Consider the following 56,405-nt stretch of genomic DNA (forward strand, 5'->3'; position numbering starts at 1 on the left):
CATGATCTCGGCATAGAAGTTGTCTTTGCCGAAGATGTCGCGGAACTCGGCCGCCGCCTCGACGGCCTCTTTGTACTGGCCGAGACGCAGGCGGGTCTGCACCTCGCCCGACGGGCACCCCGTCGTCGCGATGATGCCCTTGGCATAGGTGTTGAGCAGCTCGCGGTCCATGCGAGGTTTGAAGTAGTAGCCCTCGATCGACGCCAGCGACGAGAGCCGGAAGAGGTTGTGCATGCCCTCTGTGGTCTCGGCGAACATCGTCATGTGCGTGTAGGCGCCGGAACCCGACACGTCGTCGCCGCCCCCGTCGCCCCAGCGCACGCGCGTCTTGTCGGTGCGGTGGGTGCCCGGCGTCAGGTACGCCTCGACCCCGATGATCGGCTTGATGCCCTTGCTGGTGGCCGTCTTCCAGAAGTCGAAGGCGCCGAACATGTTGCCATGGTCGGTGACCGCCACGGCGGGCATCTGCTGCTCGACCGCGGCGTCGAGCAGCTCACCGACGCGGGCGGCGCCGTCGAGCATGGAGTACTCGCTGTGCACGTGCAGATGGACGAACGAGTCGGATGCCATGTCTTCGATTCTGCAATACGCCACCGACATCGACCGGCCGTCACACGCGTGGTCGAGCGACACGCTTCAAGCGCAGCTTGAGGGTTGCGTGCTACCCGCCCGGGACCAACCCGTAGGCTTCGGTCGTGGCCTCTGCGCTCGAACTCACCGCCCGCGGACACTGGGTGAACGCGTGGTTCATGTACCTGCTGGGAAGGCCCGTCCTTGTCATCGACGGCGAGGAGCACCGCGCCGAGTGGCGGCGGCCGTCGCGTGTCCCGGTCGCCGCGGGAAAGCACAGCATCGCGGTCGGCGTGCGCTACCTCGCGCTGCCGTGGCTGCTCGGGCTGCGCGAGCGCAGCTACGTCGTGCCCGAGGATGCCACCCTGCGGCTCTCGGCCAAGAACGGCCCGCTCAACAACGAGCCGTTCTACGTCGAGATCAGCGGAGTGGAGGCATCCGAACCCGCACCGAGACGTTCCGAAACGGCGGAATAGCCCGGGCGATAAGCCCCTTATGGAACGTCTCGGGGGCAGTCGAGGGCGTGGCGCGACGAGGGCCGCGGCGGCGCAGGTCGCGCTACGCGCTCAGCACGTCGAGCGCGTGCTGCAGATCGGCCGGGTAGTCGGTGTTGAACTGCACCCACTGCCCCGTGCCCGGGTGCTCGAAGCCGAGCTGAACCGCGTGCAGCCACTGGCGGGTGAGACCCAGGCGCGCCGACAGCGTCGGGTCGGCGCCGTACAGCGCGTCGCCGACGCACGGGTGCCGCTGCGCCGCCATGTGCACGCGGATCTGGTGCGTGCGCCCCGTCTCGAGGTGGATCTCGAGCAGGCTCGCCGACGGGAACGCCTCGATCGTCTCGTAGTGCGTCACGGACGGCTTGCCGCCCGACACCACGGCGAATTTCCAGTCCGACTTGGGATGCCTGCCGATCGGCGCATCGATCGTGCCCGCGAGCGGGTCGGGGTGCCCCTGGACGACGGCGTGGTAGATCTTCTCGACGGTGCGGTCGTGGAACGCGCGCTTCAGCATCGTGTAGGCGTATTCGCTCTTCGCGACCACCATGAGCCCCGAGGTGCCGGCGTCGAGACGGTGCACGACGCCCTGCCGCTCGGCCGCGCCCGACGTCGAGATGCGGTAGCCGACTGCGGCGAGTGCCCCGACGACGGTCGGCCCTTCCCAGCCCACGGACGGGTGGGCCGCCACGCCGAACGGCTTGTCGACGACCACGAGGTCGTCGTCGTCGTGAACGATCTTGAGCTCGGGCACGGCGATCGGCACGACCTCGGGGCCGCGGCGTTCCTCCCACGACACCTCGAGCCAGGACCCGGCCGTCAGGCGGTCGCTCTTCCCGACGGGGCGGCCGTCGAGCAGCACTCCCCCGGCTTCCGCGACCTCGGCCGCGAACGACCGCGAGAAGCCGAGCAGGCGCGCCACCCCCGCATCGACTCGACTGCCTTCGAGCCCGTCGGGGATCGAGTAGCTACGCGTCTCCATCGCGGTGCTCTTCCGAGGGGCGCACATCGGGCGCGGCATCCGCCACAGCGGCGCCGTTATCGGCATCGGACGAGGACGGACGCCGCCCGTCGAGCCCGACGCCGAGCAGCGTGAGGATCAGGAACAGCGCCATCGCCGCGACGATCGCGGAGTCTGCGAGGTTGAAGATCGCCGGCAGCAGGGGGATCTTGATGAAGTCGATGACCTCGCCCTGGCCGAACCCCGGCGGGCGGAACAGCCGGTCGTAGAGGTTGCCGAGCAGGCCGCCGAGCAGCAGGCCGAAGACGATCGCCCACCACACCGTGCGGATGCGCCGGGCGTACCAGATGACGAACGCGAACACCCCGATCGCGATGATCGTGAAGATCCAGGTCGAGCCGGTGCCGATCGAGAAGGCCGCGCCCGGATTGCGGGTGAACAGAAAGACGAGCAGGTTCCCCAGAACGGGAACCTGCTCGCCTTCTGTGAGGTGCGCAAGAACGAGCGCCTTGGCCACCTGGTCGACGAGAAGAACGAAGACGGCTACGGCGGCGAGGACGACGATCGCGCGGACGCTGACCTTCGCGGAGGCGCTACGCTCCAAAGCCCTGGTAGCTCGGAGTCGAGCCCGTGTTCTGCGCAGACACCGGAGCGGCGCCGGTGTTCGCAGCGACGCTGCCGCTGCCCGAAGCGTCGAGGTCGCGCAGCTGGCCCTCGATGTAGCTCTTCAGCTTGGCGCGGTAATCGCGCTCGAAGGTGCGCAGCTCGTCGATCTTGTTCTCGAGCGTGACGCGCTGCTTGTCGAGGATCGCGATCTGCTCCTTCTGCTTCGACTCGGCCTCGGCCACGAGGCGCGCCGCGGTCGCGTGGCCCTCGGCGATGAGCTCGTCGCGCTTGGCCTTGCCCTCGGCGACGTGCTCTTCGTGCAGGCGGCGGGCCAGCTGCAGCAGGTTGTTGGTGCTCTGCGTCTCGTCGACGTCCGACGGCGCGGCAACCGGAACAGCCGTGGTCGGGGCGGGAGCGGCCGCGGGAGCAGGGGCGACGGCGGGAGCAGGAGCCGGCGTCTGGGCCGCACCACCGCTGCGCTGCAGCTCGGCGACCCGCGAGTCGGCGGCGACGAGGCGCTGCTTCAGCTCGTCGTTCTCCTGGTTGAGGCGACGCAGCTCGACGACGACCTCGTCGAGGAAGTCATCGACCTCGTCCTGGTCGTAGCCCTCGCGGAACTTCGTCGGCTGGAACCGCTTGTTGACTACGTCTTCCGGAGTAAGCGCCATGGCTTTCCACCCTTAGCTTTCGAATCGGGAACGTCAGGGACGTGTTGGACCAAACTTAGCAAACCAGACTACCCGCCCGGTGATCGCTCAGACGAGTGCGAACAGCCCCACGAGGTACATCGCGATGACGACGCACAGCATCGTGATCGGCCAGCCGAAGTCGAGCGCGACGGGGCCGAAGGACACCGGTGGCAACAGCCGGCGGAAGAGCCGGATGGGCGGGTCTGTGACCGTGTACACCGCTTCTGCGGCGACGAGGCCGGCACCCCGGGGGCGCCAGCCGCGCCGCAGCGCGCGCACCAGATCGAGCACGAATCGCGCCCACATGGTGAGGAAGTAGATCAGCAGCAGGTAGTAGACGACGCTGGCGACGATCGCGAGGGCAAGCACTCTAGAAGTATCGCGGAGGTGCCTGGCTCAGGCCTGACCGTCGGCGCTCAGGCCTGAGCGAAGAACGACGCGTCGCCCTCGCCGGCCGCCTTCTGCTCACCCAGCACTGAGACGTGCTGCGGCGAGAGCAGGAAGACCTTGTTCGTCACGCGCTCGATCTTGCCGAGCAGACCCTGCGAGAGACCGCTCGCGAAGTCGATGAGGCGGCGCGCGTCGCTGTCGTTCATCTGCGACAGATTGATGATCACCGGGATGCCGTCGCGGAATGCTTCGGCGATCGCCTGCGCGTCGCGGTACTGGCGCGGGTGCACCGTGAGGATCTCGTTCATCTCAGGAACCGCCTGTGCTCGAACGGGGGTGTTCTTGCGGATCGGCACGACGGGCGCGCGCTCGGGGCGCGGCTGCGGTGCCGGAGCAACCGGCGATGCCGCCTGCTGCGGGGCGTGGCTGACCGGCGCGCTCTCGCGCGGCTGATCCTCCTCGTACTCGAACTCTTCGTCCGCGAGACCGAGGTAGACCATGGTCTTCTTGAGCGGGTTGGCCATTTCGTCCTCCGTTGCCGTGCTCGATATGCCGCGCCCGAAATGCAGTGGCACTGTCTGCTGACTGGGCCAGATTAACGTGGCGCAGGCCGCGAACCCGTGATTGCCGTCCCGATGCGAAGGTGTGTCGCGCCTTCGAGGATCGCCTCGCGGAAATCTCCGGACATGCCCGCCGAGATGGCGCGGGCCTCGGGCGCGAGCGAGCGCAGGCGATCGGATGCCTCACGCACGCGGGCGAACGCCGCGCGCGGCTCCTCCCCCAGCGGCGCGACGGCCATCACCCCGAGCACGCGCAGGCCGGGCGCGGCGAGGGCGCGTTCGGCGAGAGGCTCGAGCCGGTCGGGTGCGACGCCTCCGCGCTCGGGGTCGTCGGTGAGGTTCAGCTGCAGGAAAACCTCTGTGACCTCGCCCGCGGGGTCACCGTCGCGACGCGCGAGCGCCTCCACGAGGGCCGGGCGATCGACCGAGTGCACGATGTGCGAGTAGCGCCGCACCTGCCGCGCCTTGTTCGACTGCAGCTGGCCGATGAAGTGCCACGTGAGGTCGTCGAGCTCGGCGAGCTCGGACGCCTTGGCCATCGCCTCCTGGTGGCGGTTCTCGCCCACGTTCCGCACGCCGAGGGCGTGCAGTTCGCGCACGAGGCCGGCCGGGTGGAACTTCGTGACGACGATGGTCGTCAGCTCGTTCTCGCTGCGGCCGGCCGCACGTGCGGCATCCGCGATCTCGGCTCGCACCGCGGCGAGCCGCTCTGCGAGATCAGGCAAGGTCTACTTCAGAAAATCAGGGATGTCGATGCCGTCGGCGTCGTCGAAGTCGCGGTCTGCGGGAAGCGTCGGCGCCTCGGCGGCGGGGGTCGGCTCCCAGGCGGCGACGGGCAGGTCCTCGGGCGCGAGCGCGGCGGTGTCCTCGCCGGCGACGGCGGTCTTCGAAGCGGGCTCGGTCGTGACCGGCTCGGCGCGGTGGGCGCCGGGGTCGGACTTCGCATTGGGCTCGCCGCCGTCGAAGCCGGCCGCGATGACCGTGACGCGCACCTCGTCGCCGAGGGTGTCGTCGATCACGGTTCCGAAGATGATGTTGGCCTCGGGGTGCACGACCTCTTGCACCAGGCGGGCCGCGTCGTTGATCTCGAAGATGCCCAGGTTGCTGCCACCCTGGATCGACAGCAGCACGCCGCGCGCACCCTCGATCGAGGCCTCGAGCAGCGGGCTCGCAACGGCGAGCTCGGCCGCCTTGATCGCGCGATCGGCCCCGCGCGCGGAGCCGATGCCCATGAGTGCGGAGCCCGCGCCCTGCATGACCGACTTCACGTCGGCGAAGTCGAGGTTGATGAGACCGGGGGTCGTGATCAGGTCGGTGATGCCCTGCACACCGGCGAGCAGCACCTGGTCGGCCGTGGTGAACGCCTCCATCATCGAGATGCCGCGGTCGCTGATCTCGAGCAGGCGGTCGTTCGGCACGACGATGAGGGTGTCGACCTCCTCCTTGAGCCGCGCGACGCCCGCTGCGGCCGAGTCGGCACGGCGCTTGCCCTCGAAGCTGAACGGCTTCGTGACGACACCGATGGTCAGAGCGCCGATCGACTTCGCGATGCGGGCCACGACGGGCGCACCGCCGGTGCCGGTGCCGCCGCCCTCGCCCGCGGTCACGAAGACCATGTCGGCGCCGGCGAGCGCCTCTTCGATCTCCTCCGCGTGGTCCTCTGCGGCGCGGCGCCCGACCTCAGGGTCCGCGCCCGCGCCGAGGCCGCGCGTGATCTCGCGGCCCACGTCGAGCTTCACGTCGGCGTCGCTCATCAGCAGCGCCTGCGCGTCGGTGTTGATGGCGATGAACTCGACCCCGCGCAGGCCGAGCTCGATCATGCGGTTGACGGCGTTGACGCCGCCGCCGCCGATGCCGACCACCTTGATGACGGCGAGGTAGTTCTGGTTAGTGCTCACGCTCTGGCCTCCGCGTTGAACCTGCGCTCAACCTTCAACCTCAAGTAGAGGGTAAAAGTTATGCTCGGTATGCATTTCCTTCACCTGAGGGTAGGGCGCGGCATCCGAACGCCCGCCGTGTATCTGCGCGTGTCGCCGTTATTCGCTCGAAAACGAGGCGGCCCGAGTCGCGTCAGCGCGTGATCGGCGCGCGCGGGCTCGACACGTCGTAGACGGATGCCCCCGCCGCACCCTTCAGCAGAGCTTGAAGGTCGGCGGTCTTGAGGTCCATGTCGCCCGTGCCGCCCCAGATGACCCGCTTGCCCCCCTTCAGCGTGAAGGTCACGTCGTTGGCGCCGGTCGCGCTCGCGCCGGTCACGCTGGTGCGCACCGTCGAAGGCAGCGCCGCGATCACGGCCGCCGTTGCCGCGAAGCCCGTCGACTTCTCGGGCTGCTCGCCCTTCGGCACGGTGATGATCGGCAGACCGGCGGCCGGCGTCGCCCCGGCCGACAGCACGACACCCGCCTGATCTACGACCTCGTAGCTCGAGCCCTGCTTGACCACGCCGAGCGGCGTGCGCTCGGTGATGCGCACGACGAGCGTCGACGGCGGCTCGAGCTGCGTGCTGTACGACTCGATGAGGCGGAAGTCGTCGAGGGCGTGCGCCACGTCGGCCGACCTCACGAGCGGCAGCGGGGTGCCGAGCTCGCCCGCAAGCGCCTTCTGGACCTCGGCGGCTTTCACGTTGTGGGTGCCGACGACCTCGATGTGCCGCAGCGACATCACCGGCGAATACGCGGTCACGACCGCGCCGCCGAGCACCAGCACGACGAACCCGGCGATGCCGAGCTGGATCTGCCTGCGTCGGCGGGTGCGTGCCGTGAAGCGCCGCGCCTCCTCGCGCTCGATCCTTCGCCGGGCCGCGACCGCGCGGCGCAGTTCGCGCCAGCTCGCGAACCTCGAGGCGGGGGCCGCCGGGGAATCCGCCTCCGGGCGCTCCGATGGCCGCGTGTCCTGCGGCCGCGCGGGCCCGTCGAGGCGCTCGCTCGTGCTCAGGCCGACCGGGCGCGCGATCGGCTCGCGCGGCTCGGACTCGCGCGGCTGAGAGTCGCGCGTTCCGGCCCCACGTGCGGTGACGGATGCCTGCTGCTGCGGCTCGCGTCGAGTGGGCGCGCTCGGCGGCGGTGGTGTCCGCTGCGCGGGTCCGCTGGGCCGACGCATCCGCTCAGGCTCCTGCCTGCTGCGGGTGCGCCGCCTCGAGCGCGTCGAGCAGCTGCGGCACGATGAGGTTCACGTTGCCGCAGCCGAGCGTGATGACGAAGTCGCCGCGCTGCGCGAACTGCGCCGTGAAGTCGGCCGCCTGCTGCCAGTCGGCGATGAACGCGACCTTCGATGGGTCGCGGAAGCGCTCGGAGACCAGCGCGCCCGTCACCCCGGGAACCGGGTCTTCGCGGGCGCCGAACACGTCGAGCACGACGGTCTCGTCGGCGTACCGCTCGAGGGTGTCGGCGAACTCCTGCGCGAGGCGCTGGGTGCGGCTGTAGGTGTGCGGCTGGTGCACGGCGATGAGCCGCCCGTCGCCGACAACCGAGCGCGCCGCCTCGAGCACCGCCTTCACCTCGGCGGGGTGATGGGCATAGTCGTCGTAGACGCTCACTCCCCCGACGGTGCCGTGCAGCTCGAAGCGGCGGTGCGTGCCGCCGAATGCCTCGAGCGACGCGATCGCCGTCTCGGGGGCGACGCCGAGGGCGGTCAGCACGGCGAAGGCACCCGCCGCGTTGAGCGCGTTGTGCCGGCCGGGCACCCGCAGCCGCCCGCGGTAGCTCTCGCCGCGCCACTCGAGCGTGAAGGCGACCGGCCCCTCGGCCGTGATCGAGGTGACGCGCACGTCGGCGCCCTCGCTCTCGCCGAAGGTCACGACGTTCCGGTGCGAGATACGCGGTGCGACGGCGCGTGCGCCCGCATCGTCGGCCGAGATCACGACCAGCTCGCGCGCCCGGTCGGCGAAGGTCACGAAGGCGTCTTCGACGGCGGCATATGAGCCGTAGTGGTCGAGGTGGTCATCGTCGATGTTGAGGATCAGGGCGACGGAGGTGTCGTAGAGCAGGAACGAGCCGTCGGACTCGTCGGCCTCGATGACGAAGAGGCCGGACTCGCCGTGCCGCGCGCTCGTCTCGAGGCCCTCGATCACGGCGCCGTTGACGAAGCTCGGGTCGGCGCCCGCCGCCAGCAGCGCCGTCGAGATCATTCCGGTGGTCGTCGACTTGCCGTGCGCGCCGGCGACCGCCACCAGTCGGCTGCCGCGAGCGAGCCAGGCGAGCGCCTGCGAGCGGTGCAGCACGGGAATGCCGTGCGCGAGCGCGTATTGATACTCGGGGTTGTCCTGCCAGAGGGCGCCCGTGACGACGAGCGTATCGGCGTCGCCGACGTTGGCGGCGTCATGGCCGATGCGGATGCCCGCCCCGAGCTCGGACAGCGCGCGGGTGTACTCGCTCTCGGCCCGGTCGGAGCCCGTCACGGGAATCCCTGCGGCGAGGAACAGGCGCGCGACGCCGTTCATGCCCGACCCTCCGATGCCGACGAAGTGCGCCTTCCCGATGGACTCGGGCAGCGGCATCGACAGGTCGGGCTTGATCACGGGTTCCAGTATCTCCTTGCTGTGCTCGCGGGCAGGTCAGGCGGGCCCGGTCAGGCCTCGGCCGCCTTGATCAGGGCGACGAGGCGCTCGGCGCCGTCGCGGACGCCGACGGATGCCGCGGCCGCGGACATCGCCGCGATCCGCTCCTCGTCCTGGAGCAGCGGCAGCAGGTGCGCCTCGACCCAGTCGGGGGTGAACTCCCGGTCCTCGACGACGATGCCGCCGCCCGAGCTCACGACGTCGGCGACGTTGAAGCGCTGCTCGCCGTTGCCCACCGGGTAGGGCACGTAGACGGCGGGGATGCCGAGCGCGGTCAGCTCGCTGACCGTGGCGGCGCCGGCACGGCTCACGACGAGATCGCACGCGGACAGCGCCTGATCCATGTCGTCGACGTAGTCGACGAGGTGGTACCCCGGCAGACCGGGGTCGCTGAACTCGCGGGCCCCGCCCTGGATGTGCAGCACCTGGTACCCGGCGCCGAGGACGCGCTGCGCCGAGTCGAGCATGGTGCGGTTGACGCGGCGCGCGCCGAGCGACCCACCCGTGACGAGCAGCACGGGGCGGTCGTCGAGGCCGAAGCGCCGGCGGGCGCCGGCGCGCGCGGCCGACCGGTCGAGCGTCTCGATCTCAGGGCGCAGCGGCATGCCGACGAAGCGGGCGTGCGGCAGCGGGGTGCCGCGGAAGGCGACGCCCACGCTCCGGGTGAAGCGGGCGCCGAGCCGGCTCGCGAGGCCGGGCTTCGCGTTCGCCTCGTGCAGCACGAGGGGCGTGCGCGTGCGTCGTGCCGCGAGATAGGCCGGGGCCGCGGCATAGCCGCCGAAGCCCACGACGACGTCGATGCCGCGCTCGGCGATGAGCTTCTCGATCTGCTTCACCGCGGCCCACCAGCGGCCGGGGAAGCGCAGCGCGGCGGCGTTGGGACGGCGCGGGAACGGCAGCTTAGGGATCGTCGCGAGCTCGTAGCCGCGCTGCGGCACGAGGCGCGCTTCGAGGCCCTCTGCCGTGCCGAGCACCACGATCTCGGGGCCGCCTGCCGGGGCATCCGCCGCCGCATTCGCCGCGTGCAGCGCACGCAGCTTGTCTGCGGTCGCGAGCAGCGGATTCACGTGGCCGGCGGTGCCTCCACCGGCGAGAAGGTACGTCGTCACTGCTTAAGGCTAGCCCGGGCCGAGAGGCCGCCCCTGCGCGCGGCACGGCTCTCCTCACGGGCGAACGAGAGCACGATGCCGAGGGCCGCGAGCGTCGAGATGAGGGCCGTTCCGCCCGACGAGATCAGGGGCAGCGGCACCCCGAGCGCGGGGAACAGCCCGACGACGACCGCGATGTTGATGATCGCCTGGCCGATGATCCAGACCGTGACGCCGCCCGTGACGGCACGGCCGAACACCGTGTTCGCCGAGCGGATGATGCGCAGCAGCACGAACGCCAGTGCGACGAACAGCAGCAGCACGAGCACGGCGCCGACGAGGCCGAGCTCCTCGGCGGTGACCGAGAAGATGAAGTCGGTCGACGACGCGGGCAGCCAGTTCCACTTCGACTCGGAGTTGCCGAGCCCGACGCCGAAGATGCCGCCGTTCGCCATGCCCCACTGACCCTGCAGCACCTGATAGCCGGAGCCGTTCGGGTCGGCCGCCTCGGGGTGCAGGAACGCCTGGATGCGGTCGACGCGGTTCTTCGTCGAGAAGCCCAGCACGAGGGCGCCCGCGGCCCCGGCCGCGCCGACGAGCAGCAGCTGCCACAGCGGGATGCCCGCGAAGAACAGCGCTCCGATCAGCACCAGCCCGACGATCATCGTCGTGCCGAGGTCGTTGCCCTTCATGATCAGGAAGAGCGGCACGAGGCTGATCAGGATGACCGGAACGAGCGCCTGCCCGATCTGCGTCATGCGCGCCTGCTTGCGCGTCAGGAACATGCCGAGCCACAGCACGAGCGCGATCTTGATGAGCTCGGAGGGCTGGAACAGGATCGGCCCGAGCCTCAGCCAGTTCGTGTTGTTGTTGATGCCATAGCCGAGCGGCGTGAAGACGACGAGGCACTGCAGCGCGCACGCCCCGAGCAGAGCGAGCCACGCCCATTTCTGCCAGAACCGTGCGGGGATGCGCGAGACCACCAGCATCATCGGAACGCCGATGATCGCGTAGAGGCCCTGGTTCATGAACTTCGCGAAGAAGCTCGAGCCGTCGGCGTGCGAGGCGACGTAGGACGACGACAGCACCATGAGCAGCCCGAACGCGACCATGAAGAGCGTGAGGCCGAGCAGCATGAAGTAGTTGGCGGATTCCGCCTCGAATGCGCGCCCGAGCGAGATGCGCGCCGTGTGCATCGCGCCGCCCGTTCGGGCGCCGGCGGAGAACCGCGGCACCCTGCGCTGGCCGGCTTGCGTAGTCACCTGGCCATCCTCACAACGGATGCCCGACCTCTCGGCTCGGCGCGCCGAGCTCATCCCTTCAAGACCGCTGAGAGCGCCCTTCACCCCGCGAGATGCTTGCGGACCGCCTCGGCGAACTTGTTGCCGCGGTCGGCGTAGTCCGCGAACTGGTCCATCGAGGCAGCGCTCGGGGCGAGCAGCACGGTGTCGCCGTCGTGGGCGACGGATGCCGCGAATCGCACGGCCTCCTCCATGACGCGCTCTCCCCCGGCGGCCCCGGCTTGCGCGACATCCCCCGTCACTTCGAACAGCGGCAGCTCGGGCGCGTGCTTCTGGAACGCGGTGCGCAGCTCGTCGCGGTCGACGCCGATCAGCACGGCGCCCCGCAGCCGCGCGACGTGCGCGGCCACCAGCTCGTCGACGTCGACGCCCTTGAGCAGGCCGCCGACGATCCACACCACCGACGGGAACGCCTTCAGCGAGGCATCCGCCGAGTGCGGGTTCGTCGCCTTCGAGTCGTCGACCCAGGCGATGCCCCCGGCGACCGCGACGGTCTCGATGCGGTGCGCATCGAGACGGAAGGTCTTCAGCGCCTCGTGGATGACGCCGGTCTCGACACCGAACGACCGCGCCAGGGCCGATGCCGCGAGGATGTTCGCCACGACATGCGGGGCGCCGAGCCCGGCGGCGGCGAGCTCGTCGAGCGTCGTCAGCTCGAGCGCCGTGTGGTGCCGCTCATCGAGGAAGGCGCGGTCGACGACGATGCCCTCGATCACGCCGAAGTCGCTCGGCCCCGGCACGCCGAGGCCGAAGCCGATGGCTCGGGCGCCCTCCTCCACGTCGGCGTCCTCGACCATCTTCATGGTCGCCTCGTCGGCCTTGTTGTAGACGCACGCGACCTTGGTGTTGTCGTAGACCTTCGCCTTCGCGGCGCGGTACGCCTCGAAGGAGCCGTGCCACTCGAGGTGGTCCTCTGCGATGTTGAGGCACACGCTCGCGTACGGGTGCAGCTCCCCCGCGGGCCCGTGGCCGTAGCCCTGCCCGTTGATGCGGTGCAGCTGGTGGCTCGACAGCTCGATCACAAGCACGTCGAAGCCCTGCGGGTCGCGGATCGCATCGAGCACGGGAACGCCGATGTTCCCCGCAGGCGCGGCACGCAGCCCCGCCGCTGCGAGGAACGTGGCCGTGAGCTGCGTCGTGGTGGTCTTGCCGTTGGTGCCGGTGATCGTGATCCACTCGGCCGGCGATCCGTCGGGGCGCACGACCTTGTCGCGCAGGCGCCAGGCGAGCTCGATGTCGCCCCACACGGGAAGGCCCGCGTCGCCCTCGGCCCACTGCAGCAGGGGGTGCGACGGCGGGAAGCCGGGGTTCGCGACGACGAGCTGCGGGTCGAAGTCGAGCAGTGGCTGCGGCGGGCCGCCTGCCAGCACATCGAGGCTCTCGTCGACCACGAGCTCTGCCCCGATGACGGCCAGCAGCTGCGAGCGCTCAGCGTCGGCCTGCTGCGTGACAACGAGCACCTCGCAACCCAGCTCGACCATGGTGTCGGCGACGGAGAACCCGGTCTTGCCGAGCCCGAACACGGCGACGCGCAGCCCCTTCCAGGCATCCGTATGCCAGGAACTCAGCGCCTCGAAATCGACGGAGGCCGCGTGCCGCCCTGCGTGCTGCTCGGTCAACTGACGCTCAGCCACTCGAGGTAGAAGGTCCCGACGCCGGCGGCGACGAGCAGACCCGCGATGATCCAGAAGCGCACGACGATCGTCACCTCTGCCCACCCCTTCAGCTCGAAGGTGTGATGGATCGGCGTCATCAGGAAGATGCGCTTGCCGTGCGTGATCTTGAAGTACGCGCGCTGCAGGATGACCGACCCGGCCTCGATGACGAAGAGGCCGCCGATGAGGATGAGCAGCAGCTCGGTGTGGGTGAGCACGGCCAGGGCGCACAGCGCGCCACCGAGGCCGAGTGAGCCCGTGTCGCCGAGGAAGATCTGCGCGGGGTTGGTGTTCCACCACAGGAATCCGACCAGGGCGCCCGTGATCGCCGCGGCCACGATCGCGAGCGACAGCGGGTCGTTCGTCGTGTAGCACTTCGCCAGGTTGTCCTGATCGATCGTCGGGCTGAAGCACGACTGGTTGAACTGCCAGAAGCCGATGAAGATGAACGACCCGATGGCGAGGATCGATGCGCCCGGTGCGAGGCCATCGAGCCCGTCGGCGAGGTTCACGCCGTTGGTCGTCGCCGCCGCGAGGAAGTTCACCCAGATCAGGTACAGGATGATCGCCACCGCGGGCACCGCCGTCGCGATGCGGCCGATGTCGAGCGCGGGCACGTCGCGCACCGCCGAGATGCCGAGGGATGCCGGCGTGTAGCCCTGCGTGTTGGGGAACTGGATCGCGAGGATCGCGAACACGGTCGCGACGACCACCTGGCCGACGATCTTCGCCCAGCCGCCGAGGCCCAGGCTGCGCTGATTGCGCACCTTGAGGAAGTCGTCGACGAAGCCGACGGCGCCCATGCCCACGAGCATCAGGAGCACGAGCAGCGAGCTCGCCGAGATGCCGTCGCCGCCGAACATCAGCGCAGAGGCGAAGAAGCCGAACAGTGTCGCCAGGATGATGATGATGCCGCCCATGGTCGCCGTGCCGCGCTTGGCGTGGTGCGACTGGGGCCCGTCGTCGCGGATGAACTGCCCGAGCTGCAGCCGGTGGAACAGCTTCACGAACAGCGGCGTGAGGAACAGGGAGAAGGCCAGGGAGAGACCGCCGGCGGTCAGAAGAGTCCTCACGAGAACGATTCTCCCAGGCGGTCGCCCAAGAACCGCAACCCGGCCACCTTCGAGCTCTTCACGAGGATCGTGTCGTTGGGCCGCGCGAGCTCGCGCACGAGCTCGAACGCCTCGTCGATCGTCTCGACGTACTGCGACTCGTCGGAGAAGAATGTGCCCTCGCGCATCGCAGAGACATGTACCCGGCGCGCGCCCTCGCCCACCACGACGAGGCGGTCGATGCCGAGCACGACGACGTCGAGGCCGACCTTGTCGTGCTCCTCACCCGAGAACTCGCCGAGCTCGGCCATCTCGCCGACGACCGCGATCGTGCGGCCACCCGGGCGCTTCAGCTTCGCGAGGGTGCGCAGGGCGGCGGCCATCGAGTCGGGGCTCGCATTGTAGGCGTCGTTGATCACCGTGATGCCGTCGCGGCCGCCGAGCACCTCCATACGCCAGCGCTCGGCGCGTGTGAGGGCTTCCAGGCCGGGCACGATGTCGTCGATGCCGACGCCGATCGCGTGGGCCGCCGCGGCGGCGGCCAGCGCGTTCATGACGTGGTGCTCACCGAGCACCTTGAAGGCGACGGATGCCTCAGCCCCGGGCAGCACGAGGGTGAACGACGTCCCCTCGGCGGTCACGACGATGTCGCGCGCGGTCACCTGGGCGCCCTGCCCGAGCCCGAACCACAGCACCTGGCCCGCGGTCGTCTGCTCGGCCATGGCTGCCACCCGGCGGTCGTCGATGTTGAGCACCGCGATGCCGTCACCGGGCAGGTGCTTCACCATCTCGGACTTCTCGGCCGCGACCCCGTCGATTCCGCCGTAGCCGCCGGCGTGCGCGAGGCCGACCTTCAGCACGACACCGATATCGGGCTTGCCGATCTCGACGAGCCGCGCGATGGCGCCTGGCGCGTAGAGCCCCATCTCGGAGACGAGGAAGCGCGTGGATTCCGTGACCCGCAGCATGGTGAGCGGCGCGCCGACCTCGTTGTTGAACGACTCCCTCGGCGCGACGGTCTCGCCGAGCGGGCCGAGGATACTCGCGAGCAGGTTCTTGGTCGTCGTCTTGCCGTTCGAGCCCGTGATGCCGACGACCTGCAGCGCCCCCTTCGCGTGCACGCGAGCGACCACCTCGGTCGCGAGCGCGGCGAGAGCGTCGACGACGTCGGCCACGACGATCTGCGGCACGGTCGCCAGCTCGGGAAGCTCGCGCTCGACGACCAGGACCGCCGCGCCGTTCTCGACGGCCTGAGGCGCGAACAGGTGGCCGTCGGTCGCCTCGCCGCGCTTGGCGAAGAAGATCCCGCCGGGGGCGACCTCACGCGAGTCGGTGGCGGCGAGCCCCGAGACGGTGCGCGAGGCATCCGCCCCGCTCTCGCCGAGGTGAAGGGATCCGGAGACCGCGTCGGCGATCTCGGTGAGGGTCAGTGCGATCATGCGGCCAAACTCATCGGGCTCATCAGTGGGTAACGGGCAGGTCCGATGGAGCGCTGTTCGACGGGCTCACCCGGTACGTCTTCAGCACCTGGCTCATGATGTCGTGAAACAGCGGCGCTGCCGCGTAGGACATTTTACCGTTCGCGGGGAACCCGATATTGACGTCGACGAGGTATCGCGGGTTGTCGACGGGCGCCACCCCCATCACCGAGATGTAGTAGTTCTGGCGGTAGCCGCCGTGCCCGTCGGGCTCCTGCGCGGTGCCCGTCTTGGCCGCGAGCCGGTAGCCGTCGATCTTCAGCGCGGCGTCGTTCGGGTTCTTGTTCGGCACGGACTCGAGCATGTCGAGCATCGTCTTCGACGTCGACGACTTGATGACGCGCGTCGACGTCTTCTTGGGCACGTCGGTCATCGTGCCGTCGGCCTGCTTGCAGCCCTTCACGAGCGACAGCGGAATCATGACGCCGTCGTTGGCGAGCGCCTGGTAGGCCTGCACCATCTGCGCCATCGTGGCCGAGACGCCCTGGCCGAACATGGTCGTGTAGTTCGTCTGCGCGTCCCAGGTGCCCGGCTTGGTCAGGATGCCGCTCGCCTGTGCGGGGAAGTCGACGGAGGTCGGGCTGCCGATCCCGAACTTCTTGTAGTAGTCGTAGCGCGTCTGGCTCGACATGTTCTGGCCGAGCTCGGCGATTCCGACGTTCGACGAGTTCATCAGGATGCCCGTGAGCGTCATGTCCTCGACGGGGTGGTACTCGGCGTCGCTGAACCGCACGCCGTTCGGCCCCGAGAAGGAGTCCGCGGTCATCACGTGCGAGTACGGAGTGGCGTAGCCGGTGTCGATCATCGCCGCCGCCGTGAGCGACTTGAAGGTCGACCCGGGCTCGAACATGCTCGAGAACATCATCGCGGTGCTGCGGTACTCCGCCGGCACCGAGTCGATGTCGTTGGGGTCCACCGACGGGTACTGCGCGGCCGCCTTGATCTCGCCTGTCTTGATGTCGATGACGGAGCCCTGGGCGAACTCCGCGCCGAGCTGCTTCGTCGTGCTCGCGAGCTCCTGGTTCAGGAACCAGTTGAGGTCGGAGTCGAGCGTCGTGACGAGGGTTCCGCCCTGCTTGGCCGCCTTGGTCACCTTGGTGCTGCCGGGCAGGGCCACGCCGTCGCGGCTCGCCTGATAGGTCTCCTCGCCGTTCTCGCCGACGAGGCACTTCTGGTACTGCTGCTCGAGGCCCTCGGCCCCTTGGCCCGACGAGTTGACGTAGCCGACGATGTTGCCGCCCACGGCCCCGAGCGGATAGCTGCGGGCGGGGTGGCTCACCGGTGTGAGCCAGGCGATCTTCAGCGCCTCGACCTTGTTGAACGTCGGCACGTCGGCGTTCTTGATGAGGGGCGCGTACTGCGACTGCGAGTTCGCCTTCAGCGCGCTCGTGAAGTCGGCCATGAAGGTCTTCACCGGCGTGTTGGTGATCTTCGAGAGCTTGGCGAGCACGGGGTCGGCCGCGAGCTTCGCGAGCGCCTGGTCGCGCGGAAGCGCATGCCCCTTCCCGTCCGTGTACGCGCTCAGAGCGTTGACGGGCGAGGCGATGAAGTCGTAGCGCAGCACGCTGCCTGCGAGCACCGTGCCGTCGTCGTCGACGATGTCGCCGCGGGCGCCGTAGAGCGTGATCGCCGTGCCGCGTCGCTCGGCCGCCTGCGCGGTCAGGGCGCTGGCGTGGACGACCTGGATGTCGAAGAGCTTGTACACGAGGCTCGAGACGACGGCCAGCACGATCAGCAGGGCGATCGAGGTGCGCCGCCGCGTCGACTTCTTCGCCTTCACTCGTGCTCCCCCTCGCTCTGCCTTCGTCTCGTCGGCCGGGCCGGCACCGCTAGTGGGTGGCGGGCGCCGGCAGCGGCCCGCTCCACGCTACGGGGCCGTGCTGCTGCGGGTTCACATTCGCCGCCGGCGTGCCGGAGGCCGACTTGCTCCCGGTTTGCTGTGAGCCCGCGCTCGAGACGGAGGTCTCGTCCGTCGCGACCTGCGAGGGTTTCGGCCCCGTCTTCGCGTTGACGAGCGGAACCCCTGTGATGAGCGCGTTCGGCACGAGGGACGAGCCCGCCTTCGCCGGCTGGCCGCTCGCCGCCGTCGGCGAGCCGACCACCTGGCCGTTGGAGAGCCGCAGGTAGACGGGTGAGCCGTTGGCGACCATGCCGAGCGCGTCGGCGTTGGCCGCCAGGTTCTGCGGGCTGGACAGCTTGTCCGCCGCCTCCGACGACGCCTGGTAGTCCCTGCTGAGCTTCTTCTGCTCCTGCTGCAGGGAGTTGAGCCGATAGGCGCCGTTCGAGACGCCGATGCTCAAGGCGAGCTGGGCCACCACGATCAGGATGAGCGCGCCGACCGCGATGCCCGCGTAGAGCAGCTTCGGGCGCTGGGCGGCACCGACCGGCGCGTCGACGGGGGCGAGCAGCCCGCGCCGCCGCTCCTCGCGGTTCGGCAGCGGCAGCTGCGAGACCCAGGGGTGCTCGTCGGCCGGCGGGAAGGCCACGTCGAGATCGGCACCGGAGGCCGCATCGATCAACGGCTCGATCACCGCGGTGTTGCCGTTCATGCTCATGAAGCCCCCCTCAGCACTTCTCTGACTCGCTCGACCGCGCGCAGGCGCACCGGGGCGCTGCGCGGGTTGCGCTCCTTCTCGTCGTCGCCGGCGAGCTCGGCGCCGCGCGTCAGCAGCGCGAGCTCTGGCCGGTGCTCCGGCAGTTCGACGGGCAGCCCGGCCGGCGCGGTCGACCTCGACCTCGCCTGGAAGATCCGCTTCACGATCCGGTCCTCGAGGGACTGGTACGACATGACGACGAGGCGGCCGCCGACGTTGAGCGCGTCGATCGCACGTGGGATGGCGCGCTCGAGCACCGCGAGCTCCTGGTTGACCTCGATGCGCAGCGCCTGGAAGACGCGCTTGGCCGGGTGCCCCTGCTTGCTGATCGCGGCCGGCGTCGCCGCCTGCAGCACGTCGACCAGCTGCATGGTGCGGGTGATCGGATGCTGCGCCCGCGCCCTCACGATGAAGGAGGCGTAACGCGCGGCGAGCTTCTCTTCGCCGTAGTCGCGGAAGATGCGCCGCAGCTCGCCCTCCGAGTAGTCGGCGACGATGCGTTCCGCGGTGAGCTCGGCCGTCGTGTCCATGCGCATGTCGAGCGGCGCGTCCTTCGCGTACGAGAAGCCGCGCTCGGGCAGGTCGAGCTGCATCGAGCTGACGCCGAGGTCGTAGAGGGCGCCATCGATCGCCGTGTAGCCGAGCTCGGCGATCGCGGTGTCGACGCCGTCGTACGTCGTGTGCACAGGCCGGAAGCGGTCGCCGAAGCGGGCGAGGCGCGCCCCTGCGAGGCGCAGTGCCTCTGGGTCGCGGTCGAGGCCGATCAGCGTGAGGCCCGGGAAGCGCTCGAGCATCGCTTCCGAGTGCCCGCCGAGCCCGAGGGTGCCGTCGACGACGACCGCGTTCGGGCGGCCGATCGCCGGCGCGAGCAGCTCCAGGCAGCGCTCGAGCATGACGGGGGTGTGCAGCTGAGAGGCATCCATGGCGAGAAATCGGCCGGCCCGCCTGCCGTGATCCCCATCCATCCTTTTCTGCCTGACTTGGCCGCGGGGAAGTCGGCCAAGGCACGCGGATGGCTGGGAGTCACAGCCTGCGGACTAGAAGAGGCCGGGGATCACCTCCTCCGCGGTGTCGGCGAACGTGCTCTCCTGCTCGGCGAGGTACGCCTCCCAGGCCTGCGCGTCCCAGATCTCGGCGCGGCTTCCCGCGCCGATGACGGCGAGTTCCTTGGTGAGCCCCGCGTAGGCGCGCAGCGCCGGCGGGATCGAGATGCGGTTCTGGGCGTCGGGCTGCTCGTCGCTCGCCCCCGACAGGAAGACGCGCAGATAGTCACGGGCCTGCTTGCTCGTCACGGGCGCCTGGCGGATCTTCTCGTGCATCGAGGCGAACTCATCGGTGCTGAAGACGTAGATGCAGCGCTCCTGCCCGCGGGTGAGAACGACCCCGCCGGCGAGCTCCGCCCGGAACTTGGCCGGAAGGATGACGCGGCCCTTGTCATCGAGCTTCGGAGCGTAGGTGCCGAGAAACATGCGCGGCGCCTCCCTTCCCCGAACGCGAACCGCAGTGCCCACTGGTGATCCAGTGCGCCCCACGTTACTCCACATCCATCCACCTGCAAGGATTTGAGGCCGGTTTTGGGGGTCTTTTCCAGGTCTAGATCCGCGTGATTACAGGCGACGCGCGTGGTGGAGGACGGTGGAGGGCTTTCCCGCCACAGCGCCGCGGAGAAGGCATACAAAAAGGGCCGACCCGAACGGGTCGACCCTGAAGTCAGTCGTGCGCGCGCCGAAGGCGAACGCGCCGGTGGAAGAAGGTGGAGGGCGGGGGCTAGCGGTCGCCGTCCTGGCGCCTGTCCCAGCGCTCGCCGAGACGGTCCATGAAGTCGGACGAGCTCTTCGCGCGACCGCTGCCCGGCTTGGCGGCTCCGCCCTGGGCGTCGAACAGCGAGTCGGCGCCGCGTCGGCGGCCGGGAGTGATGGCCAGCAGAACACCGGCGAACATGACCAGGAAGCCCAGGATGCCGACGACGGGGAGCCGGATCGCGACGCCGAGGATCAGTGCGGCGACGCCCACGACCGCGAGCAGAACGCCGAGAACGATCGCCCGATAGGCGGGCTTGCGACGGGGCGCATGGCTGATATTGGCCACGAAGTCGGCGTCGTTCTGGTAGAGGTTGCGCTCCATCTCGTCGAGAAGGCGCTGCTCGTGCTCCGAAAGCGGCATCCCGATCCCCTCTTCTTCAGCTTCGTCAGCTTCGTTGCGTCGTGCTGTGACGCCCCAGTGTAATCACGGCTCAGCGGGCCTGCTAGCCCGTTGCTCAGCCATCGTGTGCCCCGCCGTTAAGCTGGCACGGTGGCGGAAAGCGTGAGACTCGTCGATCTGGTCCAATCCCGTCTCGACGGCTTCCTCGATGACCGCTCCTCCATTGTCGGAACCATCGGTCCCGATGTGACCGCCCTGCTCGACGACTCGCGGCGATTTCTCAGCGGTGGCAAGCGGTTCAGGGCCCAGTTCTGCCACTGGGGGTGGCGCGCCGTCGCCGGCATCCGCGAGGCCCCCGTGACCCAGCGCGAGCTCGACGCCGTCATCGGCGCCGCGAGCGCGCTCGAGCTGTTCCACGCGGCCGCCCTCGTGCACGACGACGTCATCGACAGCTCAGACACGCGGCGCGGCGAGCCCAGCGCCCACCGCCGCTTCGCGGCCCGCCACGCCGAGAACCGCTGGGCCGGCGACGGCGCCGCCTTCGGCACCTCCGCCGCGATCCTGCTCGGCGACCTGCTGCTCGGCTGGAGCGACGAGCTGCTCGACGACGCGCTCTTCGAGTTGGGCGACGCGCAGCGCGCGCGAGCGGCCAGGCAGCTCTTCAACACCATGCGCACGGACGTCACGGCGGGGCAGTACCTCGACGTGCTCGAGGAGAGCGCATGGGTGGGGCGCGATGAGGCCGAGCAGCTCGAGGCTGCGCGACGCGTCGTCGTGTTCAAGTCGGCCAAGTACAGCATCGAGGCGCCGCTGCTCATCGGCGCCGCCCTCGGCGGCGGCAGCGACGCCCAGCTCGAGACGCTGAGCGCCTTCGGGCTGCCGCTCGGCATCGCCTTCCAGCTGCGCGACGACCTGCTCGGGGTCTTCGGCGACGCCGCCGTCACGGGCAAGCCGAGCGGCGACGACCTGCGAGAGGGCAAGCGCACGCTGCTCGTCGCCCTGACGCGAAGCCGGGTGAGCGGCTCGGTGCGCCGTGTGTTCGACGAGCTGCTCGGCGACCCGAACCTCGACACCGAGCAGGTGCTCATGCTGCAGGGCGCGATGCGCGACTCCGGCGCCGTCGACGAAGTCGAAGAGGTGATCGATCGGGAGGTGCGTCGCGCCAATGCGGCGCTCGATGAGGCATCCCTCGCCCCCGAGGCGATCGCCGCCCTGCGTCAGCTGACGGCGCGGGTCACCGACCGCGACGCGTGAGCCCGCGCTCGCCGATCAGGCGAGGGCCTGCGCGACGCGTCGCACCTCGGTCTTGCGCCCGCTGCGCAGGGCGTCGATCGGAGCCGCCCCGAGCGTCTCGTCCTCGGTGAGCAGCCAGTCGATCGCCTCATCGTCGGTGAAGCCCGCGTCGCCGAGCACGATGAGCGTTCCGCGCAGCTCGCTGAGCGGCTCGTTTCCCGACAGGAAATCGGCCGGGACCGCGAGCGGCCCACCGCGGCGACTGCCGAGCAGGTGCTTGTCATCGATCAGCCTGCGGACGCGGGAGGGTGAGACTCCGAGAATCTCGACCAGCTCGGGCACGGTCAACCAGGTGCGCTCGGGCGACGGAGTAGCCATGTGGAAAATCGTGCCAGAAGTTGCGCCCGCTGTTCACAGATCACGTTCATGGCTTTGTGACGTGTCACTGCGCGCGCGGAATATATCGCTACCTAGACTCGTCGGGTGACCAACGCGAGCCAGACCGACCCCCTGCTCGGCCGTCTCATCGACGGCCGATACCAGGTGCGCTCGCGGATCGCTCGCGGCGGCATGGCGACGGTGTATCTGGCCACCGACCTGCGCCTTGAGCGGCGTGTCGCACTGAAGGTGATGCACAGCCACCTCGCCGACGACACGAACTTCAAGACCCGCTTCGTGCAGGAGGCGCGCTCGACGGCACGCCTTGCGCACCCCAACGTCGTCAACGTCTTCGACCAGGGGCAGGACGACGACATGGCCTACCTGGTCATGGAGTACCTGCCGGGCATCACCCTGCGCGATCTGCTGCGCGACTACGGCAAGCTCACCCCTGAGCAGACCATCGACATCATGGAGTCGGTGCTCGCGGGCCTCGCGGCCGCGCACCGTGCCGGCATCGTGCACCGCGATCTCAAGCCCGAGAACGTGCTACTCGCCGATGACGGCCGCATCAAGCTCGGCGACTTCGGGCTCGCCCGCGCCGCGGCCAACGCGACCGGAACCGGGCAGGCCCTGCTCGGCACGATCGCGTACCTTTCCCCCGAGCTCGTCACCCGCGGCATCGCCGACACCCGCAGCGACATCTACGCCATCGGCATCATGATCTACGAGATGCTCACCGGCGAGCAGCCGTTCCAGGGCGAGCAGCCGATGCAGATCGCGTACCAGCATGCGAACGACTCGGTTCCGAAGCCGAGCCTCAAGAATCCGCTCGTGCCGCCGCAGCTCGACGACCTCGTGCTGTGGGCGACCAGCCGAGACCCCGAGGAGCGCCCGGCCGACGCTCGCGCCCTGCTCGAGAAGCTGTACGAGGTCGAGCGCACCATCCACGGTGCGCAGCCCGACGGTGAGCTGGATGCCACGCGCGTGATCTCCCCCACCGCGAACGACACGCAGGCGACGACCGTGCTGGCGCCGGCCGCGGCGGCCCTCGTGCCCTCGTACGCGGCGGCCGCGACGACGCAGTTCGCCGGGCCGGCCGCGCAGGTGCGCAGCGAGGCGACCGCGACGGATGCCGTCGGCAAGCTCGCCTCGGTGAGCCGGCATCGCCGCAGTCGCGGCTGGTGGCTGTTCGCGGCGCTGATGCTCGTCGCGGGCCTCGCCTCCGGCACCGGCTGGTACTTCGGCGCCGGCCCCGGTGCTCTCGTCGCCGTGCCGTCGCTGCGTGAGAAGACCGCGCAGGACGCGGCATCCGCTCTTCAGAACGTCGACCTCGTCGCCAAGCAGAGCCCCGTCTACAGCTGCGAGGTGCCCGAGGGCCACGTGGCCGGTGCGCGGCCGAGCGCGGGGCGCCTGGTGCACAAGGGCAGCACCGTCACCCTGGACGTCTCGCGCGGGCACCAGCCGAACACGATCCCGCCACTCGGCGGCCTCTCGCTCGAGGCCGCGAAGCAGGCGATCACGGGCGCCAAGTCGCTCGTCGGGACCACGGTCGACAACCAGTTCAGCTCGAAGGTCGCGAACGGCGCCGTGATCTCGGCGACGAAGGCCACCGACGACCAGGACATCACCGGCGGCGGCGCCTTCACCCAGTGCGACACCGTGAACCTCGTGGTCTCGGTCGGGCCGGTCCCCGATGTCGTCGGCAAGCCGCTCGCCGAGGCGCAGGCCGAGCTGGCGAAGGCGAAGCTGTCGTTCGGCCAGGGCCAGCAGAAGTACGACGACAACGTGCCGAAGGGCTCGGTCATCGCGCAGGCCCCTGCGAACTCCGGGCCGGTGCGCCCCGGCGACACGATCCTGCTCGACGTCTCGAACGGCCCTCAGCTGTTCAACGTGCCCGACGTGACGGGCATGACGCCCGCCGACGCGAAGCAGGCACTCGAGAAGGCGGGCTTCACTGTCACCGTACCCGACACGTTCTCGGGGCTGCCCATCGGGGTCTTCGCCGACGGCATGATCGTCGTCTCGAAGGAGACCCCAGACGCGAACTCGAAGCAGCGCAAGGGCACGAACATCAGCTTGACGCTCGGCCTGAAGGGCTGAGCGCAATCAGGCAGAGCCTCGGCCTGAAGGGCTGAGCGCAATCAGGCAGAGCCTCGGCCTGAAGGGCTAGTTCTTCCGCAGCTCTTCGGCGACGAGGAAGGCGAGCTCGAGCGACTGCATGTGGTTGAGCCGCGGGTCGCACAGCGACTCGTAGCGGGTCGCCAGCGTCGCCTCGTCGATCATCTCGCTGCCGCCGAGGCACTCGGTCACATCGTCGCCGGTGAGCTCGACGTGGATTCCGCCGGGGTGCGTGCCCGCAGCGCGGTGCGCTTCGAAGAAGCCCTTGACCTCGTCGACGACGTCGTCGAAGCGGCGCGTCTTGTAGCCGGTGGGGGTCGTGATGCCGTTGCCGTGCATCGGGTCGGTCACCCACAGCGGCGTCGACCCCTCGGCCTTGACGGCCTCGAGCAGGGGGGGCAGCGCCTCGCGAATGCGCCCCGCACCCATGCGGGTGATGAACGTGAGACGCCCCGGCTCGCGCTCGGGGTCGAGCTTGTCGATGAGCCGGAAGACGTCGTCGGGCGTCGTGGTGGGCCCGAGCTTGACTCCGAGCGGATTGCGCACACGCGAGAGGAAGTCGATATGCGCACCGTCGATGTCGCGGGTGCGCTCGCCCACCCAGAGCAGGTGGGCCGAGACGTCGTACGGCGTGCCCGTGCGCGAGTCGATGCGCGTCAGCGGGCGCTCGTAGTCCATGAGCAGCGCCTCGTGGCTCGCGTAGAACTCAACGCCCTTGATCTCGTCGAAGTTGGCACCGCATGCCTCCATGAAGCGCACGGCCCGGTCGATCTCACGGGCCATGCCCTCGTAGCGCGCATTGGCGGGGTTCTCGGCGAAGCCCTTGTTCCAGCTGTGCACCTGGCGCAGATCGGCGAACCCGCCCTGCGTGAAGGCGCGGATGAGGTTGAGCGTCGACGCGGCCGTGTGGTAGCCGCGCACCAGGCGTGCGGGGTCGGCCTCGCGCGACTCGGGGGTGAAGTCGTAGCCGTTGACGATGTCGCCGCGGTAGGCGGGCAGCGTCACGTCGCCCCGCGTCTCGGTGTCGCTTGAGCGCGGCTTGGCGAACTGACCGGCCATGCGGCCGACCTTGATGACGGGCAGCGATGCGCCGTAGGTGAGCACGACGGCCATCTGCAGCACGGTCTTGACGCGATTGCGGATGCGGTCGGCGGTCGCGTCGGCGAACGTCTCTGCGCAGTCGCCGCCCTGCAGCAGGAATCCGTTGCCCGCGGCGGCGGCGGCGAGCCGGTCACGCAGCTGGTCGACCTCGCCCGCGAACACGAGCGGGGGAAGCGTCGCGAGCTCGGCGCTCGCGGCCGCGACGGCGGCCGGGTCGGGCCAGTTCGGCTGCTGCTTGATCGGCAGCGTGCGCCAGTGATCGAGACCCGCGAGAACGAGCGGATCGGTCAGGGCTGCGGGGGTCTCGACGAGGGACGTCATAGCAGAGCGAGTCTATCGGTCAGCGGTTCAGGCTCGGCGTCGTCGCCTTCACGGAACTCGCGTAGACATCGACGTACTCCTGGCCGGAGATGCGCCACAGCTCGTACTGGATCTCATCGGTGACGGCGCGCAGGATGTAGCGGTCGCCCTCGAGCCCCGCGTAGCGCGAGAAGTCGAGCGGCTCGCCCACCACGATGCCGACGCGGCGGATGCGCGGCAGCTTCGCGCCGTTGGGCATGAGCTCCTGCGTGCCGATCATCGCGACCGGGATCACCGGCACCCGCGCCTCGAGCAGCATGCGTGCGATGCCCGTGCGACCGCGGTACATGCGGTGATCGGGGCTGCGCGTGCCCTCGGGGTAGATGCCGAGCAGCTCGCCGGACGCGAGCACCCGCAAGCCGGTGTTCAGCGAGTCCTCGGATGCCTTGCCGCCCGAGCGGTCGATCGGAAGCTGCCCGGTGCCGAGGAAGAACATCTTCGTCAGCCAGCCCTTGAGCCCGCGGCCGGTGAAGTACTCGCTCTTGGCGAGGAAGGCGACATGCCGGTCGACCATCAGCGGCAGGAAGATCGAGTCGAAGAACGAGATGTGGTTGCTCGCGAGGATCGCCGCGCCCTCTTTGGGCACGTTCTCGAGGCCCGTGATCCACGGCCGGAATACGGCCCGCAGCAGCGGGCCGAGAAGCACGTATTTGAGGAACCAGAAGAACGCGTTCAACGGATGCCCCCGATGCGGCTCACTTGGCAGTGGCGACGGCGTGCTGGCGCGCCACGTCGGCGGCGCCGACGACCCCGGCGTCGTTGACGAGCTCGGCGATCCGGAACTCGGGCTCGGGGTGGTAGCCGCGGGCCGGAAGCGTCTGCAGGAACGCCTGCCGCACCGGCGCGAGCAGCTTCTCGCCGGCGGAGGCGACGCCGCCGCCGAAGACGAAGACCTGGGGGTCGAGGATGGCGGCGAAGCTGGCGCAGGCCTGCCCCAGCCAGTCCCCCAGCTGCCGCAGCGCCTGCAGGGCACCGGGGTCATCCTGGTCGACGAGGTCGCCGATGTCCTTGCCGTGCAGGTAGTTGCCGTTCTTCGAGCGCACGTCGGCGAGAGCCTGGCCGATGCCGCCCGCGTCGGCGAGCGTGTTGGCGAAGCGCTGCAGCGCACGGCCCGAGCCGTACTGCTCGATGCAGCCGTTCGCACCGCAGCCGCACGGCAGGCCGTTCGGCACGACCCGCATGTGGCCGAGCTCGGCGCCGGCGCCGAACCCCCCGCGGAACAGGCGGTCGTTCGCCACGATCGCGCCGCCGACGCCCGTGCCGATCGTGAGCATCACCATGTCGGAGGTGTTCTTGCCCGCGCCGAAGCGGAACTCGGCCCAGCCGGCGGCGTTGGCGTCGTTCTCGATGATCACGGGAACGGAGACCCGCTTCTCGAGCTTGTCGCGGAAGGGCTCGTGCCGCCAGTTGATGTTCGGCGCGTAGTAGACGATCGACTGCGTGGCGTCGATGAACCCCGCCGCCGCCACGCCGGCGGCGACGGCATCCGTTCCGTCCGCCAGCTCGTTGATCATGTCGACGACGATGTCCTCGAGAGCCTTGGAGTCGCCCGCAGGAGTTGGCTTGCGCAACTGCGTGACGATCTGGCCTTTTTCGTCGACGAGCGCTCCTGCGATCTTCGTTCCACCGATGTCGATGCCGATCGCGTGCACGCGGTCTCGCCTTTCGTTTGCAGCTGAGTGTCGGATGTACTGAGGACAGAACGTCCCGGGGACACTGTCTAGAGTGTATGCAGTCAGCCGCGCCACTGTCATGGCGCGGTCATCGGTACCGAAGGAGTTACCGTGCTCGAATCCGCGATTCCAGCCATCGTCCCGGCCGACCCGTCGGCCAACACCACCGACCTGCTCGTCGAGCGCGTCGCGCTCACCCCGGACAAGGTGCTGTTCGGGATTCCCGAGGGCGACGGCTGGCGCGACGTGACCGCAGCCGAGTTCCTCGACCAGGTGCGGGCGCTCGCCAAGGGCTTCGTCGCGGCGGGTGTGCAGCCGGGCGACAAGATCGGCATCATGAGCCGCACCCGCTACGAATGGGTGCTCATCGACTTCGCGATGTGGTTCGCGGGCGGCGTGCTCGTTCCCGTCTACGAGACGAGCTCGCCCTCGCAGCTCGCGTGGAACCTCACCGACTCGGGCGCAACGGGCGTCATCCTCGAGGATGCCCGCCACTTCGCCGCCTTCGACGAGGTCGCCGCCGACCTGCCCGCCGTGCAGAAGGTCTGGCACATCGATCTCGGCGACCTCGACAAGCTCGTCGCCTCCGGCGTCGACGTGCCCGATGACGAGATCGAGCGCCGCCGCAAGCTCGCGAAGGGCGACGACATCGCGACGCTCATCTACTCCTCCGGCACGATGGGGCGCCCCAAGGGCGTCGTGCTGACGCACTCGAACTTCGTCGAGCTCTCGCGCAACGCGGGGAAGAAGCTCGGCCCGGTGCTGGAGGATCGGGCATCCACGGTGCTCTTCATCACCATCGCCCACGTGTTCGCGCGCTTCATCTCGGTCGTGTCGATCCATGCGGGCGTGCGGGTCGGTCATCAGGCCGACACCACGAAGCTGATGGACTCGCTGCAGTCGTTCCGGCCGACCTTCCTGCTCATGGTGCCGCGGGTGTTCGAGAAGGTCTACAACACCGCCGAGCAGATCGCCGAGTCCGGCGGCAAGGGCAAGATCTTCCGCGCCGCGGCCGACACCGCGGTGGCGTATTCCGAGGCGAAAGCGACGGGCAAGGTGCCGTTCGGCCTCAGCCTCAGGTTCAAGCTGTTCGACAAGCTCGTGCTCTCGACGCTGCGCGCGAAGATGGGCGGCCAGGTCGAGTACGCGGTTTCCGGCTCTGCGCCCCTGTCGACCCGCCTCGGCCACTTCTTCTCGGCGCTCGGGGTCGAGATCCTCGAGGGCTACGGGCTGACCGAGACCACGGCGCCGGTCTCGGTGAATCTGCCCGGCGCCTCCAAGATCGGGACCGTCGGCCCCGCGCTTCCCGGCAACGCGATCCGGATCGCGGCAGACGGCGAGATCGAGATCAAGGGCGTGTGCGTGTTCAAGGAGTACTGGCACAAGCCCGAGCTGACCGCCGAGTCGTTCGACGACGGCTGGTTCAAGACGGGCGACCTCGGTGCGCTCGACGAAGACGGCTACCTCTCGATCACCGGCCGCAAGAAGGAGATCATCGTGACGGCCGGCGGCAAGAACGTCGCCCCTGCCGTTCTCGAGGACGGCGCGCGCTCCAACCCGCTCATCGACCAGATCGTCGTCGTCGGCGAGCAGCGGCCCTTCATCGCGGCGCTCATCACGCTGGACACCGAGATGCTGCCGGTGTGGCTCAAGAACAATGGCCAGGACGAGCACATGTCGCTCGAAGAGGCCGTGCAGAACGACGCCGTGCTCGCCGAGGTGCAGAGGGCCGTCGACCACGCCAACGAGAGCGTCTCGCGCGCCGAGTCGATCAGGAAGTTCTCGATCCTGCCGACGACGTGGACCGAGGCGAGCGGCCATCTCACGCCCAAGCTGTCGATCAAGCGCAGTGTGATCGTGAAGGATTTCGCTGCCGAGATCGACGCGCTCTATGCGGGCGTGCCCACGCGCGCGATGTCCCTGCAGGGCTGAGGCCCGGGGCCAGGCTCAGAACCAGTCGGATTCCCGGATCTGCTTCATCGCCTCGCGCCGGCTCTGCTTCTCGAGCCGGTCGAGGTAGAGCAGGCCGTTGAGGTGGTCGGTCTCGTGCTGCAGGGCCTGAGCGAGCACGCCCTCGCCCTGCACCTCGACCTGCTTGCCGTCGACGTCGAAGCCGACCGCGCGGGCCCAGGGGTGGCGAGCCGTCTCGAACCAGAGACCCGGCACGCTCAGGCATCCCTCGCCCACCGGCTCCTTCTCGCCGCGCACCTCGACGACCTCGGGGTTGATCAGGTAGCCGACCTGGCCGTCGACGTTGTAGCTGAACACCCGCAGCGTCGCGCCGATCTGATTCGCCGCGACGCCCGCGCGACCGGGCAGCTGCACCGAGTCGACGAGGTCGGCCACGAGCGCTCTGACGCCGTCGTCGAAGCCGCCCTCGCCGGGGATCGCAGGGTCGCACACGGTCTTCAGCACGGGGTCGCCGAATAGGCGGATGGGGCGCACGGTCACTCGCAGATCCTATCCGCGGGCGCCCGCGGCGCTCAGCCCTTCGGGTCCGGAAGCCCGTCGACCACGAGCGCCGCAAGAGTGCGGGCGGCTTCGCGGGTCAGCGGCTTGAGCTGGTGATAGGGCACCACCGACCCGGCGGCGAGCAGCGGGTCGTAGGGAACGCGCACGAGCTCGCGCACCCGCGAACGGAAGTGCGCCTCGATCTCGTCGAGCATGACCATGTTCGTGCCCTGCGTCGCCGTGTTGATCGCGACGACGGCGTTCTGCACGAGCTCGCCGTAGCCGTTCGCGTCGAGCCAGGTGAGGGTCTCCGAGGCCAGCTTGGCCTCGTCGACGCTGCCGCCGGAGACGATCACGATCTCGTCGGCGCGCTTCAGGGTGGCGCGCATGACCGAGTGCACGATGCCGGTGCCGCAGTCGGTGAGCACGAAGGAGTAGTAGCGGCTCGCGAGGTCGGCGACGACGTTGTAGTCGTCCTCGTCGAAGGCCTCAGAGAGGTTGGGGTCGGTGTCGGAGGCGAGCACGTCGAGCCGCGTCTCGTCATGGCTCACGAACTGCGTGAAGTCGGTGTAGCTGGCGATCGAGTTCGCGCGGTGCACGACGTCGCGCACGGTGGCGAGCGAGCGGTGCGGCACCCGCTCGCTGAGTGTGCCGCGGTCGGGGTTCGCGTCGACGGCGACGACCCGGTCGTCTCGCACATCGGACAGGGCCATGCCGAGAAGCGCGGTCACGGTCGTCTTGCCGACGCCGCCCTTCCGGGTGAGGACGGGGATGAAGCGCGCTCCCCCGGTCAGCTCGCGACGGATGCGGTGGTCGAGCTCTTTGCGGTGACGCTCGGCCTTCGAATCGCCGAGATTCACGCCCGTGAAGGTCGCACCGTAGACGAAGCGGTTCCAGGCACCGGTCGGCCTCGACTTCGGCCGTCGCTTCACGTCGAGAATGCGGTCTGCGGTCAGCATCGCCGCGGATTCGGGCAGCTCGCTCGGCTCGCCGCGCAGCCGCTCGCGCCGGGAGGCGGCCGCCGACGTCGTCACCGCAGCGGGGCCGATCTGAGGCGTGACGAGGGTCATCGAGCGGATGCTGGGCGCCGACGGCAGCCGGCCGGGGTCGACCGGGCGCTCCGGGATGGCGACGGCGACCTCGTCGTCGGGCGTCTCGTGGGGCTTTTGCGGCGGCAGCTCGAGGCTGACCGTGATCGTGCGGGGCTCGTCGACGGCCTCGTCGGAGGCATCGACGCGCTGGCCTGTCCTCTCTGCCATTTCTGCAGACTACGGCGGCGTCGCCGCGAACGGAATGGCCGAATCGAGCTCGCCTCATGAGTCGCTCATACGCAGGGAACGGTTAGGTTCCTTCATGCCACTGACGGTAGGTTTCTAGGCGTGCACGTACTCAGCGTCAGTTCCCTCAAGGGCGGTGTCGGCAAGACCACAGTGACCCTCGGACTCGCGTCGGCGGCGTTCGCCAAGGGTCTGCGCACCCTCGTCATCGACCTCGACCCCCAGTCCGATGTGTCGACCGGAATGGACATCTCGGTCGCCGGCCATCTGAACGTCGCAGACGTCCTCGCCAGCCCGAAGGAGAAGATCGTCCGAGCGGCGATCGCCCCCAGCGGGTGGACCCGCGGGCGCCCCGGCAAGGTCGACGTGATGATCGGCTCGCCGTCCGCCATCAACTTCGACGGCCCGCACCCGTCGGTCAAGGACCTTTGGAAGCTCGAAGACGCGCTGGTGCATCTCGAGCACGAATACGACCTCACGCTGATCGACTGCGCGCCCTCGCTGAACGCGCTCACCCGCACCGCATGGGCCGCCTCCGACCGGGTCGCGGTCGTCACCGAGCCGGGCCTCTTCTCTGTCGCCGCCGCGGACCGTGCGCTGCGTGCCGTCGAAGAGATCCGCCGCGGTCTCGCTCCTCGGCTGCAGCCGCTCGGCATCATCGTGAACCGCGCCCGCGTGCAGTCCCTCGAGCACCAGTTCCGCATCAAGGAGCTGCGCGACATGTTCGGCCCGCTCGTGCTCTCCCCGCAGCTGCCCGAGCGCACCTCGCTGCAGCAGGCCCAGGGCGCGGCGAAGCCGTTGCACGTGTGGCCCGGCGAGTCCGCTCAAGAGATGGCGCACAACTTCGATCTGCTGCTCGAGCGCGTCCTGCGCACGGCCCGCCTGGGCGAGTACGCGCAGGAGGGCGCAGAGCCCGTCACCCGCGGCGCAGACCGCCCCGAGATCGCCGAGGCGTAGCCCGGCGGTTCCACCCGCGAATCGCCCGAACGGTGCCGCCGCGACGCAGTCGCGGGCGGCGCTGCCGGTGGCCTTTCCGGCACGGAATGTCGTCTGACGTCCTCCCGCGCTCGCCGGGCGACACTAGATGCCGCAAAGCACCCCCTCCACCACGCGCGGCGACACTAGATGCCACAAAGCACCCCCGCCACCACGCGCGGCGACACTAGATGCCACAAAGCACCCCCGCCACCACGCGCGGCGACACTAGATGCCACAAAGCACCCCCGCCACCACGCGCGGCGACACTAGAAGCCACAAAGCACCCCCGCCACCACGCGCGGCGACACTAGATGCCACAAAGCACCCCCGCCACCACGCGCGGCGACATTTGGTGTTGCATTGCGGCGGCCGTGATCCCGTCCGGCGACATTCCGTGGTGGAATCGGCGCCGCTAACCGACCAGGATTGTCGCCGCATGAAGAACCGCGCTCGTAGAGCAGCAGCTAGTGTCGCCGCGCGAACAACCACCCCTCGTAAAGCGGCGCCTAGTGTCGCCGCACGAAGAATCACGCCTCGCAAAGCAGCAGCTAGTGTCGCCGCACGCAGAACCACCCTCGCGAAGCGACACCTCGTGTCGCCGCGCGAAGAGGTGTGGCGCTAGCTGACCTGCTTGCGGGCGGCGCGGCGTGCGGCCAGCTCGTCGGCGGGGTCCGCCGACTCGACAGGATCGATCTCGACGAGGCTCGCCTCGACCTCGCGCAGCACGCGACCGACCGCGATGCCGAAGACGCCCTGGCCCTGGCTGACGAGGTCGATCACCTCGTCGTTGGAGGTGCAGAGGTACACCGATGCGCCGTCGCTCATGAGCGTCGTCTCGGCGAGGTCTGTCACGCCCGACTCGCGCAGCTGGTTCACGGCGACGCGGATCTGCTGCAGGGAGATGCCGGTGTCGAGCAGGCGCTTGACGAGCTTGAGAACGAGGATGTCGCGGAAGCCGTAGAGGCGCTGTGAGCCCGAGCCGGATGCCCCGCGAACGGTCGGCTCGACGAGTTCGGTGCGCGCCCAGTAGTCGAGCTGGCGATAGCTGATGCCGGCTGCCTTCGCCGCGACCGTGCCCTTGTAGCCCACTTCGTCTGCCATGTCGGGCAGGCCGTCGGTGAAGAGGTACTGCAGATCGAGGCGCCCTTCGGGGCCTGCGGCTTCGCTCATGCGCGTACCTTTCATCGCGTGCGGGGCGCCGACCGAATGCTTTCGATCGGCACTGAGTAAACGGTACTCAGCACCGGCAGGGCGGGCAATCACATCGGGCACCTGGGCCTCGGCGTGTCGCAACTTTCAGCCTCAAGTTGAGGTTGAAGGCTCGTCTCCCACTGCCCGAGGTCAGGGCGTGAGACGGTCGAGCCCCGCCTGAAGCAGGGTACGTCGCACGGCGTCGAGCTGCCTGGCGATCTCCTGCGCGGTGTCGGCGGTCTTCGCCCGGCCGGAGGCGTCACGGCGGTGCGCGAGCGGCGCGATCGCGCTCTCGATGAGGCCGAGCTCACGCTCGACGCCGGCGCGCACAGCGCGCACGTGCCGTGGCTCGATGCCGCGCTTCGCGAGCTCGACGAGAGCCGTCAGAACCTGCAGGGCGTCCTCGCCGAACACCTCTGACGCCTGGATGAGCGAGGCACTGACAGCATCGCTCAGCAGCTGCGAGGTGGCGCCGGATTCGCGCAGCAGCTCGTCGCGCGTGAAGCGCCGCCCGGTCGAGAGCATGTGGGGCCGAGCGGGCCGGCCGCCGGCCGCGACCCCACCGGGAAGCATCGGGCTGAGCCCGGCATCCAGATCGGCGAGGTGGTCGCGGATCACCTTGAGGGGCAGGTAGTGGTCGCGCTGCATCGAGAGCACGAGCTTGAGTCGCTCGACGTCCTCGGGCGAGAACTTGCGATAGCCGGAGGGCGTGCGAGCCGGCGACACGAGCCCCTGCTCTTCGAGGAAGCGCAGCTTCGACGGGGTGAGCTCGGGGTGCTCCGGCGTCAGCTTCGCAAGCACCTGCCCGATGCTCAGAAGGACCGGCCCGGCGTCTTTCGCCTGGGCCGCCGAGCGCGCCACTACTTCTTGCCCGGGTCGTTCTTGCCCAGATCGGCGCGCGACGCGTAGAACGTGAAGCGGTACTTGCCGATCTGCACCTCGGCGCCGTCGACGAGCAGCGCGGACTCGATGCGCACGCCGTCGTAGTAGGTGCCGTTGAGCGACCCGAGATCGCGCACTTCGAACAGGGTGCCGTGCCGAGTGAACTCGGCGTGACGACGCGAGACCGTCACGTCGTCGAGGAAGATGTCGGCGTCTGGGTGCCGGCCGGCGACCGTCGTGTCGGCGTCGAGCAAGAAGCGCGCGCCGGTGTTGGGACCGCGACGGACGATGAGAAGCGCGGAACCGGAGGGCAGCGCGTTGATGGCGTCGAGCTCGTCGGCGGTCACGCCGGTGCCGTCGACGTTCATCGCCTGGGCGAACTCCTCACCGAAGCGCGCTGTCGTCGCTTCGTTGGCTCTCGCCGGTTCGCGCAGGGGGTTCTCGTCTGCCACCATCGTCCTCCTTCGTCTCCTCAGCGTATCGGAAAGGACACGGCGGGGAACCGGCCAAACACGCGCTTACGATGAGCCCGTGTCCCCACTTCTCGTGAATATCTGGATTCTCGTCGGCGTGTGCGCCCTGACCTGGGCGCTGTCGCTCGTCACCAGAGAGCACTCGTGGGTCGACCGGATCTGGTCGATCGTCCCACTCGCCTATGTCTGGGTGTTCGCCGCCGCGGCCGGGCTGAGCGATGCGCGGCTTGTGCTCATGGCAGTGCTCGTGACGCTGTGGGGCATCCGGCTCACCTTCAACTTCGCACGCAAGGGCGGCTACGCACGCGGCGGCGAGGACTACCGGTGGGCCTATCTGCGGGCGCGGATGCCCCGGCCGCTGTTCGAGGTGTTCAATCTGCTCTTCATCGTCTGCTACCAGAACGTGCTGCTGCTGCTCATCTCCCTTCCCGCGTACACCGCGTGGCGGCATCCCCGGCCCCTGACGGCGATCGACGCGGTGCTCGCCGCCGCGTTCCTCGCGGCGCTCGTGGGCGAGACGGTCGCCGATCAGCAGCAGTGGCGGTTCCAGCAGTGGAAGAAGGGCGAGCGCGCCGCCGGGCGCGAGCCGCGGGTGCGCTTCCTGCAGACCGGGCTCTTCCGGCTCTCGCGCCACCCGAACTTCTTCTTCGAGCAGGCGCAGTGGTGGCTGCTGTTCTTCTTCGGGTGCGTCGCCGCCGGCTCGCTGTGGCAGTGGACCGTGATCGGGCCGGCGCTGCTCACGGTTCTGTTCATCGGCTCGACCCGCATGACCGAGCAGATCTCGCGCGAGCGCTACCCCGAATACGCCGACTACCAGGCGCGGGTCTCAGCGCTCGTGCCCTGGTTCCCGCGGCGGCGCGGCGGCCCGGGCGGGTCGCGGGAAGACCTCGCGCAGCTGCGCTGAGCCGAGGTAGGCGCCGATGCCGAGCAGGATGAGGCTGAACACGATCTGCTCGGTGATCATCCACGCCGGGTAGAGGTGCGGGATCGCAGCGAGCACGAGTGTGACCACCGGGAAGACCCGCGTGAACAGCAGCAGGCGCTGGTAGGCCCAGTACCAGCCGCGCGATGCGCGCCAGGTGAAGTAGAACAGCGTGGTCGTGATGCCGAGGACGACCACCGTGCGCGTCCACACGGGCAGGGTGACGGATGCCCCATGCCGCGCGAGCCCGACTGCGATGCCGACCGCGCCGAGCCCCAGCAGCAGCTCGAGGCCGAGCAGCCATGCGACGCGAGCGAACACCTGCCGGGTGCGCGGGTGCGCGACCGCCTCGGGCGCGGCCACGACTTCCGCGTGTCGGCCGCCCGCGACGCGGTCGAGGAAGCGGAAGGTCGGTTCCAGACGGGCGAGCAGGGCGTTCATGGCTGTGTTCGACCCTAACCGGGGCGGCTGTGTGCGCTGCGCCGCGTGTCACAGTTCCGCAGCCGTCGGGGGCCGGGGTTAGCGTGAAGACATGTCGTGCATCCGCTTCAACACCCCCGCGCAGCGCGAGCAGATGAGGCGGCTCGCGCCCAGCCAGCTGACGCCGGAGCAGGTCGCCGAGCTGCACCCCGCTCCCCCGGTGACCGAGAGCAAGATCCGCCGCCTGCGGCTGCTCGCGACGAACGACAACCCGAAGATCCGCGAGGCGGTCGCCTCGAGCTACAACACGCCGGCCGATCTGTTCGAGAAGCTCGCGAGCGATCCGGACGCCGGCGTGCGTGCGTGCGTCGCCCGCAACGAGGCGACGCCCTGCGACGTGCTGCGTGCGCTCGTCGACGACCCCGACGAGCAGGTGCGCGGATTCCTGGCCATCAATTACTACGTGCCCCAAGACGCCATGGCGCGGCTGCGCGAGGACGCGAGTCAGACGGTGCGCTCGCTCGTGCGCTGGAAGACCGAGCTCGCGGCCGAGTCCGAGCTCGCCGCGGTCTAGGGTTGCGCAGTGGCAAGCCCGCGCCGACGAGCGTGAGGGCGGGTGCGCCTCACTCCTCGAGGAAGACCAGGACCTCGTTGTCCGACTTGTCGAAGACGAATTGCAGGGCCGTGCCGCCGTCGTAGGCCGATGTCAGGCTGAGCGGGAGGTCGCTGGTCAGCCGGAACTGCACCGTGGCCGGGAAATCCCCAGCGCCCTGACCCTGCCACGCGGGGCCCTCGAGAATGTCGGAATCGGGATCCGCGCCGTCGGCGAAGACCACCATCGACGGATCGTCTGCGCTCGTGACCGCACGGTCGACGACGACGCGCAGCCCGTTGAAGGCTCGAAAGCCCTCGGCATGGGCTCCGCCGGTGGCAAGGAGGCCCTTCACCGCCAGCGGCACCTGGTAGCGAGGCGACGGCGTGAGCCGCGCGATCTGACGCGCCTGCTCGGGCAGCGCGTCGCTGCGGGCCCGGGCACTTCCGCTCACCCCGGCAAACACGAGCGCTGCGACGGCGAGCGCGAGCGAAGCAGCGACCGCGACGGTCGCGCGGCGGCTTCGCGCGCGCGTCGGCCGAGGTGCGCGGGGCGCAGGAGCCTCGCCTGCTGAGGCAGCACTCTGCCCTGACTCAGTCGGCTCGGAGGGCGGCACCGACGACTCCTCGCGCGGAGTGGCGGCGTCGATGACCGGGGATGCCTCGCCAGCGACGGGCGCAGCGCCTCTGCCCCTCCCCTCGAGCTCGCGAAGCCGCCGCAGCGCCGCAGGGTCGTTCTGGATGTCGGCGTTCGGGCCATAGGCGCGAGCCTGCAGACGGCGCAGCTCACTCTCATCGGACGGCGTCACCGGACGATCCTCGCATCACGAGGATGCCCTAGGCGGCGCGGCTCAGCTCACGGTCCCCGTGTCGCCCGCTCAGAGCGATTCGAGCAGTTCGCGGATGCGCGCGCGCAGTGCCGGCCAGGATGCCTCGAGACCCGGGTGCAGAGGCAGGGAGTCGACGGCGTCGACCGGCACCCAGCGCAGCTCGATGCTCTCAGCGTCGCCGATGACCGGCGCGAACGGCTCGTCGATGTGGGCCACGACGGTGGTGTAGCTCCACCAGCCGAGGTCCCAGACGGACTCGAAGTCGATCACGACCTCGTCGATCGGAACGCCGGCCTCTTCGTGGGCCTCGCGCACGGCGCCCTGCGCGGCGCTCTCATCCTCGTGGCGCGCTCCGCCGGGGATCCCCCACGTGCCGCCGAAGTGGCTGAAACCTGCGCGGTGCTGCAGCAGCACCCCGACCTCGCGGTTGACGAGCAGCAGCCCGGCCGCGCCGAAGTGGCCCCAGAACTTGCGCCCGTCGGGGCCCTCGACCCAGCCGTCGCCGCTGCCCAGAGGGCGCCGGGGCATGGGGTCGCTCGCGTCAGCGTGAGCCGAGAGGGGCAGGTCTTCGGGGTCGGTCACCCCTCTACTCTGTCACTCCCCCTCGGCCCATCACCGGCTCATCCGTCGCAGCGCGTCACACGGCGTCAGCGGGCTGCGGCACCGGGTACGGCTGATCGAAGTCCGCCGAGCGGCTGACCTGCTCCCACGCCTCGGCCTCCGCCAGCTGCTTCGTGGAGTACGCGAGCGACATCTCGACGGCGTTGACGCCGACGAGCAGGTGGCTCGGCACGTTCTCACGCGCCGCAGCCTGCACGATGATCTCGGCGGCGCGCTTGGGGTCGCCCGCCGGCCGGGAACCGGTCTGGCGCATGCGCGCGTTCATCGCGCCGATGGTCGCCTCGTACTCGGCGGGGATGTCATGCACCTCCATCGAGCTGCCCGCCCAGTCGGTTGCGAAACCGCTCGGCTCGACGACCATGGTGCGGATGCCGAACGGCGCCGTCTCGACGGCGAGCACCCGCGTGAAGCCGTCGACGGCGAACTTGGCCGCCTGGTAGCTCGCGATGCCCGGGCTGCCGCCGACACGGCCGCCCACCGACGAGAACTGCACGACGAGGCCGCCGCCCTGGGCCCGCAGCTGCGGGATGGCCGCCTTTGTCACGTTGTAGACGCCCCAGAAGTTCGTCTCGAACTGCCTGCGGAAGTCGGCGTCGTCGCCCGTCTCGATGGGGGCGACGTTGGCGTAGCCCGCGTTGTTGACGACGACGTCGATGCGACCGAAGTGCGCGACGGCCTCGGCGACGGCGGCGCGCGCGGCCGAGGCATCCGTCACATCGAGCGCGACGGTCGCCACCCGGTCGCCGTAGCGCTCGACGAACTCGGCGAGCTGCTCCGGCGTGCGCGCGGTCGCGACCACGCGATGCCCCGCTTCGAGAGCGGATTCGACGAGGGCGCGGCCGAAGCCGCGCGAGGAACCGGTGATGAACCAGACCTGCTGGTCACTGTCATGAGTAGTCACGAGAGTTAATACAACAGCGTTGTCTTATTTATTGCAACATCGTTGCGTAAACTGTCGGCATGACGGACACCCGCTTCCAGCGCGCCCGCTCCGACGAGGCGAAGCACCAGCGCGAGCAGGCCATCCTCACGGCCGCGAGCGCACTCGGCGCCGAGCGCGGGATCCGGAGCGTGACCCTCACCGACATCGCCGCCCGCGTCGGCATGCACAAGTCGGCTCTGCTGCGCTACTTCGAGACGCGCGAGCAGATCTTCCTGCGGCTCACCGCCGCCGGCTGGCGCGACTGGGGCTCGGCGCTGCGCGCGGCATTGCAGGCGATGACGGATGCCTCGCCCGAACGCCTTGCCCACGAGGTCGCGACCTCGCTCGTCGCCCGGCCGATGTTCTGCGACCTGCTGGCGCAGGCGCCACTGAATCTCGAGCGCAACGTCTCGCTCGAATCCGTCCGCGAGTTCAAACTCATCACGCTCGAAGAGGTCGACGCCATCGGCGCCGAGCTGACCCGTCTGCGCGGGCTCAGCGAGCAGCAGCGCGTGGACGTGATCGCCACCGCGACGAGCATGGCCGGTGCGCTGTGGCAGATGGCGACGCCGGGGCCCGAGGTCGAGGCTCTCTACCGCAGCGACCCGAGGCTCGGGCACGCGATCGTCGAGGTCGGGCCGCGCCTCGAGCGCGTGCTCACCGCCCTGCTCACGGGCATGCGGGGCTGAACCCCGCCGCGCGGCTACTGCCCGCGAACCGCGGCAAGCCGCACGAGATTGCGGGTCGCCATCGCGATCGTGAGCGGGCCGACCCGCGGCACGAAGGCGCTCGCGCGCTCCATCACCGAGTCGTCGAAGTTGGAGTACTCGGCGACGTCGACGCAGATCGCACCCTCTTTGATCTCGTCGCCGCGGATGAGCTCGAAGCTCTTCGAGGGCACCGCCGAGATCACCACGTCGGCGACCGCGAGCGCCTGGGCGCGGTCGATGTCGGACTCGCGCACGTCGTGCGTGTGACGGCCGATCGCGGGCTGGAAGGTCACCGCCCCCGAGAGGTCGAGCGAGTGCACGACGGCGCCGTCGTTGGCGAGCATCGCGGCAAGAGGGCGCCCGACCAGGTCGCTGCGGTTGATGATGCAGGCCGTGACGCCCTCGAGCGGCGCGTCGCCGCCGCCGCCGCGCATGCCGGCGTGCTGCAGCAGCTTGAGAATCGCCAGTGGCGTGCACGGCAGGATCGCCCGGGTGGCGTGCGCGTCGTCGACGAAGCGCTGGTTCTCGTAGAGCAGCCGGCTCCAGAAAGAATGCAGGCCCTCGACGTCTTTGCGGGGGTCGACAAGCTCGCGCAGCCAGCGGTCCCCCGTGCGGTCGGTGAGCGGGTAGTAGAGGAACACGCCGTCGACCTCGGGGTCGACGTTCGCGGCGGCGATCGCCGGCTCGACCTCGCCCGCGTCAACGCGCCGCAGCTCGAAGTCGATGCCGACCGACTCGGCGCCCCGCCGTGCGTAGCGCGCATAGGTCGCGGCGGGCCCGTCGTCCCGCCCGAGGAGCCCGAGGATGCGCGGCGCGCGGCCGTGCCGCTCGGTCAGACGGGTCACGTCCTGGCGGACCTGCCCGCGGTACTCCGCGGCGATCGGCGACGGGTCGAGCACCTGAGCGGTCACAGCTGTTCCTCCACTGCCGCGCTCGCGGCGTCTCTGCGGGCCCTCAGACCGGCGGCCGCGGCCGAGCCGAGCCGATCGAGCTGGTCGATGTTGATGTCTGCGGTGCGCACCGCCGCCCGCGCGGCCCCCACCACGATGTCGCGCCCCGCGAGCACATCGCTCGCGACCCCGGGCTTCACCACCGGCTCGAGCTCATGCGACAGCGCGAGCACCGCGACGAAGGACTCGACGAGCGCCAGCGGCCGCTCGGTCGCGGCGATGCTCGCCCGCTCGACCTCCCGCGAGCGCGCCGCGCGCTCATCGTCGGTGGTGCGCGGCAGCCGGTAGGCGGCCATGAGCGCGCCGAAGTCCTGCACGTCTCCGTCCGCGGCGGGCTCGATCTCGGCCCGCAGCGCGGCGAGTCGCGCGGCGGGCGCCTCGAGAGCCGGGTCGCCCGTGACGGCCACCGCCATCTGGACCAGCCCGACGCCGAACGCCCCCGTGATCGCGGCGATCGAGCCGCCGCCGGGCGTCGGGTCCGCCGACGCCGTGCTTCTCAACAGGTCACTCGCGGGCCGCGCCCACAGACTTTCGCTCACGCGATGTCAGCCTACCGGGACCGCGGGCCACCGCACGGACCGGCCGCCCGCCGACGGGCGCTCGGACGGAATACTGGTGGGTCTATGGCCAAGAAGAGCTCAGGGGCACCGACGACGGCCGCGACCGTCGCGCTGCAGCGCGCGGGCATCCGCTTCACCCCGCATTCGTATGCGCACGACCCGGCCGTCACCGATTTCGGTGCGGAGGCCGCGCGTGAGCTCGGCGTCGACGCGGCTCGCGTGTTCAAGACGCTGATGGTGACAACGGATGCCGGCGGGTTCGGCATCGGCGTCGTGCCGGTCGACTCCCTGCTCGATCTCAAGGCGATCGCCGCCGCGCTGGGCGGGAAGAGGGCCGAGCTTGCCGACCCGAGGGCTGCCGAGCGCAAGAGCGGCTACGTGGTGGGCGGCATCTCGCCCATCGGGCAGAAGACCCCGCTGCCGACGGTTCTCGACGCCTCGGCCGAGCGGTTCGAGACGATCCTCGTCTCGGGCGGGCGGCGCGGGTTCGACATCGAGCTGGCACCGGCGGATCTGCTCACGGCGACGGGCGGACGCTACGGCAGAATCCGCCGCTCATGATCGCTGGAGCGCGCTGAGCCGGCCCGCGGCCCTCACGCGGTGATCTTGATCAGCTCGCGCAGGCAGTAGTGCAGCAGCGGCTCGGGGAAGTCCGGCGAGAGCCGGTTGTAGACGACGCGCCCCTCCTTCCGGGTCGCGACCAGCCCCGCGGCGCGCAGCAGCCGCAGCGCGTAGCCTGCGGCGTCTTCGCTGACGTCGAGCGCCAGCGCGAGGTCGCCGACGCAGAGCTCGTCGGTCTCGTCGAGGGCGAAGACGATGCGCAGCCGCAGCGGGTCCGCCATGACCGACAGCAGCCCCGCGAGTCGCGCGGTCTCGTCCGCGCTCGGCACCGCCGTGCGCGCCTGGGCGACGGCCCGGGCGTCGATCGGGTGCTCGTGCTCGAGCGTCATGACTGTGCGAGGAACGCCGCGGGCTTCAGCTCGAATGCGGTGCGGCAGCCCGGCGAGCAGAAGTAGTAGGTCTCGCCTTCGTATTCGATGCTCGCAGCCGCGGTCTCGGGGCTCACCGCCATGCCGCAGACGGGGTCGCGGTGGCTGCCGTTCGGGTCGTGGTGCATTCCGTGCTCGTGGTCCATGGGGTGATTCCCTTCCTCGGGCGCTGCCCGGTCGTCGAAGCGCCGCGCGCAGCGGTCGGAGCAGAAGTAGTAAGTCTCGCCGTCGCGCTCGCGCTGCGCCGGGGCGTTCGCGATCTCGACCTGCATGCCGCAGACCGGGTCCTTCGCGTACTTCCCCTCGGCGGCCGCGGCACGGCGGTGCGTGCGGTACAGCCAGTACATGACGGCGAACAGCACGAGGGCTGCGAGGTTGAGCCAGGTCGTGTGGTTCCATGCGAAGCCGTGCGCACCCATGGCGCGGATCGGCTCGGGCTCGGGGATGCCGACCCATCGGAACAGGTACTCGACGGCGAGCCCCGCCGCGCTCATGGTCGCCCAAAACAGCACGAGGATGCGCACAGTCACCCGCAGCCCGAAGTAGCCGCGGTAGATCGCGAGCAGCGGCAGCGCGATCAGGTCGGCGAAGACGAAGGCGACGACGCCGCCGAAGCTCGCTCCCCCGTGCCAGAGCGTCGCGGCGAGCGGCACGTTGCCCACCGAGCAGACGAAGCTGATGATCGCGAGGAACGGCCCCACGATGACGTTCTCGAGGCTCGACCAGAAGCCGTGGCCCGTGAGGAACAGCGACTGCCACACGGCGGTCGGCACCAGCACGGTGATGAAACCGGCGACGAGGAATCCGATCACCAGCTCTTTGCGGATCATCGTGAGGTCGCTGATCATGTAGCCGGCCGCGTCGGACCAGCCCGCGCGTGTGCGCAGGCGCTCGCGCAGCGGCGTCTCATCGCTCGGCCCCTCGGAGTGATGGTGCTCGTGGCCGCCGGCCGCCCGGCGCGCGCCGCCCTCTGACTGCGCGAGGTGCCGACGCGCCTCGTCGGCGATCGCGCCCCCGAGCACACGCGGCCCGATCACCCCGATCAGCGCGATCATGATCGCTCCCCCGACGAACTCGGCGAGGGCGAACTGCCACCCGAGCAGCAGCCAGAGCACGAGGCCGAGCTCGACGACGAGGTTGGTGCTCGCGATCATGAACACGAGCGAGGTGGTGAAGTCGGCGCCCCGGCGGAACAGGGTCTTGGCGAGTGCGCTCGCCGCGTAGGAGCAGGACGAGCTCACCATGCCCCAGAAGGTCGACTTCGCGATCGTCGCCGGCCGGTGCTCGCCGAGCATACGCTGCATGCGCCCCCGCGACACGAAGGCCTGCACGGCGCCCGACAGCGCAAAGCCGAGGAACAGCGCCCAGAGGGTCTGCCAGAACATCGACACCGCGTCGAGCAGCCCGTCGCCCAGAATCCGGAGAATTGTCATCGCATCCACGATATCTGTAAATCTGTGCGGATATCCAGATATTCCGACTCCGCCGAAGAATTCGCGCACACACGAAGGGGCCGGGGATTCCTCCCCGGCCCCTCACGCGCAACGGGCGGCTACCCGGCGATGGGCGCGCCGAGCTCGGCGGTCTCCTGCTCGGCATGCGCCGAGGTCTCCTCGGCGATGGTGAGGATGCCCTGGGTGTCGACCGAGGTGTTGACCGCCCAGTAGTAGATGATCAGGCTGAACGCGGCGGTGACCGCCATGTCCCAGCCGAACGGCAGCCAGTCGGGCCCGGCGATGGTGCCGTTCGCGTCCTGGTTCCAGTCCGACAGGAAGACGATCAGGCCGAGACCGATCAGGTACGGGAAGAGCCACTGGGCGGCCTTCCAATTGAAGTGCACCGGCGTCGGGTTCAGCTTGAACACCCGGGTCACCACGATGATCGCGAGGCCGATGAGGATGCAGATTCCGAGCTTGTAGTCGGTGAGCCAGCCGGTCCACAGGATGATCCAGTTGGCGACGATGAACGCGATCGGCGACAGGATCGCACCGCCGGGCAGCCGGAACGGCCGGTCGGCGTTCGGGATGCGCTTGCGGAACGCGCCGAACGCGAGGGGCGCGCCGGCGTACATCAGCACCGAGGCGCTCGTGATGAGGCTCACGAGCGACTGCCAGCTGGGGAACGGCAGGAAGCAGACGCAGCCGAACACCCAGGCCACGATCAGGCCGAACCACGGCACGCCGCGGCGCGTCGTCGACTCGAGCAGCTTCGGGAAGTAGCCGTTCTTCGACAGGCCGTACGAGACGCGGCTCGTCGCGGTGAAGTAGATGAGGCCGGTGCCACCGGGCGAGATGACGGCGTCGACGTAGAGCACGACGGCGAGCCAGCCGACGCCGACGGCGGTCGCGAGCAGCGCGAACGGGCCCGACGCGTACTGCGCGGCGGTCTTGGCCCAGGTGCCGAGCAGGTGGTCGCCCGGGATCGCCGCGATGAAGACGACCTGCAGGGCCAGGTAGATCACGAGGCCGATGAGCACCGAGCCGATGACGGCGCGCGGGATGTCGCGCTTGGGGTTCGAGGACTCACCCGCGAGCTGGTCGGCCTGCTCGAAGCCGAGGAGGGCGAAGACGATGCCCGCCGTCGGCAGTGCGGACAGCACGCCCTTGAGGCCGGTCGGGGCGAAGCTCTCGCCCGCACCGAAGTTGCTGCCGTGGAAGTTGATGATCGCGAGCACGAAGATCGCGAGCACCGGCACGCCGATCTTCCACCACGTCGCGGCGCTGTTCGTGTTCGCGAGCGCGCGGATCGAGAAGAAGTTGATGGCGGTGAACACCGCCATGATGACGACGGCCGCGATGATGCCGCTCGGCGTCAGGATCTCGGTCGTCGGATTCTGGAAGTGGGCGCCGAAGCTCCAGTGCTCCGTGCGCGCCAGCGACTGCCAGTAGCCGAGCATCGCCATCACCTCGATCGGCGCGACGGTGACCGCCTGCAGCCACGAGAACCAGCCGAACGCGCCGCCGGCGATACCGCCGAAGGCGAGGTGCGGGAAGCGCGCCGTACCGCCGGCGATCGGGTACATGCCACCGAGCTCGGCGTGCACGAGGGCGAGGATCAGAATCGCGATGGCACCGATGATCCAGGACCAGATGACGGCAGGGCCGGCAGCCGCGAGGCCCTTCTGCGCGCCGTACAGCCAGCCGGAGCCGATGATCGAGCCGGCCGAAGCCCACATCAAGCCGATGAAGCCGATCTGCCTCTTCAGCCCGGTGTCGGGAAGCGCGATCTTCTGCGATTGCGTTGTGGTCATGAAAGGTCTCTCCTCATCATGGGAGCCGGACGACCCCCGGAGTGGTCACCCGAAACCTTTACAGATCAACGACTCACGGTCAATTCACGGCGTGCGGACTTGGCTGATCCATAAGTAGGTGTTACAAGCGCGCAATGCTCAGTCGACGTCGCTGGAGCGCTGCCAGATGTTGACGCCCGCGTCGACGGCATGCTCGTCGATCGCGGCGAGCTCATCGGCCGTGAAGTCGAGCTTCGTGAGCGCCGCGAGGTTGTCCTCGAGCTGGGCCACGCTCGAGGCGCCCACCAGCGCCGACGTGACCCGCTGGTCGCGCAGCACCCAGGCGATGGCCAGCTGGGCGAGGCTCTGCCCGCGCGACTCGGCGATCGCGTTCAGGGCGCGCACCCGCTCAAGGACCTCGTCGGTGAGGAATCCCTCGCGCCACGACGGCGCCTTGGTGGCGCGCGAGCCCTCGGGAACGCCGTTCAGGTACTTGCTTGTGAGCAGGCCCTGGGCCAGCGGGCTGAACGCGATCACGCCGAGGCCCAGCTCGCCGACGGCGTCGAGCAGGCTCTCGCCCTCTGCCCCGTCGCCCGGGCCCTCGACCCACCGGTTGAACATCGAATAGCTCGGCTGGTGGATGAGGGCGGGCGTGCCGAGCTCGCGCAGAATCCCGACGGCCTCGCGCGTGCGAGCCGGCGAATAGCTCGAGATGCCCGCATAGAGCGCCTTGCCGCTGCGCACCGCCTGATCGAGCGCGCCCATGGTCTCTTCGAGCGGCGTGTCCGGGTCGGCGCGGTGCGAATAGAAGATGTCGACGTAGTCGAGGCCCATGCGCGTGAGCGACGCATCGAGGCTCGACAGCAGGTACTTCCGGCTGCCCCACTCGCCGTAGGGGCCGTCGAACATCTTGTAGCCGGCCTTGGTCGAGATGATCAGCTCATCGCGGTACGGCCGGAAGTCCTCTGCCATGAGGCGCCCGAAGTTCTTCTCGGCGCTGCCCGCGGGCGGCCCGTAGTTGTTCGCCAGGTCGAAGTGCGTGACGCCGAGGTCGAAGGCCCGGCGCAGAATGGCGCGCTGCGTGTCGAGCGGCGTCGTGTCACCGAAGTTCTGCCACAGGCCGAGCGAGACGGCGGGCAGCTTCAGGCCGCTGCGGCCCGTGCGGCGGTAGGGAATCGAGTCGTAACGGTCTTCTGCTGCGAGGTACGGCACGGTCTCAGCCTTGCACGCCCGCGTCGCGCGGCAGGCCCAGCGCGCGGGCGAGCTGCGTGTAGCCGCCGGGCACGTCGTCATCGGATGCCTGCACCAGCTGCACCGCGACGTGGTCGGCGCCCGCGCGCAGATGCGCCGACAGGCGCGCCTCGATCGCGGCGTCGTCGCCGTAGACCACGAGATCGTCGATGAGGCGGTCGCTGCCGGGGCTCTCGACGTCGTCGTCGCTGTACCCGAGCCGTTTCAGGTTGTTGACGTAGTTGCGCAGGCCGAGGTACGGCCGGTCGACGCTCGGGCGGCCGAGCTCGCGCGCCTGCTCGGCATCCTCTCGCAGCACGACGCGCTGCTCGGTGGCGAGCAGCTTGCCCGCGCCGAGGATCGCGCGGGCGCCCTCGTTGAACGACGGCGTCACGAGGTAGGGGTGCGCGCCCGCCGAGCGGTCGCGGGCGAGCTCGAGCATGCGCGGCCCGAGAGCGGCGAGCACGCGGCGCTCGAGCGGCACCCCGCCCTCATCGAGCGCGTCGAGGTACGCGACCATGGCGCCGTAGGGCTTGAGCGCCTGCTCGCCCTGCCCCTCGGGGTGGCCCGCGCCGATGCCGACGATCAGCCTGCCGGGGTGCGCGGCCTCGATGCGCCGATACGACTCGGCGAGCTCGCGGGCGTCGTCCGTCCAGATGTTGACGATCCCCGTCGCGACCGCGATGGTGCTCGTGTTGGCGATGACCGCCTCGACGAGCCGCAGGTCGGCGGGCTGGCCCCCGAGCCAGACCGCGCCGAAGCCGAGCGTCTCGAGGTGGTAGGCGAGCTCGGGTGTCGGGTTGGCGCGGCCCCCGATCCACACTCCGAAGCGGCCGACGTCAGGCGTGCGCGATTCGCTCATATCTCCCTCGTTCCCCGGCTCGGCCGGTCGACTCACAGCCCGAAGTACGGGCGGATTCCTGCGGCGGCCTCGAGGAACGCGTCCACGTCGTCGGCCGTGTTGTACAGATACACGCTCGCCCGCACGCTCGCGGTCAGCCCGAGGCGGCGATGCAGCGGCTGCGCGCAATGGTGCCCGACGCGCACCGCGATGCCGCGCGCGTCGAGGAACTGCCCGGCGTCGTGCGCGTGCACCCCGGCGACGTCGAAGGCGACGAGCCCCGCCCTCTCCTCCCCCGCGGCCGGCCCGATCAGGCGCAGGCCGGGGATCTCGGAGAGCCCTTCGTAGAGCCGCGCGGCGAGGGCGTGCTCGTGCTCGAGCACGGCCGGCACGCCGGCATCCGCGAGATACCCGACGGCGGCGCCCAGCGCGATCGCCTGCGACACGGGCTGCGTGCCCGCCTCGAAGCGCTGCGGCGCGGGCAGGAACTCGGCGCGCTCCATCGTGACCGTCGTGATCATCGAGCCGCCGGTGCGCGCGGGCGGCAGCGCGTTCAGCAGCTCGCGCTTGCCGTAGAGCACGCCGAGGCCGGTCGGCCCGAGCATCTTGTGGGCGCTGAAGGCGGCGAAATCGACGCCGAGCGCGTTCAGGTCGAGCGGGCGGTGCGGCGCGGACTGGCACGCGTCGAGCACCGTGAGAGCGCCGACGGATGCGGCGAGCTCCACCAGCTCGGGCACGGGGGCCACCATGCCCGTGACGTTCGAGACGTGCGCGAACGCGAGCACGCGCGTCTTCTCGGTGACGACCGCGCGGGCGTCGTCAATGGTCCACAGCCCGTTGTCGTCGACAGGGATGTAGCGCAGCACGGCGCCGGTCTGCGCCGCGAGCTCCTGCCAGGGGATGAGGTTCGCGTGGTGCTCGGCCTCGGTGACGACGATCTCGTCCCCCGGCCGCACGGCGAAGCGGCGGGCGGCCTCGCCGCCTCGGCCGCGGGAGGCGACGCCGATCGCGAGGGCCACCGTGTTCAGGGCATCCGTCGCGTTCGACTGCCACGCGATCTCGTCGGCCCGTGCGCCCACGAAGCGCGCGACCGCCTCGCGCGCGCCCTCGAACTCCTCGGTCGCCTCGGCCGCGAGCGTGTGCGCGCCGCGGTGCACCGCGGCGTTGCGCTTCTCGAGGTATTCGAGCTCGGCGTCGAGCACGACCTGCGGCCGTTGCGCTGTCGCGGCCGAATCGAGGTAGACGAGCGGATGCCCGTTGACGTTCTGGTCGAGCAGGGGGAAGTCCGCACGCAACTCAGCGAGCGGCGCGGTCAGGGATGCCGGAGTTGCCACCCCTCAACGCTATGCCGCGGTGTCGGTTTCTGTCTGATCGTTACGGGCGCCCGCCGCGGGCTGCTCGAGCGCCGGGCGCCCGAAGCTGAACGGGAACTCGCGGCGCACCACGAACCCGAGGCGCTCGTAGACGCGCTTGGCGGGCTCGTTGTCGGCGCGCACGTGCAGGAAGGCGCGCTGCCCCTCGGCGCGGATGCCCGAGGCCACGGCGCGCACGACCCGGGCGGCGTAGCCGCGGCCGCGGTAGTCGTCGTCGGTGCACACGGCGCTGATCTCGACCCAGCCGTTCGGGTTCATGCGGCGGCCGGCCATGGCGACGAGCTTCGACCCGCCATCGGTCGCGACGCGGACCCCCACGTAGCCGCCGAGCTCGATCGTGCGCGGCGCGAACGGCCCGGGCTGGGTGCGCTCGACGAGGTCGACCATCTCGGGAACATCGGCGTCGCTCAGGGTCACCAGGCCGTCGCCGTCGCGCGCGTCGGGCACGAAGCCCTCGTCGACCATCTGCAGGCCGAGGCCGCCGTCGCCCTCCCACCCGTCCGGCAGCGTGCGCCCGGGCAGGCTGATGGATTCCTCGGGCCCGAGCAGCTCGCCGAGGGCCGCCCAGTCGTCGGCCGTCGCATCGTCGGGCGTCGCGCCCCAGACCGAGACCGCGGGGTCATAGCGCAGCGCCCGGCCGGCGCCGCGCGCGTGCCGGGAATGAGCCCCGATCAGGGAGTACCAGGCGGGGTTGTCGAGCTGAGAGGTGTCATGCGGGGCCACCGATTCAGCCTAAAGCGGCGCGCACGGCGCGGCGCCCGCCGCACTCTTTGTTACGGCGGGCGCCGCGCGCCTCGGGCGCGCTACGGCAGCGTGTAGCCCGCGGCCGTGAACAGGCGATACCACTCGACGCGCGTGAGCGCGAGATCGCTGCCCGCCGCGGCCTCGCGCACGCGCTCGGGCTTCGTGGTGCCGAGCACGACCTGGAAGTCCGCGGGGTGCCGGGTGATCCAGGCCACCGCGATCGCGGTCGGGGTGACGTCGTACTTCGCGGCGAGCTCGTCGATGGCGTCGTTCAGCTCGGGGTAGGTCTCGCGGTCGCCGAGGAACACGCCGTTGAAGAACTGCTTCTGGAACGGCGACCAGGCCTGCAGGGTGATGTCGTGCAGGCGTGCGTAGTCGAGGATGCCGTTGTCGCGGTCGACCGACTGGTCGAGCGCCGCCATGTTCGCGGCGACCCCCGCGGCGATCAGCGGCGCGTGCGTGATCGACAGCTGCACCTGGTTGAAGGCGAGCGGCTGGCGCACGTACTTCTTGAGCAGCTCGATCTGGCCCGGCGTGTGGTTGGAGACGCCGAAGTTGCGCACCTTCCCGGATGCCTCGAGCTGATCGAACGCGGCGGCGACCTCTTCGGGCTCGACCAGGGCATCGGGCCGGTGCAGCAGCAGGACGTCGAGGTAGTCGGTGCGCAGCGCCGCGAGTGAGGCATCCACCGACTCGACGATGTGCTCCTTCGAGAAGTCGAACGCGCCCGGCACGATGCCCGTCTTCGTCTGGATCTTGACCTGCTCGCGTTCGCTTCCCGTGAAGCGCACCGCGTCGCCGAAGCGCTGCTCGCACTGGTGGCGCGAGCTGCCGTAGACGTCGGCGTGGTCGAAGAAGTCGATGCCCTCGTCGCGGGCGGTGCCGACCAGGGTGCGGATCGCCTCGTCGTCGAGGTCGGTGATCCGCATCAGGCCGAGGATCAGGTTGGAAGCGGTCAGATCGGTCTGCGGCAGTGCAAGTGTCTTCACCCTGCCATTCTTATCGAATCGGTTCGATCCGCCCTAGCCGTTGCGCACGCCGACGAGCGACAGCGGTTCGCTGACGGTCTCGAGCGACTTCCGCTCGGCGTCCGTGCCGAAGATGATCGCGATCACCCCGCCCAGGATCATGATGACCGCCCCGATGATGTAGCCGATGGTCAGCGGGCCGCGCTGCGAGCCGTCGCCGATGAGCGCGCCGTAGAGCGCCGGCGCGATCGAGCCGAAGATCTGGGCGAGCGAGAAGAAGTACGAGATCGCCTGGGCCCGCAGTTCGAGGGGGAACGTCTCGCTCACGGTGAGGTACGCGCTGGATGCCCCCGCCGAGGCGAAGAAGAACGCGACGCACCAGAAGATCGTCTGCGTCGTGGCGGTGAGGGCGCCCGCGTGGAAGAAGAACGCCGAGACCAGCAGCACGAGACCCGAGAGCCCGTAGGTCGCGAAGATCATCTTGCGCCGGCCGATCGTGTCGAACAGGTGGCCGAGCACGAGCGGGCCGATGAGGTTGCCGGCGGCGAACGGGAACAGGAAGTACGGCGTGTGGTCGCGCGGGATGTCGTAGAAGTTCTGCAGCACGAGCGCGTAGGTGAAGAAGATCGCGTTGTAGAGGAACGACTGCGTGATCATCATCGCGGCGGCCGTGAGGGTGCGTTTGGGGTACTTCCGGAACAGCACGCCCACGATCGTCCGGAACGGCACGTACTCGATCGGCTTCAACTCGATGGCCGCGGAGTCGTCGACCCGTTCGAGGCGCCCACCCGTCGACTCGACGCGCTGCTCGATCTCGTCGATGGTCCGCTCGGCCTGCTCGGCGCGGCCGTGCGTGATGAGCCAGCGCGGACTCTCGGGGATGTGCCTGCGCAGATAGATGATGAACAGGCCGAGAACGGGGCCGATCCAGAAGCCGATGCGCCAGCCCCAGTCCTGGCTGATGACATCGGGGTTGAACAGCGGGATGCTCGCGGCGGCGCCGAGCGCCGCGCCGGCCCAGTACGTGCCGTTGATCGCGATGTCGACCCGGCCGCGGTAGTGCGACGGGATCAGCTCGTCGATGGCGGAGTTGATGGCCGCGTACTCTCCGCCGATGCCGGCGCCGGCGATGAACCGGAAGATCAGCAGGAACCACAGCGAGAAGGCGAAGCCGGCGACGCCGGAGCCGATCAGGTAGATCGCGAGCGTCAGAATGAACAGCCGCCGTCGGCCGAGGCGGTCGGACAGCCACCCGAAGTAGAGCGAGCCGACCACCTGGCCGACGAGATAGGTCGTGCCGACAAGGCCGACCTGCGTTGCCGACAGGTGCAGCGTGTCGGCGTAGCCGTTGGCGGCGACGATCTGGATCTCGAGGCCGTCGAGGATCCACGCGACGCCGAGACCGACCACGATGGACCAGTGGAACCGGGTCCACGGCAACCGGTCGAGCCTGGCGGGGATGAGGCTGCGGACGGTGCCGGTGCCTCCTGCTGCTGATTCAGATGCTGACGCCGTCGTCATATCGATGCCCTTCCCGATCACACCCGTAGCTGCACTCGCGACTTGCCAGTTCTCTTCTACACCAGTTCCCGCTCCCAGACACGGTGCGACGGCAGCAGGTCGAGAACTCCGCCGACCACGGCCGCGGTGTCCCCCGTGACGAGGCCGGGCGCGGTCGGCGGGATCGCCACGTCGGCCAGGAGCGCCTGCGCCTCCGTCGCGACTCCGATCGCCTTGTCGTGCCGGAACGCCTCGCGCAGCAGCTCCAGTACGCGCGGGTCCACCGCCGGTGCGAGCACGATCACCGCGTCGAGCTCGACGCTCGTGGCCGTGTGGAAGCTGCGCTGCACGGGGACGCCGCCGATCGTGCCGCCGTGGGGCGCGACGACGAGGGGCGTCACGCCCGCCGCGTGCAGCGTCTCCCGGGCGGATGCCACGGCCGCGGCATCCGTTTCGTCATCGACCACGATCCCGACCTGACGGCCGCTCACCGGCCAGCGGTCGCCCGTGACCATGCGCAGCGCCGGGCTCGGCTCGCTGTCGGGCACCTGCTCGGTGGGCGCGGGCGCCGGCAGCCCGAGCTGCTCAGCGACGAAGCCGCACAGCTCGGCGTCGATATTGGCGAGGCAGCGCAGCTGGCGCTCCGTGATCGCCTGCTCGTAGACCTTGCCGAGCTCGAACGCGTAGGCCTGCTTGACGTGCAGCTGCTCGACGGGCGTCAGCGAGCGATAGAACAGCCGCGCCTGCGAGAAGTGGTCGTCGAAGCTCGCGGGCTGCTCGCGCGTCACGACGTCCTCGGCGAGGTGCTGCGGCACGTCGACGAACGCGCCGTCGTCGTGCGTCGCCCCCCGCTCGGCGCCGCCCGTGACCATCGCCGGGAACGGGCACCCGCCGTCGAGCGAGTTCGGGTGGTACGGCGCGACCCCGGAGTGCACCGCGGTCTGGTGCATCCCGTCGCGCAGCATGTCGTTGATCTCGGCGTGCGGGCGGTTGATGGGCAGCTGGGCGAAGTTGGGGCCGCCGAGGCGCGTGATCTGCGTGTCGAGATACGAGAACAGCCTGCCCTGCAGCAGCGGGTCGCTCGTCACGTCGATGCCCGGAACGAGGTGCCCCGGGTGGAACGCGACCTGCTCGGTCTCGGCGAAGTAGTTGCTCGGGTTCCGGTCGAGCGTCATGGTGCCGACGACCTTCACGGGCGCGAGCTCCTCCGGCACGATCTTCGTCGGGTCGAGCAGGTCGATTCCGTGGAAGAGCTGGTCCTCGGTGTCGGGGAAGACCTGGATTCCGAAGTCCCACTCGGGGAAGGCGCCCGCCTCGATCGCGTCGGCGAGGTCGCGGCGGTGGAAGTCGGGATCCTTGCCGGCGATCAGCTGCGCCTCCTCCCACGTCAAGCCGTGCGTGCCGAGGCGCGGGCGCCAGTGGAACTTGACGAGCGTGGTCACGCCCTCTTCGTTGATGAGGCGGAAGGTGTGGATGCCGAACCCCTGCATCATGCGGTACGAGCGCGGCAGCGCGCGATCGGACATGTTCCACATCGTGTGGTGCTGGGCCTCGGTGTGCAGCGAGACGAAGTCCCAGAAGGTGTCGTGCGCCGACTGCGCCTGCGGGATCTCGCGGTCGGGGTGCGGCTTGCCCGCGTGGATGATGTCGGGGAACTTGATCGCGTCCTGGATGAAGAACACCGGGATGTTGTTGCCGACGAGGTCGTAGACGCCCTCGCTCGTGTAGAACTTCGTCGCGAAGCCGCGGGTGTCGCGCACCGTGTCGGCGGAGCCGCGCGAGCCGAGCACGGTCGAGAACCGCACGAAGGTCTCGGTGACGGCTCCCGGCTTGAGGAACGCGGCGCGCGTGTAGGCGGCCGCCTCGCCGTTGGCGACGAAGGTGCCGTGCGCGGCGGCGCCCCGGGCGTGCACGACGCGCTCGGGAATCCGCTCGTGGTCGAAATGCGTGATCTTCTCGCGCAGATGGTGGTCCTGCAGCAGCACGGGGCCGCGGCGCCCGGCCTTCAGCGAGTGGTCGGTGTCGCGCAGCGGCAGGCCCTGCGCGGTCGTGAGTCGCTCGCCCTGCTGTGCGACGGCGTCGCGCGGGGTCGCGGTGACGGCGCCGGTCGGCGTGTAGGTGTCGGGGCCCGACTGGTCGGGCTTGGGCGGGAGGGGCCCGCGCGGCCGCGTGGGCTCGTCGACGGCGGGCGGTTCGGATGCCGGCGCTCCCGGCACCTGGATGGGATCAGAGTCAGCAGTCATGCGGGGGAAGTTCCCCGCCGCCGTGGCTCGCTAACGCAACACGGCCTGCCTCCGGGCAGGGGCGTCCTCGGAGCCCCACCCGGCTTCGAAGACGTGCGCTCGGACCGGTTCTTCACAGTCCCTTGGGGTCGGCGACCACTTCGTTGTAGTCGTTGCTCGAAGTGCCGGCGCTTGCGCGATCCCCCGGATCGCCATTGATCCGCAGCACACTCTGCCCGGGGCGGTTGCAGCGGTCAAGTGCGCCGAGATCACGATCTGGACAACCGGGCGCCACGGCCTGCGCCGAGCTCGACGTAGGGCGCGCCCTGCGCCGGCCGACGGTCTGCGGCACCGCGCTGCGGCCACAGCGAGAACGCGCGCTCTGCCTGCGCCGTGATCGTGAGCGCCGGGTTGACGCCGAGGTTCGCCGAGACGGCGGAACCGTCGACGATGTGCAGCCCGGGGTAGTTCCACACCCGGTGATACGGGTCGACGACACCGTCGGCTGGGTCGCTCGAGATCGTCGCGCCGCCGAGGAAGTGGGCGGTCAGCGGCACCCCGAACAGCTCGAGCCACGAGCCCCTCGGCAGCGCGCGCACGCCGGTGTCCTCCTCGAGCTGGGCCGCCATCGCCTCGGCGGCACGGTGGGCCTGCGGCAGCCAGTCGGGGTTCGGCGCGCCGTCGCCCTGCCTGCTCGTGAGCCGGACCCCGCCCAGCATCCCTCGGCGGGCGCTCACCGTGAGCGAGTTGTCGGCGCTCTGCATGACGAGCGCGATCACACCGCGCTCGGTGGCGCGCCACGGCACGCTCGCACGCAGTTCGGCGAGCGGATGCCGCGCGAGCCGCCCGAGCAGGAAGCCCAGCCGCCGGTGCAGGGGCCTCCCGCCCGGTGCGAGCACCGTCACGAGCGCCATCATGGCGTTCGAGCCCTTGCCGTAGCGCACGTTCTGCACGTGGGTGCTCTCGTCGACGTAGAGCGAGGTCGTGATCGCCGAGCCCGCCGTCAGGTCGACATCGGGGACGCGCACCGCGAGGGCCCCGTCGAGCGCCTCGGAGTTCGTGCGCGTGAGCCGGCCGAGGGCCGGAGACAGGGCGGGCAGCTCCCCGCAAGCGACGAGACCGTGCAGCAGCTTCTGGGTGCCCCACGCGCCGGCCGCGAAGACGACCTGGCCCGCGGTGACGGTGCGACGGTCCTTCGGCGTGAGAGCCGTGCCCGTGCGCTCGGTGGTGACGGCGAAGCCGCGGGTCGGGTCGGCGGGGTCGAGGGGGCGCACGCCGACCACCGTGCGCATGGGCTCGATGACCGCGCCGCGCCGCTCGGCGAGCCACAGGTAGTTCTTCGTCAGGCTGTTCTTCGCCCCGACGCGGCAGCCGACCATGCAGTTGCCGCAGAGGGTGCAGCTCGTGCGCGCCGGGCCCTCGCCGCCGAAGAAGGGGTCGGGCACGGTCTCGCCAGGGGCCTCGCGGCCCGGCGTCCCGTAGTACACGCCCGTGGGCGCGACGCGGAACGTCTCGGGAACGCCGAGGCGCACGGAGACCTTCCGCATGAGCTGCTCGGCGGCGCCGTCGTATGGGTAGTGCTCGACCGTGCCCAGCATCCGCTTCGCCGTCTCGTAGTGCGGCGCGAGCTCGCGCCGCCAGTCGGTGATGCCCGCCCAGCTGCCGGTCGAGAAGAACCGCTCCCCCGGCACGTACTGGACGTTCGCGTAGTTGAGCGAGCCGCCGCCGACACCGGCGCCCGCGAGCACGAGGACGTCGGGAAGCTTGTGCAGCCGCTGCGGGCCGTACCAGCCGAGCGCCGGTGCCCAGAGCGCGTTCCTGACGTCCCAGTTGGTCTTCGCGAACTCGTGATCCGCGAAGCGCCTGCCCGCCTCGTAGACCAGCACGTCGTAGCCCTTCTCAGCCAGTCGCAGCGCCGCGACCGAGCCGCCGAAACCCGACCCGACGACCACGACGTCGTGGTCGAACGCGGTGCCGGGCACCTTCTCTGGCGTCGTTGCCGTCATGGCTGCCGATGCTACTACTGACTCGCTGTCAATAAGAGAGGGGCGCCTGCCGGCCACCGCTCCGGCCCCGTGCCGCCGGCTACGGCCGGGCCCAGGCGCGCGGGTCGCTCGGCACGGGCGAGGTGCGGATCAGCCGGAAGTCGCGGCGCCGCAGCACGCGCAGCACGAAGCGCTGCACGCGGGTGAACGCGCGCACGGCCTCACCCGGGTCGAGCGACTCGACCGAGAGAATGCGGTAGGTGGCGCCGAGATGCTCGATCTCGCCGCCGCCGTGCGTGATGTTGCGGTACCAGTTGACGCCGGGGCCGTAGGTCAGTTCCGCAATGAAGCCGTCGGGGTGGCCCGCCAGGATGACCGGCGTCTCGAAGGTGCGGCCCGTCTTGCGCCCGACGTGCCGGATGACCGAGAACGGACCCCTGCCCCGCTTGGCGGCGGCGAGCGTGAGCGGATTGAGCGTGCGGTTCAGGATGTCGAGGTAGCGTCGCCTGAAGCTCGCGTGCATCGAGCCAGATTGCCTCTCACGC

56 protein-coding genes (1 of these 56 only partly in view) are annotated in these 56,405 nt (G+C 69.9%); 9 read left to right on the forward strand and 47 right to left on the reverse strand.

Annotated elements, in window-relative coordinates:
• A protein-coding gene (dnaE, locus tag ABD716_RS14740) for a DNA polymerase III subunit alpha (protein WP_344778174.1) crosses the window boundary here: on the reverse strand, positions 1 to 570 show its 5' end (the start). It extends 2,964 nt beyond the left edge of the window; 570 of the gene's 3,534 nt are visible here — the first part of the coding sequence; the start codon lies at positions 568 to 570; its stop codon lies off the left edge, out of view.
• 125 nt (positions 571 to 695) lie between these two features.
• Here dnaE and ABD716_RS14745 point away from each other — a divergent pair, with 125 nt between their 5' ends.
• Positions 696 to 1,046: a hypothetical protein gene (locus ABD716_RS14745; protein WP_344778176.1), complete on the forward strand. Its 351-nt coding sequence runs from the start codon at positions 696 to 698 to the stop codon at positions 1,044 to 1,046.
• An 82-nt stretch (positions 1,047 to 1,128) separates the two neighbouring features.
• Here the strand turns inward: ABD716_RS14745 and ABD716_RS14750 are convergent, their stop codons facing one another.
• From ABD716_RS14750 to ABD716_RS14840, 19 genes are all read right to left on the reverse strand, one after another.
• Positions 1,129 to 2,046 carry an RluA family pseudouridine synthase gene (locus ABD716_RS14750; protein ID WP_344778178.1) on the reverse strand — a complete coding sequence of 306 codons (918 nt, stop codon included), beginning with the start codon at positions 2,044 to 2,046 and terminating at the stop codon, positions 1,129 to 1,131.
• Positions 2,033 to 2,629 (reverse strand): signal peptidase II, encoded by a 597-nt coding sequence (gene lspA / locus ABD716_RS14755; protein WP_344778180.1) that lies wholly within the window; start codon positions 2,627 to 2,629, stop codon positions 2,033 to 2,035. Before lspA ends, ABD716_RS14750 begins: the two co-directional genes overlap by 14 nt.
• Positions 2,619 to 3,299 carry a DivIVA domain-containing protein gene (locus tag ABD716_RS14760; protein ID WP_344778182.1) on the reverse strand — a complete coding sequence of 227 codons (681 nt, stop codon included), beginning with the start codon at positions 3,297 to 3,299 and terminating at the stop codon, positions 2,619 to 2,621. Before ABD716_RS14760 ends, lspA begins: the two co-directional genes overlap by 11 nt.
• An 87-nt stretch (positions 3,300 to 3,386) precedes the next feature.
• A complete protein-coding gene (locus ABD716_RS14765) occupies positions 3,387 to 3,689 on the reverse strand; it encodes a YggT family protein (RefSeq protein WP_344778184.1) in 303 nt (100 codons plus the stop codon).
• A gap of 47 nt (positions 3,690 to 3,736) precedes the next feature.
• Positions 3,737 to 4,234, reverse strand: a complete 498-nt coding sequence (locus tag ABD716_RS14770) for a cell division protein SepF (RefSeq protein ID WP_344778186.1) — start codon at positions 4,232 to 4,234, stop codon at positions 3,737 to 3,739.
• Between the two features lie 71 nt (positions 4,235 to 4,305).
• The gene (locus ABD716_RS14775; RefSeq protein ID WP_344778187.1) at positions 4,306 to 4,995 is read right to left on the reverse strand and encodes a YggS family pyridoxal phosphate-dependent enzyme; all 690 of its coding nucleotides are present in this window, start codon (positions 4,993 to 4,995) and stop codon (positions 4,306 to 4,308) included.
• A 3-nt stretch (positions 4,996 to 4,998) separates the two neighbouring features.
• Positions 4,999 to 6,168 carry a cell division protein FtsZ gene (gene ftsZ / locus ABD716_RS14780; RefSeq protein ID WP_344778189.1) on the reverse strand — a complete coding sequence of 390 codons (1,170 nt, stop codon included), beginning with the start codon at positions 6,166 to 6,168 and terminating at the stop codon, positions 4,999 to 5,001.
• A gap of 172 nt (positions 6,169 to 6,340) precedes the next feature.
• Positions 6,341 to 7,369 carry a cell division protein FtsQ/DivIB gene (locus ABD716_RS14785; RefSeq protein WP_344778191.1) on the reverse strand — a complete coding sequence of 343 codons (1,029 nt, stop codon included), beginning with the start codon at positions 7,367 to 7,369 and terminating at the stop codon, positions 6,341 to 6,343.
• A 4-nt stretch (positions 7,370 to 7,373) separates the two neighbouring features.
• On the reverse strand, positions 7,374 to 8,786 hold the full coding sequence (gene murC, locus ABD716_RS14790; RefSeq protein ID WP_344778193.1) for a UDP-N-acetylmuramate--L-alanine ligase: 1,413 nt from the start codon (positions 8,784 to 8,786) through the stop codon (positions 7,374 to 7,376).
• Between the two features lie 50 nt (positions 8,787 to 8,836).
• Positions 8,837 to 9,934 carry a UDP-N-acetylglucosamine--N-acetylmuramyl-(pentapeptide) pyrophosphoryl-undecaprenol N-acetylglucosamine transferase gene (locus ABD716_RS14795; RefSeq protein ID WP_344778195.1) on the reverse strand — a complete coding sequence of 366 codons (1,098 nt, stop codon included), beginning with the start codon at positions 9,932 to 9,934 and terminating at the stop codon, positions 8,837 to 8,839.
• Entirely contained in the window at positions 9,931 to 11,175 is a 1,245-nt protein-coding gene (gene ftsW / locus ABD716_RS14800) for a putative lipid II flippase FtsW (RefSeq protein ID WP_344778197.1), read from the reverse strand. Before ftsW ends, ABD716_RS14795 begins: the two co-directional genes overlap by 4 nt.
• An 80-nt stretch (positions 11,176 to 11,255) precedes the next feature.
• Entirely contained in the window at positions 11,256 to 12,833 is a 1,578-nt protein-coding gene (gene murD / locus ABD716_RS14805; protein ID WP_344778438.1) for a UDP-N-acetylmuramoyl-L-alanine--D-glutamate ligase, read from the reverse strand.
• Complete coding sequence (mraY, locus tag ABD716_RS14810; protein WP_344778199.1) at positions 12,830 to 13,942, reverse strand: phospho-N-acetylmuramoyl-pentapeptide-transferase; 1,113 nt, start codon at positions 13,940 to 13,942, stop codon at positions 12,830 to 12,832. Before mraY ends, murD begins: the two co-directional genes overlap by 4 nt.
• Entirely contained in the window at positions 13,939 to 15,360 is a 1,422-nt protein-coding gene (locus ABD716_RS14815) for a UDP-N-acetylmuramoyl-tripeptide--D-alanyl-D-alanine ligase (RefSeq protein WP_344778201.1), read from the reverse strand. Before ABD716_RS14815 ends, mraY begins: the two co-directional genes overlap by 4 nt.
• A 22-nt stretch (positions 15,361 to 15,382) precedes the next feature.
• The gene (locus tag ABD716_RS14820) at positions 15,383 to 17,179 is read right to left on the reverse strand and encodes a peptidoglycan D,D-transpeptidase FtsI family protein (RefSeq protein WP_344778203.1); all 1,797 of its coding nucleotides are present in this window, start codon (positions 17,177 to 17,179) and stop codon (positions 15,383 to 15,385) included.
• Positions 17,180 to 17,228: 49 nt separating this feature from the next.
• Positions 17,229 to 17,954: a cell division protein FtsL gene (gene ftsL / locus ABD716_RS14825; protein WP_344778205.1), complete on the reverse strand. Its 726-nt coding sequence runs from the start codon at positions 17,952 to 17,954 to the stop codon at positions 17,229 to 17,231.
• Positions 17,951 to 18,958, reverse strand: a complete 1,008-nt coding sequence (gene rsmH / locus ABD716_RS14830; protein ID WP_344778207.1) for a 16S rRNA (cytosine(1402)-N(4))-methyltransferase RsmH — start codon at positions 18,956 to 18,958, stop codon at positions 17,951 to 17,953. Before rsmH ends, ftsL begins: the two co-directional genes overlap by 4 nt.
• A 72-nt stretch (positions 18,959 to 19,030) precedes the next feature.
• Positions 19,031 to 19,462, reverse strand: coding sequence for a division/cell wall cluster transcriptional repressor MraZ (gene mraZ, locus ABD716_RS14835; RefSeq protein WP_344778209.1), 432 nt, complete (start codon positions 19,460 to 19,462; stop codon positions 19,031 to 19,033).
• 298 nt (positions 19,463 to 19,760) lie between these two features.
• Positions 19,761 to 20,156 (reverse strand): DUF3040 domain-containing protein, encoded by a 396-nt coding sequence (locus ABD716_RS14840; RefSeq protein ID WP_344778211.1) that lies wholly within the window; start codon positions 20,154 to 20,156, stop codon positions 19,761 to 19,763.
• Between the two features lie 129 nt (positions 20,157 to 20,285).
• Between ABD716_RS14840 and ABD716_RS14845 the strand changes: the two genes are divergently transcribed.
• Entirely contained in the window at positions 20,286 to 21,389 is a 1,104-nt protein-coding gene (locus ABD716_RS14845) for a polyprenyl synthetase family protein (RefSeq protein ID WP_344778213.1), read from the forward strand.
• Between the two features lie 15 nt (positions 21,390 to 21,404).
• Here the strand turns inward: ABD716_RS14845 and ABD716_RS14850 are convergent, their stop codons facing one another.
• Positions 21,405 to 21,746: an Rv2175c family DNA-binding protein gene (locus tag ABD716_RS14850; protein WP_344778215.1), complete on the reverse strand. Its 342-nt coding sequence runs from the start codon at positions 21,744 to 21,746 to the stop codon at positions 21,405 to 21,407.
• 105 nt (positions 21,747 to 21,851) lie between these two features.
• On the opposite strand from ABD716_RS14850, the gene pknB reads away from it, so the two are divergent.
• On the forward strand, positions 21,852 to 23,849 hold the full coding sequence (gene pknB, locus ABD716_RS14855; RefSeq protein ID WP_344778217.1) for a Stk1 family PASTA domain-containing Ser/Thr kinase: 1,998 nt from the start codon (positions 21,852 to 21,854) through the stop codon (positions 23,847 to 23,849).
• Between the two features lie 66 nt (positions 23,850 to 23,915).
• On the opposite strand, the gene ABD716_RS14860 is transcribed toward pknB, so the two are convergent.
• From ABD716_RS14860 to ABD716_RS14870, 3 genes are read right to left on the reverse strand one after another with little or no spacing between them, the layout of a single operon-like run.
• Positions 23,916 to 25,289 (reverse strand): class II 3-deoxy-7-phosphoheptulonate synthase, encoded by a 1,374-nt coding sequence (locus tag ABD716_RS14860; protein ID WP_344778219.1) that lies wholly within the window; start codon positions 25,287 to 25,289, stop codon positions 23,916 to 23,918.
• A gap of 19 nt (positions 25,290 to 25,308) precedes the next feature.
• Positions 25,309 to 26,004, reverse strand: a complete 696-nt coding sequence (locus ABD716_RS14865) for a lysophospholipid acyltransferase family protein (protein WP_344778221.1) — start codon at positions 26,002 to 26,004, stop codon at positions 25,309 to 25,311.
• Between the two features lie 19 nt (positions 26,005 to 26,023).
• A complete protein-coding gene (locus tag ABD716_RS14870; protein ID WP_344778223.1) occupies positions 26,024 to 26,980 on the reverse strand; it encodes an ROK family glucokinase in 957 nt (318 codons plus the stop codon).
• Between the two features lie 132 nt (positions 26,981 to 27,112).
• Here ABD716_RS14870 and ABD716_RS14875 point away from each other — a divergent pair, with 132 nt between their 5' ends.
• Positions 27,113 to 28,933, forward strand: a complete 1,821-nt coding sequence (locus ABD716_RS14875) for an AMP-dependent synthetase/ligase (RefSeq protein ID WP_344778225.1) — start codon at positions 27,113 to 27,115, stop codon at positions 28,931 to 28,933.
• A 15-nt stretch (positions 28,934 to 28,948) separates the two neighbouring features.
• On the opposite strand, the gene ABD716_RS14880 is transcribed toward ABD716_RS14875, so the two are convergent.
• Positions 28,949 to 29,452 carry a peptide deformylase gene (locus ABD716_RS14880; protein WP_344778227.1) on the reverse strand — a complete coding sequence of 168 codons (504 nt, stop codon included), beginning with the start codon at positions 29,450 to 29,452 and terminating at the stop codon, positions 28,949 to 28,951.
• 32 nt (positions 29,453 to 29,484) lie between these two features.
• Complete coding sequence (locus tag ABD716_RS14885; protein ID WP_344778229.1) at positions 29,485 to 30,711, reverse strand: MinD/ParA family ATP-binding protein; 1,227 nt, start codon at positions 30,709 to 30,711, stop codon at positions 29,485 to 29,487.
• Positions 30,712 to 30,831: 120 nt separating this feature from the next.
• Here ABD716_RS14885 and ABD716_RS14890 point away from each other — a divergent pair, with 120 nt between their 5' ends.
• On the forward strand, positions 30,832 to 31,686 hold the full coding sequence (locus ABD716_RS14890; RefSeq protein WP_344778231.1) for a ParA family protein: 855 nt from the start codon (positions 30,832 to 30,834) through the stop codon (positions 31,684 to 31,686).
• Between the two features lie 639 nt (positions 31,687 to 32,325).
• On the opposite strand, the gene ABD716_RS14895 is transcribed toward ABD716_RS14890, so the two are convergent.
• The 3 genes from ABD716_RS14895 to ABD716_RS14905 form a co-directional block, all read right to left on the reverse strand.
• Positions 32,326 to 32,877 (reverse strand): MerR family transcriptional regulator, encoded by a 552-nt coding sequence (locus ABD716_RS14895; RefSeq protein WP_344778234.1) that lies wholly within the window; start codon positions 32,875 to 32,877, stop codon positions 32,326 to 32,328.
• Between the two features lie 171 nt (positions 32,878 to 33,048).
• Positions 33,049 to 33,759: a transcriptional regulator FtsR gene (ftsR, locus tag ABD716_RS14900; protein ID WP_344778236.1), complete on the reverse strand. Its 711-nt coding sequence runs from the start codon at positions 33,757 to 33,759 to the stop codon at positions 33,049 to 33,051.
• A complete protein-coding gene (locus ABD716_RS14905; RefSeq protein WP_425553476.1) occupies positions 33,759 to 34,235 on the reverse strand; it encodes an FHA domain-containing protein in 477 nt (158 codons plus the stop codon). Before ABD716_RS14905 ends, ftsR begins: the two co-directional genes overlap by 1 nt.
• A gap of 76 nt (positions 34,236 to 34,311) precedes the next feature.
• Between ABD716_RS14905 and ABD716_RS14910 the strand changes: the two genes are divergently transcribed.
• Positions 34,312 to 35,157: a DUF1295 domain-containing protein gene (locus ABD716_RS14910; RefSeq protein WP_344778240.1), complete on the forward strand. Its 846-nt coding sequence runs from the start codon at positions 34,312 to 34,314 to the stop codon at positions 35,155 to 35,157.
• Here the strand turns inward: ABD716_RS14910 and ABD716_RS14915 are convergent.
• Entirely contained in the window at positions 35,080 to 35,616 is a 537-nt protein-coding gene (locus tag ABD716_RS14915) for a hypothetical protein (protein ID WP_344778242.1), read from the reverse strand. The genes ABD716_RS14910 and ABD716_RS14915 overlap by 78 nt on opposite strands.
• Positions 35,617 to 35,707: 91 nt before the next feature.
• Here ABD716_RS14915 and ABD716_RS14920 point away from each other — a divergent pair, with 91 nt between their 5' ends.
• Positions 35,708 to 36,169: a hypothetical protein gene (locus ABD716_RS14920; RefSeq protein ID WP_344778244.1), complete on the forward strand. Its 462-nt coding sequence runs from the start codon at positions 35,708 to 35,710 to the stop codon at positions 36,167 to 36,169.
• A 49-nt stretch (positions 36,170 to 36,218) separates the two neighbouring features.
• Here ABD716_RS14920 and ABD716_RS14925 read toward each other — a convergent pair whose 3' ends face one another.
• The 3 genes from ABD716_RS14925 to ABD716_RS14935 all read right to left on the reverse strand — a co-directional run bounded on the left by ABD716_RS14925 (position 36,219) and on the right by ABD716_RS14935 (position 38,538).
• Positions 36,219 to 36,995: a hypothetical protein gene (locus ABD716_RS14925; protein WP_344778246.1), complete on the reverse strand. Its 777-nt coding sequence runs from the start codon at positions 36,993 to 36,995 to the stop codon at positions 36,219 to 36,221.
• Between the two features lie 69 nt (positions 36,996 to 37,064).
• Positions 37,065 to 37,598: an NUDIX domain-containing protein gene (locus tag ABD716_RS14930; RefSeq protein ID WP_344778248.1), complete on the reverse strand. Its 534-nt coding sequence runs from the start codon at positions 37,596 to 37,598 to the stop codon at positions 37,065 to 37,067.
• Positions 37,599 to 37,653: 55 nt separating this feature from the next.
• Positions 37,654 to 38,538: an SDR family NAD(P)-dependent oxidoreductase gene (locus tag ABD716_RS14935; RefSeq protein WP_344778250.1), complete on the reverse strand. Its 885-nt coding sequence runs from the start codon at positions 38,536 to 38,538 to the stop codon at positions 37,654 to 37,656.
• Positions 38,539 to 38,597: 59 nt separating this feature from the next.
• On the opposite strand from ABD716_RS14935, the gene ABD716_RS14940 reads away from it, so the two are divergent.
• Positions 38,598 to 39,248, forward strand: a complete 651-nt coding sequence (locus tag ABD716_RS14940; RefSeq protein WP_344778252.1) for a TetR/AcrR family transcriptional regulator — start codon at positions 38,598 to 38,600, stop codon at positions 39,246 to 39,248.
• A 14-nt stretch (positions 39,249 to 39,262) separates the two neighbouring features.
• Here the strand turns inward: ABD716_RS14940 and ABD716_RS14945 are convergent, their stop codons facing one another.
• Positions 39,263 to 40,180 (reverse strand): bifunctional methylenetetrahydrofolate dehydrogenase/methenyltetrahydrofolate cyclohydrolase, encoded by a 918-nt coding sequence (locus ABD716_RS14945; protein ID WP_344778254.1) that lies wholly within the window; start codon positions 40,178 to 40,180, stop codon positions 39,263 to 39,265.
• Positions 40,177 to 40,758, reverse strand: a complete 582-nt coding sequence (locus ABD716_RS14950) for a cyclodeaminase/cyclohydrolase family protein (RefSeq protein WP_344778256.1) — start codon at positions 40,756 to 40,758, stop codon at positions 40,177 to 40,179. The genes ABD716_RS14945 and ABD716_RS14950 overlap by 4 nt, the downstream gene beginning before the upstream one ends.
• 84 nt (positions 40,759 to 40,842) lie before the next feature.
• Here ABD716_RS14950 and ybaK point away from each other — a divergent pair, with 84 nt between their 5' ends.
• Positions 40,843 to 41,340, forward strand: a complete 498-nt coding sequence (gene ybaK, locus ABD716_RS14955; RefSeq protein ID WP_344778258.1) for a Cys-tRNA(Pro) deacylase — start codon at positions 40,843 to 40,845, stop codon at positions 41,338 to 41,340.
• A gap of 32 nt (positions 41,341 to 41,372) precedes the next feature.
• Here the strand turns inward: ybaK and ABD716_RS14960 are convergent, their stop codons facing one another.
• The 12 genes from ABD716_RS14960 to ABD716_RS15015 all read right to left on the reverse strand — a co-directional run bounded on the left by ABD716_RS14960 (position 41,373) and on the right by ABD716_RS15015 (position 56,383).
• Positions 41,373 to 41,729 (reverse strand): ArsR/SmtB family transcription factor, encoded by a 357-nt coding sequence (locus ABD716_RS14960; protein ID WP_344778261.1) that lies wholly within the window; start codon positions 41,727 to 41,729, stop codon positions 41,373 to 41,375.
• On the reverse strand, positions 41,726 to 43,201 hold the full coding sequence (locus ABD716_RS14965) for a permease (RefSeq protein WP_344778263.1): 1,476 nt from the start codon (positions 43,199 to 43,201) through the stop codon (positions 41,726 to 41,728). Before ABD716_RS14965 ends, ABD716_RS14960 begins: the two co-directional genes overlap by 4 nt.
• Before the next feature lie 119 nt (positions 43,202 to 43,320).
• Positions 43,321 to 45,018: an APC family permease gene (locus ABD716_RS14970; RefSeq protein WP_344778265.1), complete on the reverse strand. Its 1,698-nt coding sequence runs from the start codon at positions 45,016 to 45,018 to the stop codon at positions 43,321 to 43,323.
• Between the two features lie 138 nt (positions 45,019 to 45,156).
• The gene (gene mgrA, locus ABD716_RS14975) at positions 45,157 to 46,209 is read right to left on the reverse strand and encodes an L-glyceraldehyde 3-phosphate reductase (protein WP_344778267.1); all 1,053 of its coding nucleotides are present in this window, start codon (positions 46,207 to 46,209) and stop codon (positions 45,157 to 45,159) included.
• Positions 46,210 to 46,213: 4 nt separating this feature from the next.
• Complete coding sequence (locus tag ABD716_RS14980) at positions 46,214 to 47,089, reverse strand: LLM class F420-dependent oxidoreductase (protein WP_344778269.1); 876 nt, start codon at positions 47,087 to 47,089, stop codon at positions 46,214 to 46,216.
• A gap of 32 nt (positions 47,090 to 47,121) precedes the next feature.
• A complete protein-coding gene (locus ABD716_RS14985; protein WP_344778271.1) occupies positions 47,122 to 48,402 on the reverse strand; it encodes a SufS family cysteine desulfurase in 1,281 nt (426 codons plus the stop codon).
• Between the two features lie 9 nt (positions 48,403 to 48,411).
• A complete protein-coding gene (locus ABD716_RS14990) occupies positions 48,412 to 49,164 on the reverse strand; it encodes a GNAT family N-acetyltransferase (protein WP_344778273.1) in 753 nt (250 codons plus the stop codon).
• An 80-nt stretch (positions 49,165 to 49,244) separates the two neighbouring features.
• The gene (locus tag ABD716_RS14995) at positions 49,245 to 50,174 is read right to left on the reverse strand and encodes an aldo/keto reductase (RefSeq protein ID WP_344778275.1); all 930 of its coding nucleotides are present in this window, start codon (positions 50,172 to 50,174) and stop codon (positions 49,245 to 49,247) included.
• A 33-nt stretch (positions 50,175 to 50,207) separates the two neighbouring features.
• On the reverse strand, positions 50,208 to 51,674 hold the full coding sequence (locus ABD716_RS15000) for an MFS transporter (RefSeq protein ID WP_344778277.1): 1,467 nt from the start codon (positions 51,672 to 51,674) through the stop codon (positions 50,208 to 50,210).
• Positions 51,675 to 51,730: 56 nt separating this feature from the next.
• Positions 51,731 to 53,896, reverse strand: coding sequence for a catalase (locus tag ABD716_RS15005; RefSeq protein ID WP_344778279.1), 2,166 nt, complete (start codon positions 53,894 to 53,896; stop codon positions 51,731 to 51,733).
• Positions 53,897 to 54,144: 248 nt separating this feature from the next.
• Positions 54,145 to 55,881 (reverse strand): FAD-dependent oxidoreductase, encoded by a 1,737-nt coding sequence (locus ABD716_RS15010; protein WP_344778281.1) that lies wholly within the window; start codon positions 55,879 to 55,881, stop codon positions 54,145 to 54,147.
• Positions 55,882 to 55,960: 79 nt separating this feature from the next.
• Positions 55,961 to 56,383 (reverse strand): PNPOx family protein, encoded by a 423-nt coding sequence (locus ABD716_RS15015; protein ID WP_344778283.1) that lies wholly within the window; start codon positions 56,381 to 56,383, stop codon positions 55,961 to 55,963.
• Positions 56,384 to 56,405: the final 22 nt, after the last annotated feature.

Origin of the sequence: Gryllotalpicola kribbensis, assembly GCF_039538245.1 — a bacterium.
Lineage (GTDB): Bacteria > Actinomycetota > Actinomycetes > Actinomycetales > Microbacteriaceae > Gryllotalpicola > Gryllotalpicola kribbensis.

Bases quoted from the DNA above. Each gene is read 5' to 3' on its own strand.
- ABD716_RS14750 (WP_344778178.1), bottom strand. From the start codon at position 2,046: ATGGAGACGCGTAGCTACTCGATCCCCGACGGGCTCGAAGGCAGTCGA.
- ABD716_RS14760 (WP_344778182.1), bottom strand. From the start codon at position 3,299: ATGGCGCTTACTCCGGAAGACGTAGTCAACAAGCGGTTCCAGCCGACG.
- ABD716_RS14770 (WP_344778186.1), bottom strand. From the start codon at position 4,234: ATGGCCAACCCGCTCAAGAAGACCATGGTCTACCTCGGTCTCGCGGAC.
- ABD716_RS14785 (WP_344778191.1), bottom strand. From the start codon at position 7,369: ATGCGTCGGCCCAGCGGACCCGCGCAGCGGACACCACCGCCGCCGAGC.
- ABD716_RS14815 (WP_344778201.1), bottom strand. From the start codon at position 15,360: ATGATCGCACTGACCCTCACCGAGATCGCCGACGCGGTCTCCGGATCC.
- ftsL (WP_344778205.1), bottom strand. From the start codon at position 17,954: ATGAGCATGAACGGCAACACCGCGGTGATCGAGCCGTTGATCGATGCG.
- rsmH (WP_344778207.1), bottom strand. From the start codon at position 18,958: ATGGATGGGGATCACGGCAGGCGGGCCGGCCGATTTCTCGCCATGGAT.
- mraZ (WP_344778209.1), bottom strand. From the start codon at position 19,462: ATGTTTCTCGGCACCTACGCTCCGAAGCTCGATGACAAGGGCCGCGTC.
- ABD716_RS14840 (WP_344778211.1), bottom strand. From the start codon at position 20,156: ATGCCGCTTTCGGAGCACGAGCAGCGCCTTCTCGACGAGATGGAGCGC.
- ABD716_RS14850 (WP_344778215.1), bottom strand. From the start codon at position 21,746: ATGGCTACTCCGTCGCCCGAGCGCACCTGGTTGACCGTGCCCGAGCTG.
- ABD716_RS14860 (WP_344778219.1), bottom strand. From the start codon at position 25,289: ATGACGTCCCTCGTCGAGACCCCCGCAGCCCTGACCGATCCGCTCGTT.
- ABD716_RS14885 (WP_344778229.1), bottom strand. From the start codon at position 30,711: ATGGCAGAGAGGACAGGCCAGCGCGTCGATGCCTCCGACGAGGCCGTC.
- ABD716_RS14895 (WP_344778234.1), bottom strand. From the start codon at position 32,877: ATGAGCGAAGCCGCAGGCCCCGAAGGGCGCCTCGATCTGCAGTACCTC.
- ABD716_RS14905 (WP_425553476.1), bottom strand. From the start codon at position 34,235: ATGGTGGCAGACGAGAACCCCCTGCGCGAACCGGCGAGAGCCAACGAA.
- ABD716_RS14915 (WP_344778242.1), bottom strand. From the start codon at position 35,616: ATGAACGCCCTGCTCGCCCGTCTGGAACCGACCTTCCGCTTCCTCGAC.
- ABD716_RS14920 (WP_344778244.1), top strand. From the start codon at position 35,708: ATGTCGTGCATCCGCTTCAACACCCCCGCGCAGCGCGAGCAGATGAGG.
- ABD716_RS14940 (WP_344778252.1), top strand. From the start codon at position 38,598: ATGACGGACACCCGCTTCCAGCGCGCCCGCTCCGACGAGGCGAAGCAC.
- ybaK (WP_344778258.1), top strand. From the start codon at position 40,843: ATGGCCAAGAAGAGCTCAGGGGCACCGACGACGGCCGCGACCGTCGCG.
- ABD716_RS14960 (WP_344778261.1), bottom strand. From the start codon at position 41,729: ATGACGCTCGAGCACGAGCACCCGATCGACGCCCGGGCCGTCGCCCAG.
- ABD716_RS14965 (WP_344778263.1), bottom strand. From the start codon at position 43,201: ATGACAATTCTCCGGATTCTGGGCGACGGGCTGCTCGACGCGGTGTCG.
- ABD716_RS14970 (WP_344778265.1), bottom strand. From the start codon at position 45,018: ATGACCACAACGCAATCGCAGAAGATCGCGCTTCCCGACACCGGGCTG.
- ABD716_RS14980 (WP_344778269.1), bottom strand. From the start codon at position 47,089: ATGAGCGAATCGCGCACGCCTGACGTCGGCCGCTTCGGAGTGTGGATC.
- ABD716_RS15000 (WP_344778277.1), bottom strand. From the start codon at position 51,674: ATGACGACGGCGTCAGCATCTGAATCAGCAGCAGGAGGCACCGGCACC.
- ABD716_RS15005 (WP_344778279.1), bottom strand. From the start codon at position 53,896: ATGACTGCTGACTCTGATCCCATCCAGGTGCCGGGAGCGCCGGCATCC.
- ABD716_RS15010 (WP_344778281.1), bottom strand. From the start codon at position 55,881: ATGACGGCAACGACGCCAGAGAAGGTGCCCGGCACCGCGTTCGACCAC.
- ABD716_RS15015 (WP_344778283.1), bottom strand. From the start codon at position 56,383: ATGCACGCGAGCTTCAGGCGACGCTACCTCGACATCCTGAACCGCACG.